The 56,301-nt window shown below is 67.6% G+C and carries 51 protein-coding genes (1 of these 51 cut by a window edge); 23 read left to right on the forward strand and 28 right to left on the reverse strand.

What is annotated here, in order from left to right:
• The first annotated feature begins 19 nt into the window (after positions 1-19).
• The 6 genes from btsR (at position 20) to VD964_RS00400 (ending at position 9,016) form a co-directional block, all read left to right on the forward strand.
• A complete protein-coding gene (btsR, locus tag VD964_RS00375) occupies positions 20-739 on the forward strand; it encodes a two-component system response regulator BtsR (RefSeq protein WP_324864382.1) in 720 nt (239 codons plus the stop codon).
• Between the two features lie 272 nt (positions 740-1,011).
• The gene (locus VD964_RS00380) at positions 1,012-1,746 is read left to right on the forward strand and encodes a helix-turn-helix domain-containing protein (protein WP_324864384.1); all 735 of its coding nucleotides are present in this window, start codon (positions 1,012-1,014) and stop codon (positions 1,744-1,746) included.
• 6 nt (positions 1,747-1,752) lie between these two features.
• Positions 1,753-2,994, forward strand: a complete 1,242-nt coding sequence (locus tag VD964_RS00385; protein ID WP_324864386.1) for an efflux RND transporter periplasmic adaptor subunit — start codon at positions 1,753-1,755, stop codon at positions 2,992-2,994.
• 10 nt (positions 2,995-3,004) lie between these two features.
• Complete coding sequence (locus tag VD964_RS00390; RefSeq protein WP_324864388.1) at positions 3,005-6,082, forward strand: multidrug efflux RND transporter permease subunit; 3,078 nt, start codon at positions 3,005-3,007, stop codon at positions 6,080-6,082.
• 346 nt (positions 6,083-6,428) lie between these two features.
• Complete coding sequence (locus tag VD964_RS00395; RefSeq protein ID WP_324864390.1) at positions 6,429-8,321, forward strand: right-handed parallel beta-helix repeat-containing protein; 1,893 nt, start codon at positions 6,429-6,431, stop codon at positions 8,319-8,321.
• Between the two features lie 476 nt (positions 8,322-8,797).
• Positions 8,798-9,016, forward strand: a complete 219-nt coding sequence (locus tag VD964_RS00400; protein WP_324864392.1) for a hypothetical protein — start codon at positions 8,798-8,800, stop codon at positions 9,014-9,016.
• A gap of 316 nt (positions 9,017-9,332) precedes the next feature.
• Here the strand turns inward: VD964_RS00400 and VD964_RS00405 are convergent, their stop codons facing one another.
• The 3 genes from VD964_RS00405 to VD964_RS00415 form a co-directional block, all read right to left on the reverse strand.
• Positions 9,333-10,301 (reverse strand): aldo/keto reductase, encoded by a 969-nt coding sequence (locus VD964_RS00405; RefSeq protein ID WP_324864394.1) that lies wholly within the window; start codon positions 10,299-10,301, stop codon positions 9,333-9,335.
• Positions 10,302-10,325: 24 nt separating this feature from the next.
• Positions 10,326-11,537, reverse strand: coding sequence for an MFS transporter (locus VD964_RS00410; RefSeq protein WP_324864396.1), 1,212 nt, complete (start codon positions 11,535-11,537; stop codon positions 10,326-10,328).
• A gap of 128 nt (positions 11,538-11,665) precedes the next feature.
• Positions 11,666-12,553, reverse strand: a complete 888-nt coding sequence (locus VD964_RS00415) for a LysR substrate-binding domain-containing protein (RefSeq protein ID WP_324864398.1) — start codon at positions 12,551-12,553, stop codon at positions 11,666-11,668.
• A gap of 118 nt (positions 12,554-12,671) precedes the next feature.
• Between VD964_RS00415 and VD964_RS00420 the strand changes: the two genes are divergently transcribed.
• A complete protein-coding gene (locus tag VD964_RS00420; RefSeq protein WP_324864401.1) occupies positions 12,672-13,424 on the forward strand; it encodes a sulfite exporter TauE/SafE family protein in 753 nt (250 codons plus the stop codon).
• A 710-nt stretch (positions 13,425-14,134) separates the two neighbouring features.
• Entirely contained in the window at positions 14,135-15,523 is a 1,389-nt protein-coding gene (locus VD964_RS00425) for a replication initiation protein (protein WP_324864403.1), read from the forward strand.
• Between the two features lie 31 nt (positions 15,524-15,554).
• On the opposite strand, the gene VD964_RS00430 is transcribed toward VD964_RS00425, so the two are convergent.
• The 6 genes from VD964_RS00430 to VD964_RS00455 all read right to left on the reverse strand — a co-directional run bounded on the left by VD964_RS00430 (position 15,555) and on the right by VD964_RS00455 (position 20,421).
• Positions 15,555-15,980 (reverse strand): type II toxin-antitoxin system death-on-curing family toxin, encoded by a 426-nt coding sequence (locus VD964_RS00430; protein WP_324864405.1) that lies wholly within the window; start codon positions 15,978-15,980, stop codon positions 15,555-15,557.
• A gap of 6 nt (positions 15,981-15,986) precedes the next feature.
• Entirely contained in the window at positions 15,987-16,211 is a 225-nt protein-coding gene (locus VD964_RS00435; protein ID WP_324864407.1) for an AbrB/MazE/SpoVT family DNA-binding domain-containing protein, read from the reverse strand.
• A gap of 118 nt (positions 16,212-16,329) precedes the next feature.
• Entirely contained in the window at positions 16,330-17,100 is a 771-nt protein-coding gene (locus tag VD964_RS00440) for a hypothetical protein (RefSeq protein ID WP_324864409.1), read from the reverse strand.
• A 121-nt stretch (positions 17,101-17,221) separates the two neighbouring features.
• Positions 17,222-17,647, reverse strand: coding sequence for a DUF350 domain-containing protein (locus VD964_RS00445; protein WP_324864411.1), 426 nt, complete (start codon positions 17,645-17,647; stop codon positions 17,222-17,224).
• A gap of 25 nt (positions 17,648-17,672) precedes the next feature.
• The gene (locus VD964_RS00450; protein ID WP_324864413.1) at positions 17,673-19,550 is read right to left on the reverse strand and encodes a DUF2491 family protein; all 1,878 of its coding nucleotides are present in this window, start codon (positions 19,548-19,550) and stop codon (positions 17,673-17,675) included.
• A 145-nt stretch (positions 19,551-19,695) separates the two neighbouring features.
• Positions 19,696-20,421 (reverse strand): lysophospholipid acyltransferase family protein, encoded by a 726-nt coding sequence (locus tag VD964_RS00455; protein WP_324864415.1) that lies wholly within the window; start codon positions 20,419-20,421, stop codon positions 19,696-19,698.
• Between the two features lie 204 nt (positions 20,422-20,625).
• Between VD964_RS00455 and ftsE the strand changes: the two genes are divergently transcribed.
• The 4 genes from ftsE (at position 20,626) to hemP (ending at position 23,226) form a co-directional block, all read left to right on the forward strand.
• Complete coding sequence (gene ftsE / locus VD964_RS00460; RefSeq protein ID WP_324864417.1) at positions 20,626-21,366, forward strand: cell division ATP-binding protein FtsE; 741 nt, start codon at positions 20,626-20,628, stop codon at positions 21,364-21,366.
• Positions 21,367-21,370: 4 nt separating this feature from the next.
• Positions 21,371-22,264, forward strand: a complete 894-nt coding sequence (locus tag VD964_RS00465) for a hypothetical protein (protein ID WP_324864419.1) — start codon at positions 21,371-21,373, stop codon at positions 22,262-22,264.
• 13 nt (positions 22,265-22,277) lie between these two features.
• Positions 22,278-22,916, forward strand: a complete 639-nt coding sequence (locus VD964_RS00470) for a YdcF family protein (RefSeq protein WP_324864421.1) — start codon at positions 22,278-22,280, stop codon at positions 22,914-22,916.
• A gap of 142 nt (positions 22,917-23,058) precedes the next feature.
• Positions 23,059-23,226 (forward strand): hemin uptake protein HemP, encoded by a 168-nt coding sequence (gene hemP / locus VD964_RS00475; protein WP_085091948.1) that lies wholly within the window; start codon positions 23,059-23,061, stop codon positions 23,224-23,226.
• Positions 23,227-23,314: 88 nt separating this feature from the next.
• Here hemP and VD964_RS00480 read toward each other — a convergent pair whose 3' ends face one another.
• Positions 23,315-23,515 (reverse strand): heavy-metal-associated domain-containing protein, encoded by a 201-nt coding sequence (locus VD964_RS00480; protein ID WP_324864425.1) that lies wholly within the window; start codon positions 23,513-23,515, stop codon positions 23,315-23,317.
• A 356-nt stretch (positions 23,516-23,871) separates the two neighbouring features.
• Here VD964_RS00480 and VD964_RS00485 point away from each other — a divergent pair, with 356 nt between their 5' ends.
• The 5 genes from VD964_RS00485 (at position 23,872) to VD964_RS00505 (ending at position 27,889) form a co-directional block, all read left to right on the forward strand.
• Positions 23,872-24,306 carry an SRPBCC family protein gene (locus VD964_RS00485; protein WP_324864427.1) on the forward strand — a complete coding sequence of 145 codons (435 nt, stop codon included), beginning with the start codon at positions 23,872-23,874 and terminating at the stop codon, positions 24,304-24,306.
• Positions 24,307-24,369: 63 nt separating this feature from the next.
• Positions 24,370-25,761, forward strand: coding sequence for a GntP family permease (locus VD964_RS00490; protein ID WP_324864428.1), 1,392 nt, complete (start codon positions 24,370-24,372; stop codon positions 25,759-25,761).
• A 2-nt stretch (positions 25,762-25,763) separates the two neighbouring features.
• Positions 25,764-26,423, forward strand: coding sequence for a 3-oxoacid CoA-transferase subunit A (locus VD964_RS00495; RefSeq protein WP_324864430.1), 660 nt, complete (start codon positions 25,764-25,766; stop codon positions 26,421-26,423).
• A 17-nt stretch (positions 26,424-26,440) separates the two neighbouring features.
• Positions 26,441-27,088 (forward strand): 3-oxoacid CoA-transferase subunit B, encoded by a 648-nt coding sequence (locus tag VD964_RS00500; RefSeq protein WP_324864432.1) that lies wholly within the window; start codon positions 26,441-26,443, stop codon positions 27,086-27,088.
• 12 nt (positions 27,089-27,100) lie between these two features.
• Entirely contained in the window at positions 27,101-27,889 is a 789-nt protein-coding gene (locus tag VD964_RS00505; RefSeq protein WP_324864435.1) for a 3-hydroxybutyrate dehydrogenase, read from the forward strand.
• A 69-nt stretch (positions 27,890-27,958) separates the two neighbouring features.
• On the opposite strand, the gene VD964_RS00510 is transcribed toward VD964_RS00505, so the two are convergent.
• The 5 genes from VD964_RS00510 to VD964_RS00530 all read right to left on the reverse strand — a co-directional run bounded on the left by VD964_RS00510 (position 27,959) and on the right by VD964_RS00530 (position 31,574).
• Entirely contained in the window at positions 27,959-28,339 is a 381-nt protein-coding gene (locus VD964_RS00510; RefSeq protein WP_324864437.1) for a ribbon-helix-helix domain-containing protein, read from the reverse strand.
• Between the two features lie 107 nt (positions 28,340-28,446).
• Positions 28,447-29,157 (reverse strand): Crp/Fnr family transcriptional regulator, encoded by a 711-nt coding sequence (locus VD964_RS00515; RefSeq protein ID WP_324864439.1) that lies wholly within the window; start codon positions 29,155-29,157, stop codon positions 28,447-28,449.
• A 77-nt stretch (positions 29,158-29,234) separates the two neighbouring features.
• Positions 29,235-29,987, reverse strand: coding sequence for a TfuA-like protein (locus VD964_RS00520; RefSeq protein WP_324864441.1), 753 nt, complete (start codon positions 29,985-29,987; stop codon positions 29,235-29,237).
• Positions 29,984-31,255 carry a YcaO-like family protein gene (locus tag VD964_RS00525; RefSeq protein ID WP_324864443.1) on the reverse strand — a complete coding sequence of 424 codons (1,272 nt, stop codon included), beginning with the start codon at positions 31,253-31,255 and terminating at the stop codon, positions 29,984-29,986. The genes VD964_RS00520 and VD964_RS00525 overlap by 4 nt, the downstream gene beginning before the upstream one ends.
• Positions 31,256-31,376: 121 nt before the next feature.
• The gene (locus tag VD964_RS00530) at positions 31,377-31,574 is read right to left on the reverse strand and encodes a hypothetical protein (RefSeq protein WP_324864445.1); all 198 of its coding nucleotides are present in this window, start codon (positions 31,572-31,574) and stop codon (positions 31,377-31,379) included.
• Between the two features lie 168 nt (positions 31,575-31,742).
• Between VD964_RS00530 and VD964_RS00535 the strand changes: the two genes are divergently transcribed.
• Complete coding sequence (locus VD964_RS00535) at positions 31,743-32,033, forward strand: ribbon-helix-helix domain-containing protein (RefSeq protein WP_324864447.1); 291 nt, start codon at positions 31,743-31,745, stop codon at positions 32,031-32,033.
• Between the two features lie 7 nt (positions 32,034-32,040).
• Here VD964_RS00535 and VD964_RS00540 read toward each other — a convergent pair whose 3' ends face one another.
• From VD964_RS00540 to VD964_RS00555, 4 genes are all read right to left on the reverse strand, one after another.
• Positions 32,041-35,214: an ATP-binding protein gene (locus tag VD964_RS00540; protein WP_324864449.1), complete on the reverse strand. Its 3,174-nt coding sequence runs from the start codon at positions 35,212-35,214 to the stop codon at positions 32,041-32,043.
• A gap of 244 nt (positions 35,215-35,458) precedes the next feature.
• Entirely contained in the window at positions 35,459-37,324 is a 1,866-nt protein-coding gene (ilvD, locus tag VD964_RS00545) for a dihydroxy-acid dehydratase (protein WP_324864451.1), read from the reverse strand.
• 224 nt (positions 37,325-37,548) lie between these two features.
• A complete protein-coding gene (locus VD964_RS00550) occupies positions 37,549-37,893 on the reverse strand; it encodes a four-helix bundle copper-binding protein (RefSeq protein ID WP_324864452.1) in 345 nt (114 codons plus the stop codon).
• Positions 37,894-37,978: 85 nt separating this feature from the next.
• Complete coding sequence (locus tag VD964_RS00555; protein WP_324864454.1) at positions 37,979-38,458, reverse strand: DUF2934 domain-containing protein; 480 nt, start codon at positions 38,456-38,458, stop codon at positions 37,979-37,981.
• Between the two features lie 244 nt (positions 38,459-38,702).
• Between VD964_RS00555 and VD964_RS00560 the strand changes: the two genes are divergently transcribed.
• Positions 38,703-40,328 carry a hypothetical protein gene (locus tag VD964_RS00560; RefSeq protein WP_324864456.1) on the forward strand — a complete coding sequence of 542 codons (1,626 nt, stop codon included), beginning with the start codon at positions 38,703-38,705 and terminating at the stop codon, positions 40,326-40,328.
• Here the strand turns inward: VD964_RS00560 and VD964_RS00565 are convergent.
• Both VD964_RS00565 and VD964_RS00570 read right to left on the reverse strand, forming a co-directional pair.
• Positions 40,325-41,263 (reverse strand): glycosyltransferase family 9 protein, encoded by a 939-nt coding sequence (locus tag VD964_RS00565; RefSeq protein WP_324864458.1) that lies wholly within the window; start codon positions 41,261-41,263, stop codon positions 40,325-40,327. The genes VD964_RS00560 and VD964_RS00565 overlap by 4 nt on opposite strands.
• A complete protein-coding gene (locus VD964_RS00570; RefSeq protein WP_324864460.1) occupies positions 41,260-42,525 on the reverse strand; it encodes an O-antigen ligase family protein in 1,266 nt (421 codons plus the stop codon). The genes VD964_RS00565 and VD964_RS00570 overlap by 4 nt, the downstream gene beginning before the upstream one ends.
• Positions 42,526-43,053: 528 nt before the next feature.
• Here VD964_RS00570 and VD964_RS00575 point away from each other — a divergent pair.
• Positions 43,054-43,920 (forward strand): GNAT family N-acetyltransferase, encoded by an 867-nt coding sequence (locus tag VD964_RS00575; RefSeq protein ID WP_324864462.1) that lies wholly within the window; start codon positions 43,054-43,056, stop codon positions 43,918-43,920.
• A 123-nt stretch (positions 43,921-44,043) separates the two neighbouring features.
• Here the strand turns inward: VD964_RS00575 and VD964_RS00580 are convergent, their stop codons facing one another.
• The 5 genes from VD964_RS00580 to VD964_RS00600 form a co-directional block, all read right to left on the reverse strand.
• Positions 44,044-45,771, reverse strand: a complete 1,728-nt coding sequence (locus tag VD964_RS00580) for a methyl-accepting chemotaxis protein (protein WP_324864464.1) — start codon at positions 45,769-45,771, stop codon at positions 44,044-44,046.
• A 320-nt stretch (positions 45,772-46,091) separates the two neighbouring features.
• A complete protein-coding gene (locus VD964_RS00585; RefSeq protein WP_324864466.1) occupies positions 46,092-46,985 on the reverse strand; it encodes a LysR substrate-binding domain-containing protein in 894 nt (297 codons plus the stop codon).
• 23 nt (positions 46,986-47,008) lie between these two features.
• A complete protein-coding gene (locus VD964_RS00590) occupies positions 47,009-48,046 on the reverse strand; it encodes a sodium-dependent bicarbonate transport family permease (protein WP_324864468.1) in 1,038 nt (345 codons plus the stop codon).
• Positions 48,047-48,192: 146 nt separating this feature from the next.
• On the reverse strand, positions 48,193-48,465 hold the full coding sequence (locus tag VD964_RS00595; RefSeq protein ID WP_324864470.1) for a GNAT family N-acetyltransferase: 273 nt from the start codon (positions 48,463-48,465) through the stop codon (positions 48,193-48,195).
• Between the two features lie 93 nt (positions 48,466-48,558).
• Positions 48,559-49,266 (reverse strand): RNA pseudouridine synthase, encoded by a 708-nt coding sequence (locus tag VD964_RS00600; protein ID WP_324864472.1) that lies wholly within the window; start codon positions 49,264-49,266, stop codon positions 48,559-48,561.
• A 414-nt stretch (positions 49,267-49,680) separates the two neighbouring features.
• Between VD964_RS00600 and galU the strand changes: the two genes are divergently transcribed.
• The 3 genes from galU (at position 49,681) to pgmG (ending at position 53,509) form a co-directional block, all read left to right on the forward strand.
• Positions 49,681-50,550 (forward strand): UTP--glucose-1-phosphate uridylyltransferase GalU, encoded by an 870-nt coding sequence (galU, locus tag VD964_RS00605; RefSeq protein ID WP_324864474.1) that lies wholly within the window; start codon positions 49,681-49,683, stop codon positions 50,548-50,550.
• Positions 50,551-50,737: 187 nt separating this feature from the next.
• On the forward strand, positions 50,738-52,069 hold the full coding sequence (locus tag VD964_RS00610; protein ID WP_324864476.1) for a UDP-glucose/GDP-mannose dehydrogenase family protein: 1,332 nt from the start codon (positions 50,738-50,740) through the stop codon (positions 52,067-52,069).
• Positions 52,070-52,108: 39 nt separating this feature from the next.
• Positions 52,109-53,509, forward strand: coding sequence for a phosphoglucomutase/phosphomannomutase PgmG (pgmG, locus tag VD964_RS00615; RefSeq protein WP_324864478.1), 1,401 nt, complete (start codon positions 52,109-52,111; stop codon positions 53,507-53,509).
• 178 nt (positions 53,510-53,687) lie between these two features.
• On the opposite strand, the gene VD964_RS00620 is transcribed toward pgmG, so the two are convergent.
• Both VD964_RS00620 and rbbA read right to left on the reverse strand, forming a co-directional pair.
• Entirely contained in the window at positions 53,688-54,815 is a 1,128-nt protein-coding gene (locus VD964_RS00620) for an ABC transporter permease (RefSeq protein ID WP_324864480.1), read from the reverse strand.
• Between the two features lie 3 nt (positions 54,816-54,818).
• Positions 54,819-56,301, reverse strand: the 3' portion of a protein-coding gene (gene rbbA / locus VD964_RS00625; RefSeq protein ID WP_324864482.1) for a ribosome-associated ATPase/putative transporter RbbA. 1,301 nt of this gene lie beyond the right edge of the window; 1,483 of the gene's 2,784 nt are visible here — the last part of the coding sequence; its start codon lies beyond the right edge, outside the window; the stop codon is at positions 54,819-54,821.

Genomic DNA, 56,301 nt, shown 5'->3' on the forward strand with positions numbered 1-56,301 from the left:
TCTCCTTGATGGTCTGCCCATGATGAACATCCTGATCGTCGACGACGAACCGTTGGCGCGGGAGGAACTGCGCCGGATGCTGGAGGAGGCCGCCGACATCCGCGTCGTCGGCGAATGCGCCAACGCCATCGAGGCGATCGGCGCCATCAACCGGCAGGCCCCGGACGTGGTGTTCCTCGACATCCAGATGCCGCGGGTCAGCGGGCTGGAGATGTTGAGCATGCTCGACCCCGACCGCATGCCGCGGATCGTTTTCCTGACCGCCCATGACGAGTATGCCGTCAAGGCCTTCGAGGAGCATGCCTTCGACTACCTGCTGAAGCCGGCCGACCCGGCGCGGCTGGCGAAGACCCTGCAGCGCCTGCGCCGGCAGCATGCCCCGCAGGAGGTCGGCGTGCTGCCGGGGGCGGCCGAGTTGCGCCACATCCCCTGCACCGGGGTCAACCGCATCACCCTGATGAAGCTGGCGGACGTCGAGTATGTCGTCTCCCGCCCGGCCGGCGTCTATGTAGTGGGAGAGGACGGGCAGGAGCGCTTCACCGAACTGACGCTCCACACCATCCAGGAAAAGAGCCAGCTGTTCCGCTGCCACCGCCAGTTCCTGGTCAACCCGGAACGCATTCGCGAAATCCATTTCGTCGATGGCGGCTTGGCGGAGATCCTGACCACCGGCGGCCACACCGTGCCGGTCAGCCGCCGCTTCCTGGGGCCGCTGAAGGAACGGCTGGGGATGGGGTGAGGCCGGACGCTTACGGACAACGTCTCTCGGCCGTCATCCCCGCGAAGGCGGGGATCCAGACTTTCCAGTGCAGGGCTTGCGAAGCTTGGATTTCCGCCTTCGCGGGAATGACGGCTGACAGGCGTTCACGCCACGATCCGATGTGACGGACAGGGAAAGCGGACAACGCGCACCCGATGGACAAGCGCATCGGGCCGGTGTACAAACCGCCCGACTGAGGTGAGTGTGCGCTCACTTCCCTAATATATCCAGTTTTTGAAAGACCGCAGCCCATGGCTCCACGCCTGGACAGCCGCGCCCGGCGGCGGGCCATCGTCGATGCCGCCTTGCCGCTTTTCGCGCGCAAGGGCTTCGCCGCGACCACCACGAAGGAGATCGCGCAGGCCGCCGGTGTGTCCGAAGGCCTGATCTTCAAGCATTTCCCGTCCAAGGCCTCGCTCTACGAGGCGATCTTCCTCAGCTGCGTCGACGGCGACCCGGAATATGAGCGGCTGATCGCCCTGCCGCCGGGCACCGCGACGCTGGTGCAGATGATCCAGGGGCTGGTCGGCTATTTCGTGATGGAGGTCCCGGCCAACGCCAACGAACGGGCCCGCCAGCGCCTTTCGATCATCAGCCTGCTGGAAGACGGCGAGTTCATGCGGCAGGTCTATGAGGGAATCCGCAGCCGGTTCCTGCCCTGCTTCACCGCCTCCATCGAGGCCGCCATCGCCGACGGCGATCTGGTGCCCGGCCCGATCGATGCGGAGAGCGGGCTCTGGCTTGCCGAACATCTCTGCGAGATGATGGCGACCGTCTGCCTGTCCGGCGGCACGGTGGTTCCCTACAGCTGCGGCCGTCCAGAGCTTGCACGGCGGACCGCATGGTTCATCCTGCGTGGACTAGGCTTGCGCGACGAGGCCATTGCCGAGCAGGAGCGCTGCGGACATCTGGTCTTCGTGCCTCCCCCACCGCCGCCGGAAGGCGGACCAAGAAATGACGAATCCACACCCGAGAGAGCGGAGTAGCCGATCGTGACCCTGGATCATTCGCCAAAGACCGAGACGTCGTTCGGGCATCCGGCGTCGGAGCCGGGCCACGGCACGCCGCCGTCCCCGCCGCGCCCCCCGCGCAAGCCCGTCACCCGCGGGCGGCTGACCGTGCGCATCATCATCATGCTGGTGGTGCTGGGGCTGCTGGGGGCGGCGCTGTACGGCTTCAACACCTTCCGCGCCAAGGCCATCGCCGACTTCTTCGCCAACAACAAGCCGCCGCCCACCCCGGTGGCGCTGGCGGAGGCGACGGTGCAGACGGTGCCGAAATACATGTCCGCCATCGGCACGCTGCAGGCGGCGCGTCAGGTGACGGTGGCGCCCGAGGTCGCGGGCCGTGTGGACCGCATCCCCTTCGAATCGGGTGCCCGCGTCAAGGCTGGAGATCCGCTGGTGCAGCTGAACGACGCCACGGAGCAGGCCGACCTGCTGGCCCAGCGCGCCCAGGCGCGGCTGGCGGAGCTGAACCTGGAACGCTACCGCGACCTGCGCCGCAGCCAGGCCACGCCCCAGAGCAACGTCGACCAGTATCAGGCGCAGCTCGACGAGATCAACGCCAACATGAAGCGCACGAGCGCCCTGATCGGCCAGAAGCTGATCAAGGCGCCGTTCGACGGCGATCTGGGCATCCGGCAGGTGAATGTCGGCGATTACGTCAATCCCGGCGCCACCATCGTCACGCTGACCGACCTGTCGCAGCTCTACATCAACTTCACCCTGCCGGAGCAGGCCTTCCCCAAGCTGTCGGTCGGCCAGGACGTGCTGATCAACGTCGATGCCCTGCCGGGCCGCGATTTCGGGGCGAAGATCACCACCATCGAGCCGCAGGTCAGCGCCGACACCCGCGCGGTCAAGGTGCAGGCGACCATGGACAACCGCGAGCGCCTGCTGCGGCCCGGCATGTTCGCCAATGTCCGCGTCGTCCTGCCGCCGCAGCCCAACACCCTGACCGTTCCGGAAACCGCGGTGGACTACACCGTCTACGGCGATTCCGTGTTCGTGGCGTCGTCGCAGAAGACCCCGGACGGCAAGGAGCAGCTGGTGGTGGAGCGCAAGGCGGTGAAGACCGGCGACCGTCTGGCCAACCGGGTGGAGATCCGCAGCGGCATCAACCCCGGCGACCGCGTCGTGGTGTCGGGCCAGCTGAAGCTCGCCAACGGCGCCGCCGTCGTCCCGGCCGAAAACAACCCGCTGACCCCGCCGCAGTCCCTGCCGCAGAACTGAGGCCGACGCCATGGGCAATTTCACCGACATCTTCATCCGCCGGCCCATCCTGTCCGTCGTGGTCAGCCTGCTGATCCTGCTGGTCGGGGCCCGCGCGATGCTGGAGCTGCCGATCCGGCAGTATCCGCAGTTGCAGAACACGGTCATCACCGTCACCACCAGCTATCCCGGCGCCTCGCCCGAACTGATGCAGGGCTTCATCGCCACGCCGATCGAACAGGCGGTGTCCTCGGCCGAGGGGCTGGACTACCTGACCTCCTCCTCCACCCAGGGGCAGAGCGTCGTCACCGCCTATGTCCGGCTGAACTTCGATCCCAACGTCGCGATGACCGACGTGATGGCGAAGGTCAACCAGGTCAAGTACCAGCTCCCGCGCGAGGCCAACGACCCGGTCATCCTGAAATCGACCGGCGAGACGACCTCGATCCTCTATATGGGCTTCTCCAGCCCCGACCTGTCGGGGGCGGCGATCTCCGACTATCTGACCCGCGTGGTGCAGCCGGTGCTGTCCACGGTGGACGGCGTGGCGCGCGCCCAGATCCTGGGCGGGCAGACCTTCGCCATGCGCCTGTGGCTGGACCCGGTCAAGATGGCGGCGCGCGGCATCTCGCCCGCCGACGTGTCGGCCGCAGTCACCGCCAACAACTACCAGTCGGCGCCCGGCCAGACCAAGGGCGTCTTCGTCATCTCCAACGTCACCGCCAACACCGGCCTGACCGACGTCGAGCAGTTCCGCGACATGGTGGTGAAGGCCAAGGACGGGGCGCTGGTGCGCATGCGCGACATCGCCACGGTCGAGCTCAGTTCCCGCAGCTTCGACGCCAGCGTGGCAATGAACGGGCAGCAGGCGATCTTCATCGGCGTCGACGCCACCCCCACCGGCAACCCGCTGAACATCGTCGCCGACATCCGCAAGATGGAGCCGGACCTGCGGCGCAACCTGCCGCCGGACATGAAGATGGAGATCGTCTATGACAGCACGCGCTTCATCCAGGCCTCCATCGACGAGGTGGTGAAGACGCTGCTCGAGGCGGTCGCCATCGTCATCGTCGTCATCTTCCTGTTCCTGGGGTCCTTCCGGTCGGTGCTGATCCCGATCGTCACCATCCCGCTGTCCATCATCGGCGCCGCCAGCTTCATGCTGGCGATGGGATTCTCGCTGAACCTGCTGACGCTGCTGGCGATGGTGCTCGCCATCGGCCTCGTGGTGGACGACGCCATCGTGGTGGTGGAGAACATCCACCGGCATATCGAGCACGGAAAATCGGCGGTCGCCGCATCGCTGATCGGTGCGCGGGAGATCGTCGGGCCGGTCGTCTCCATGACCATCACCCTGGCGGCGGTCTATGCGCCCATCGGCCTGCTGGGCGGCCTGACCGGCGCGCTGTTCCGCGAGTTCGCCTTCACGCTCGCCGCGTCGGTGATCGTGTCGGGCATCGTGGCACTGACGCTGTCGCCGATGATGTGCTCCGTCATCCTCAAGGAGGGTGGGTCCCAGGGCCGTTTCGCCGCCTTCCTCGACCGCCAGTTCGAGAAGCTGGCGGACTGGTACGAGCGGCGGCTGCACGGCACGCTGGATTATAGGGCGGCCACGCTGCTGTTCGCGGTCGGCATCCTGGCCAGCGTCGGCTACCTGTTCGCCAACACCATGTCGGAACTGGCGCCGGAAGAGGACCAGGGCATCCTGTTCGGCATCTCCAAGGCGCCGCAATACGCCAACCTCGACTATATCGACAGCTTCGGGAAGCAGATCGACGAGACCTTCGCCAGCTTCCCCGAAACCGACACCCGCTTCGTCCTGACCGGCATGCCCACCCTGAACCAGGGCTTCGCCGGCATGATCCTGAAGCCGTGGGACGAGCGCGAGCGGTCGGCCAAGGAGTTGCAGCCGCTGGCCCAGGCGGAGCTGAGCAAGGTGACGGGCATCAACGTGTTCCTGGTCTCGCCCCCTGCCCTGCCCGGTTCCACCGGCGGCCTCCCGGTGCAGATGGTGATCTCCAGCCCCGGCGATTACCGGACGATCTACGACGCCATCGAGCGGATCAAGGACGCCGCCACCAAGAGCGGCATGTTCATCATCACCGACAGCGACCTGCAATATGACAGCCCGGTCGTCCGGCTGAAGATCGACCGCGCCAAGGCGGCCGACCTCGGCCTGACCATGCAGTCGGTGTCGAGCACGCTGTCGGTGCTGGTCGGCGGCAACTACGTCAACCGCTTCAACCTGAACGGCCGCTCCTACGAGGTCATTCCGCAGGTGCCGCGGGCCGACCGCCTGACGCCGGAATCGCTGACCGGCTATTACGTCACCTCAGGTTCCGGCGCCCAGATCCCGCTGTCCACCGTGGTGTCGGTGGAAACGGCGGTGGAGCCTAACGCGCTGAACAAGTACAACCAGCTGCCGTCGGCCACCTTCTCCGCCGTGCCGATGCCGGGCGTCTCCATGGGCCAGGTCGTCGACTTCCTGGAGGAGCAGGCGCGCATCAACCTGCCGGCCGGCTTCAACCACGCCTATTTGTCGGAATCGCGGCAGTTCGTGACCGAGGGCAGCCAGCTGATGGTCACCTTCGCCTTTGCGCTGGTCGTCATCTATCTGGTGCTGGCGGCGCAGTTCGAATCGCTGCGCGACCCGCTGGTGATCCTGGTGTCGGTGCCGATGTCGATCTGCGGCGCGCTGCTGCCGCTGTTCTTCGGCCTCGCCACCATGAACATCTACACCCAGGTGGGTTTGGTGACGCTGATCGGCCTGATCTCCAAGCACGGCATCCTGCTGGTGGAATTCGCCCGCGAGATGCAGCTGAACGAAGGCGTGGACCGCCGCACCGCGATCGAGCACGCGGCCCGCGTCCGCCTGCGCCCGATCCTGATGACCACCGCGGCGATGGTGGTCGGCCTGCTTCCGCTGCTGACCGCGGCGGGTGCCGGTGCCGCCAGCCGCTTCTCCATCGGCCTCGTCATCGTGGCCGGCATGCTGATCGGCACGCTGTTCACGCTGTTCGTCCTGCCGGCGGTCTACACCCTGCTGGCCAAGGACCACTATGCCGCCTCGCGCTCCACCCGTTCGGAGGAGCTGCGCAGCATGACCTGACGCGCCGTCGGTCCGCTGTGCTGCAGACAGAAAAGGCCCCTCCCCGACCGGGAGGGGCCTTTTTTCTGTTTGCTGCCCTATTGATCCGGAGCGCGAAAACAGCCTGCTGGAAGCTATGTAGAAGATCATCGGCGAATATCTGCAAGCATCGTAAGGGGTAAATCTAAGACTGTTGCGAAAACGACTGTCTATTCTGTTTAATAAACTTTCGTATGTATTTGCCATTGATCTCAGGAATGTAACAGAATTTACCACCTATTCGATGATTCCAGGAAAAATGCCTCACCAATGCCCCAGCCGTCCGACCATCGTGGCGCCGCATCGCAACCGCTAAGGATACGGATCAATGGCCACGACCTCCGGGAACTCGACCATCATCGTGACCGCCGAAGGCACCGCCAACGCGCACTTCACCCTGCTGGTCGACGGCAAGAAGATCGGTGATGGCACCACGGGTGCCACGGCCAAGGACTTCGTCTTCAAGACGGATCTCGCAGAGGACCAAGCCCACAAGGTGCAGGTCCAGTACGACAACGACGGATATGTGAACGGCACGGACCGCAACCTGATCGTCAACGAGATCACGATCAACGGCAAATCGGTCCTGCCGACCGACGACATCGTCACCTACGACAAGGGGGCGCTGGACGGCCGCGACGTGGTCGACGGACAGGACGGCCTGTGGTGGAACGGCGCGCTGGTCGTGAATGCCGGCAAGAGCTATTTCGCCGGGGACGAGGTGGCCGCGCCCGCCGAACCCACGCCGGTGGAGCCGGCGCCCGTTCAGCCCGCGCCCGCCCAGCCTGCGCCGAATGAGCCCACGCCGACCGAGCCCACCCCCAGCGTGCCGAAGCCGAGCGGCCCCGGCTTCTACGTCGCCAAGAACGGCAACGACAGCTGGTCGGGCAAGCTGGCGGCTCCCAATGCCGACGGCACCGACGGTCCCTTCGCCTCGCTGCAGAAGGCACAGTCGGCCATGCGGTCGAGCGATATCGACACGACCTATGTGCGCGGCGGCGACTATCACCCGAACAACCCGATCTGGCTGGACGGCCAGGATTCGGGAGTCACCTTCACCGGCTACGGCAACGAGAAGGCGGTGATCCACGGCAGCGCGCAGGCGTCCGTGTCGTTCGGCATCGGCGGCGCCAAGGACGTGACCATCGAAGGCCTGACCTTCACCGGCGGCGTCGCGAACGGCCACTATGTCTTCGCCGACAATGCGGCCGGCCTGACCTTCGCCAACAATGTCGTGTCGGGCGGCGGCTATGGCATCACGGTGCAGAACAGCGCCAACAGCCAGGTCGTCGGCAACCAGTTCGAACGCACCGGCGCCGAGGCCATCTTCGTCAAGGCCGGTTCCGACGCCACGGTGGTGTCCGACAACCTGATCAAGCATCCGAACGCCGCCGACCGCGGCGACGCCGGGATCTGGGTCAACGGCAGCTCCGACGTCAAGATCACCCACAACCAGATCGAAGACTCGCCGGAGAAGGCCATCGCCGTCGGCTCGGTCCAGACGGACGGCAGCGATGCGACCTACCGCGCGACCATCGCCTTCAACAAGGTGATCGACGCCAACCTGGAATCGAACGACGGCGGCGGCATCTACCTGATCAACCGCCAGCAGGACCTGACCGGTCACACCATCGTCAACAACGACGTGTCCGGCACCACCGCGACCAACCCGTCGGGCGACGTGGCGAGCTGGGGCATCTATCTCGACGACTGGACCAGCGGCGCCACGGTGAAGGGCAACGTCGTCCACGACAACATCGGCGGCGTGTTCCTGCATGGCGGCTGGAACAACACGGTCACCGAGAATGTCATCGCCGGCAACAGCGGCGCCCAGATCGGCCTGCAGCAGGACGTCGCCTGGGGCGGCTGGAAGGGCAAGGTGATGAGCGGGAACGACATCTCCGGCAACGTCATCGACGTGCGCGAGGGCACCGCCGTCCACATCTACGGCCCGGCCGGCGTCGGCAACCTCCACAACAACTTCTACAGCAGCCTGAACACTGCCGAGAAGGAGTTCGACGCCTGGCCGCAGGTGATGTCGAGCGGCGCCTGGGGCACCCTGTCGAACTGGCAGGCTGCCGGCTACGACAAGGGCTCGGTGACGCTGAATCCGGGCTTCGTCAATCCGGGTGCGGACGACTTCAGCCTGTCGGCGACCTCGCCGGTCTACGGGCTGGGCTTCGACCACATCGCCTACGGCGACATCGGACTGCTGGGCTGATCCTCTCCTTTTCTCTTGGTCGAAAATCCCCTCTCCCCCCCGGGGAGAGGGTTAGGGTGAGGGGGGCGCGCAGCGAGGATCTTCAAGCATCGCGCAGTCCCCATTCTCCACCAAATCCACGTTGTGCATCCCCCTCACCCCGACCCTCTCCCCAGGGGGGGAGAGGGGGATCTCGGACCCCGGCCCGCGGGTACTAGAACCCGCGGCCGGGAAAGGGTTCGGCTGGAACCTTGGGGTAGGCAGGACGTTAAGGCTTTCGAAAAGTCACCCGGCCTGACGCCGGAGGGATCTTGAAGTCAAGACTCACCACCCCAACCTGTCACTTCGTCATGCCGCCCCCGCCTTGAAATAAGGACGCCGGGAGTCATCCTGTGAAACACATCGGATGTCTCGTCACCGAACCGTCTTCGACACGGGCGGCATGCCGCGGGCTTGGTCGGCGTTCCGCCGAGGACCAGCCAATTCAAGAGGAAACCATGGAACGACGTGAATTCTGGATGCAGGACCCGGATCTGAAGGCCGCCTACGAGGCGCTCGGCCCGAATTTCCGCCGCGAGGTGGAACTGGCGCAGCAGCGCCGCGGGCAGCGCAACCTGCAGGGCGCCACCATCGCCGCCCGCACCGGCCGCTCCGCCTCCCAAGTTACTCCCAAGGCCGCTCCCAAGACCCATTCGGTCAGCGTCGTCCGCCGCTGACGGTCTCCCCGCACGGGATTTTTCGCTCCACGCTTAGCCTCGCCCTGCCGCCATGGTATGACGGAACCGTCCGTTCCCGACCGTGGAGGCGTGCCGATGGTCAGCCACTGCATCCCGCCGCGCCGATGCCCCCACACCACTGCGACACCACGCCTCCGGCCTGCCGGACGCCTGCGCCTGCGCGCGTGTCGAGCGGCGCGTGTTGAACAATGGAACATCGCCGGAAAACCGTTTCACACTGTTCCATTCGTTCCACTCCAATTGGGGACGGAGCGCGGCGCGGTGATGGATCCGCCGCCGCGTCGGCTGGTCCGTCCTACCAGGCGCTTGCGCGGTCCAGCTGTCCGATGTCCTCGGCATCCAGGCGCAGCTTGGCCGCGGCGATCAGGTCGCCCATCTGTTCGGGCTTCGATGCGCTCACGATGGGCGCCGTCAGGCCGGGACGGGCGATCAGCCAGGCGAGCGCCACCTGTGCCGGGGTCGCCCCATGCCGGCCGGCGACCTCGTCCAGCGCCGCCAGGATCGCCCGGCCGCGGTCGTTCAGGTACTTCGACACCGCACCATTGCCGCGCGCGCTCTTGCCGGCATCTTCGGTGGAGCGGTACTTGCCGGTCAGGAAGCCGGCGGCCAGCGAATAGTAGTTGATGACGCCCAGCCCGTTCTCCCGGCAAATCCCCTCCAGCTCCGCCTCGTAGCCCTCGCGGCTGTAGAGGTTGTATTCCGGCTGCAGGGTCTCATAGCGGGGCAGGCCGGTGCGGGCGCTGACCTCCAGCGCCTCGCGCAGGCGGGATGCCGTCAGGTTGGAGGCGCCGATCGCGCGGACCTTCCCCTGGTCGATCAGTTCCTTGTAGGCGCCCAGCATGTCCTCGAACGGCGTCGACGGGTCGTCCCAGTGGGACTGGTAGAGATCGATGCGGTCGGTCTGGAGACGGCGCAGCGAATCCTCCACCGCGGTGCGGATCCAGGCAGGCGACAGCCCCTTCTTCCCCGGCCCCATCTCCGATCCGACCTTGGTCGCCACGACGATGCGGTCGCGGTTGCCGCGGCTCTTCATCCAGTTGCCGATGATGGTCTCGGACTCGCCGCCCGTGTTCCCGGGCGCCCAGGCCGAATAGACGTCGGCGGTGTCCACGAAGTTGAAGCCGGCATCGACGAAGGCGTCGAGCAGCCGGAAGGAGGTCGCCTCGTCGGCGGTCCAGCCGAACACGTTGCCGCCGAAGCAGAGCGGGGACACCGTCAGGCCGCTATGGCCAAGCGGGCGTTGATCGGGCGGACGTTGATCCATTGCATCGTCTCCTTGGATATCGGGTCAGGCGGCAGGCCGCCCACGGAATTCGGTCAGGTAGAACAGCAGGCCCAATGCGGGAAAGGCGAAGCCGATCCAGGTCACCGGCTCCCATCCGCCGACGGCGAAGGCATAGCCGGCCAGCGCCGAGCCGGCCGCTCCGCCCAGGAAGAAGATCGCCATATAGATGGCGTTCATCCGGCTGCGAGTCTCCGCCCCCAGCGAATAGATCGCGCGCTGCCCCAGCACCATGTTCATCTGCACGCCCATGTCCAGCAGCAGCCCAGCCAGCACCAGCAGCGCGATGGAGCCCTCTCCCGCTCTTGCGACGAAGAAGGACAGCGCCGCCATCGCCAGTGCGAAACCGGTAGCCGGCCGGGTCCAGCCGCGGTCGGCAATCCGCCCGGCGATGGGCGCCACCAGGGCGCCCGCCGCTCCCGACAGCGCGAACAGCGCGATCCCCCGCTGGCTGAGATGGAAGGGCGCCCCCGCCAGCAGAAGCGGCACGGAGGTCCAGTAGAGGCTGAAGGCGGCGAACATCATGGTCTGGTAGACGGTCCGGCGCTGCAGCACCGGCGTGCGCACCAGCAGCCGCCCGAGCGAGCCGATCAGCGCGCCGTAGCTGGATTGGCTCTGCGGCCGCCGTTGCGGCAGCACCCGCCACAGCAGGATGGCGAACCCCACCATTACCACCGCCGACAGGCCGAACACGGCACGCCAGCCCAGGCTGTCGGCGATCAGGCTCGACACCGGGCGGGCCAGCAGGATGCCCAGCAGCAGGCCGCTCATCACATTGCCCACCACCTGCCCGCGCGAGGCCTCCGGCGCCATATGGGCGGCGAGCGGCACCAGCATCTGCACGGCGACGGAGGTGACGCCGATCAGGAAGGCCGCCGCCAGGAACAGCGAGGCGGTGGGGGCGACGGCCGCCACCAGCAGCGCCGCCACCGTGCTGCACAGCGTCGCGACCACCAGCCGGCGGTTCTCCAGCAGATCGCCCAGCGGGACCAGCAGCACCAGCCCGGCGCCATAGCCGACCTGGGTCAGGGTGACGACGAGGCTCGCGGTCTCCGGCGACAGCCCGACCGCCGGGCCGATCAGTCCGACCAGCGGCTGGGCATAGTAGATGTTCGCGACCACCACCCCGCAGGCCAGCGCCATCAGCATGACGAGCGACCGCGACAGGGCCGGATGGGCGGCGTCTTCAGCCGGATGGGGAACAGCGGTGGGCGGCATCGCGCGGTCCTGTAGGGTCATGACTGCTGGGAAGCGAAACGGAAACAGCGGCCACCCTATGTCGGCACCCGCAGGCAACGCATCGGCGAATTGTGCCGCCCGGCCATGCGCCAAAAAGACAAAGGGGCCTACTCCACCTCGCCACACAGCGCATAGAGCCAGTCGCGGAAGGGCGCCAGCCCGGCATCCTCGCGCCGGGATGCGCGATAGACCAGATACCAGGAATGGACCATCGGCACCGCCAGTCCGAAGGGAGTGGCAAGGCGCCCGGCGGCGATGTCGTCCAGGATGTAGAGCCGCGGCGCCAGCGCCACCCCGACGCCGTCGATGGCCGCCTGCAGCGTCATGGCATAGCTGCCGAAGGACAGCCCCCTTGTTCCGGAAGCCGCCCCCGGATCCGCCACCCCGGCGGCGGCGAGCCAGCGCGGCCAGTCCTCCGCCCAATGGGAGACGTGCAGCAGGGTGGCGGCAGCCAGATCCGCCGGCCTGCGCAGTCCCGCCGCCAACCGCGGCGCGCAGACCGGCTGCAGGCTGGAGGAGAACAGCCGCTCCGTCTCGTAGCCCGGCCATTGGCCGTCACCCAACAGGACGGCGCAGGTCCAGTCGTCGTTCATCGGCGCGCCGGCCCCGCCGGTGGCGATCCGCACCTCGATCTCCGGGTGGTCGATGTGGAAGCTGGACAGGCGCGGGATCAGCCAGCGCACCGCCACCGTCGCCCCCATGCCCACCGTCAGCACCGGCCCGGCCCGCATCGAAGACACCTGCTCCACCCGCTGGGCGATGCCGTCGAACGCCTCGGTCAGCGTCGGCTGAAGCGCCCGGCCCCGTTCGGTCAGCACCAGCGTGTTCGCCCTTCGGTCGAACAGGGGAAAACCCAACCGTTCCTCCAGCAGCTTGACCATCCGGCTGACGGCGGCCTGGGAGACGTGCAGTTCCGCCGCGGCGGCGGTGAAGCTGCCATGGCGGGCCGCCGCCTCGAACGCGCGCAGGCCGTTCAGCGAAGGGAGGCGGCGCATCGGTCCATCCTTACTTGACCCCAATTTTTCCTGAGGCTGAGCATCGAACAATGCCGTTTGCGGCGCAACCGCGCGCATGTGAGATTTTCAGCCTGATCTCCGACATTTGGACCGATTCATGCTGACGCTTCCGCTGATGGTGGGGCTTGGCCTTACCGTTCTCGTGACCTCGTTTCTGTCGGGCCTGTTCGGCATGGCCGGTGGCATGGTGCTGATGGGCCTGCTGCTGATCCTGCTGCCGGTGCCGTCGGCGATGCTTCTGCATGGCGTGACCCAGTTCGCCTCCAACGGCTGGCGGGCATGGCTGTGGCGGCGCCATGTGGTCTGGCCGATCATCCTGCGATTCGCGCTGGGCGGATCCGGGGCCGGGTTGCTGTTCGCCCTGGTCGGCGCCATTCCGGACCGGGCGGTGTCGCTGCTGATTCTGGGGCTGACCCCCTTCCTTGCACTGGCGGTGCCCGCACGCTGGGCCCTGGACGCCCAGAAGCCGCTGCATGGCCTCGTGGGCGGCTTCCTGTGCATGGGGGTGCAGCTGGTCGCCGGCATCTCCGGCCCGCTGCTGGACGTGTTCTTCGTCCGCAGCGCCATGACCCGCCAGAGCGTGGTCGCCACCAAGGCCGCGATCCAGTCGGTCGGCCATCTGGTGAAGATCGCTTACTTCGCTTCGTTGGTCGCCGGTGGTGTGGATGGAACGGTGGAATCGACGGTGATCCTGGTGTCGGTCGCCATGGCGCTGCTGGGCACGAATCTCTCCCGCCGCGTGCTGGACCGCATGAGCGACGCGCAGTTCCGCCTGTGGAGCCGCTATCTGGTGATGGGCACCGCCAGCTTCTATCTGGGGCAGGGGCTGTTCCTGCTGGCTGCCCACTGAAAAACCATTTCATATCAGCTGTTTAGCTTAAATTCCGTTCGCTATCCTTACTGCTTGGGGGCTGGATCCCGGCCTCCTGCGACCGACCGGCCCGCCTCCCGATCCTTACGGCTTGGGGGCGGGCTTCCTTACATCCTGGGGGCACTTAAGCCCTTGAGAGTCCTTACATGGCTCTGAAGAAGACCCTGCAGATCTCCAGAATCCGCCGATCCTTACCTCTTGGGGGCCCGGATCAGGCCGTGAGTGCCCCCAAGCCGTAAGGATGGCGCTTGTTCGTGGACCCCCGGACAGCAAAAATGGCCGAACGCCCCCAGGGAGTAAGGATAGAGCACGCTCCATGGGGAGGCTTCCCAGACTCGAGTCGGACCGATTCGGATCGTGTAAGGATGCCGGAGGGGGACTTCGGGTGAGATTCGCACTTGGGAAGCGTTGGCAGATCCGACACTTAGCAGGCGCTTGGCTCTCCCTTTCCCTTTTAAGAGGATTCGTCGGCGCGAAAAGCCAGAGGAGTCCGCGAGTCGCATCGAATCTTCCTTACAGGGTGGGGGAAACAGCCTTACCGGGTGGGGGCGAGTCGCACACCCCCCGGGGCGTAAGGGTTCCGCCCCCAGGATGTAAGGATGAACAGGATTCTATGGCGCGACCCTTTCCTTACTTGTTTTTGGGGTAAGGATTGATTTAGCCTCGCGCGATTCTGGCGGAGGGTTGCGATGGCGGGGACGGGGCGCAGGAAGGCGCGCGGTGCGGTGGCGGAGGAGTCCGTCCCGTCGGACGCGGCTGCGCCCGTCACGGCCGGTTCGGCAAAGGCCGCTCCCGGCCTTGTCGTGCTGGGGCCGGAGGATCTGGCGGGCGGCGCGGTGATCGACGGTGACGGTGCCGCGGCCGCCCTGCCGGCGGTCGGCACCGAATCCGCGGCTCCGGTCGCCGGCCTCACCGCCCGCGTCGCCAGCGCCACCTTCGAGCGCGACGGCTACAAGCATCTGATCAAGGCGGCGGAGGCGGTCTACAGCTATCCGGCCAACGGCACGCGCCTGTCGCTGCCGGCGCAGAAGATGCTGAACTTCATGATCCATCTGGCCGGCAGCCAGAATTTCGCCAACAAGCTCTACCGTATGCCCAAGCGGGTGGTGCGCGGCAATCACAAGGGCAACGAGCGGATCTTCGACGCGCTGAAGGAAATCTTCGATTCCAGCCTGGTGGTCATCGGCCCCTTCCGCGGCCGCCGGTCGCGCGCCGAGCTGCGCATCCTCTCCAGCTATGTCCGGCCGGAGGAGGAGGAGGACAGCGACGCCGCCGACATCCATTTCCAGTTCACCGACGCCTTCTTGGAAATCCAGCGTTCGTCCCAGCTGTGGGCCAAGCTGTCCGGGCCGGCGATGGTCAAGGTCACCAGCACCTATGCGCTGAAGCTCTATGAGATCGGCATGCAGCGCTACCAGATGGATTATCCGTCGCTGGAACTGGACATCGACACGCTGCGCAAGCTGATGAACGTGCCGGAGGGCGCCTACAAGGATTTCGGCATCCTGCGCACCCGCACCATCGACCGCGCCATCTCCGAGGTGAACCAGCTCGCCCCCTTCCGGGTCAGCATGCCGGAAGACAAGATGAAGCGGAAAGGCCGCAAGATCGAGGCCGTGACCCTCGATTTCCACGCCAAGGACGAGGAAGAGGCGGCCGAGACCTATCTGGAGCGCGAACGCCACAGCGCCGGCCGCCGCGCCCGGCGCATCGGCAAGGTCGACACCGTCGCCCCCGCCGACCCGGTGGAAGCCGGCCTCGCCGATCTCGGCCCGCTGCCCGACGCCGATGACGTGACGGCGCTGTGGGCTGCCGTCCTGCACGCCCTGAAGGGCAAGGTCCCCGCCCCGCTGCTGGCCGAACTGGAGCCGGAACGGGTGGAGGAAGCCCCCCAGGGCGGCCGCCGCCTCGTCCTGAAGGCTAGGAACGCCGCCGTCGCCGACACCGCCCGCATGAACCACTGGCCGAGCCTGAAGTCCGCCCTGTCCTCGCTCACCGCCGGGATGATCGAGGACGTGGCGTTCGAGGTGGCGGCTCGCAAGGCGAAGGCGGCGAAGGTAGCTTCCCCCGAGACGTAAGGGTTTGGGTCAACCGGATTTGGAAATCACCTTATTCCAAGTCACTGATGTCATAGGAGTGATCGGCAACCCAGTTTCGAAAGGCTGCTTCTTCCATTTGGCCGGCAGCAAGCGCCAGGATGACGTCCGCGGCTTCACGTTCCGATGCATCAAGCTCAAAACCGTTGAGCCCCAGGATGAGGCCGAGCGTGACGAAAGCGGCTCGTTTGTTGCCATCTACGAAAGGATGGTTGCGGCAAACGCTGGCGCAGGCGGCCGCAGCCAAATCAAAGATGGTCAGCAGTTCATCGCCGTAAGCGATCAGCTGATAGGGGCGTGCCAGCGAGGCCTCAAGTGCTCCCAGGTCACGAATGCCGGGAGCTCCGCCATGTTCGGCAAGCAATTCACCATGCAGGTCGAGTACAGCCTGCAAGGGAAGATTTACATAGGGGCGCCCACGGACGGTCGGTTGGTCCACGTCCGCCTACTTTGAAAGAATTTCCATTGTACGGCGGTACCGTGCGGAAAATCTCCGGCCGATATTCAGTGCGCGATTATAGGTATCATCGGCCTTGGATATCTCGATATGGCCGTCCTTGACCTCGACCGCCACCTCGTCGCCACGTTCCAGATTGGCAGCTGCCAGAACATCGCGCGGCAGAGTCAATCCAGTGGAGTTTCCAATTTTCGTCAGCTTGGCAGTGTGCATGGCGACCTCAGCCCAGGAACACCGGACAATGTAATAACTTGCGTTATTACGTCAAGCCTCCGGACTCCCCCAGGAGGTAAGGATCGGCGGAGTCTCCCCCACCGATCCCCTCCAACCCTCAGCCCTGCTTGGCCTTCAGCGCCGCCAGACGGTCGGACAGGCTGGTTGCGGTGGCCTTGCCCGACGCGGCAGCCAGGGCGGCGGCGATGTTGGGGTCTTCCTTTTCCGGGGCAGAGGGGCGCAGCAGCTTGGCCTTGGCGTTCGCGGCTTCGGCGGCGGCCAAATCCTTGGCTGCCGTGTCCTGCATCGCCTTCAGCGCGACCGAGAGGCCGCTGGTGGCGCCGGCGAGGCCGGCGGCCTGACGGGCGGCTTCGGCCTGACGCTCGGCCATGGCGCGCTGCTGGTCGGCGCGGCCCATGTCGCGCTGGGCGCGGGTCAGCTCGGCGCGGGCGGCCTTCAGCTTGGCGCCGGCCTCGGCATAGTTCTTTTCCAGCATCTCCAGGAACTCGCGGGCATCCACCGCGTCGCGGGCCTCGCGCTCGATCTCCGGGGCCATCTCCTCCAGCATGGCGACGATGGTCTCCAGGCTCTTTTCCAGGCCGGCCTTGCGGGCGGGATCGGTCTGGGCGTCGATCTGGCGCTGCAGATGCTCGGCCGCCGCCATGCGCTGGGTCGACAGGGCCTTGATCTCGTCGGCTTCGCGCTGCTCGCGGTCGTAGATGGCGCGGGCTTCCGCCACCTGCCGACCCAGACCGTCCAGATGCTGCTCCATGGTCCGCAGTTCCGCCTCGGTCGCGGATTTGGGATCCCAGCGCACCAGCGCCTCCATGGCGCCCTGGACGGCTTGGTCGGTCTTGACACCCATAAGGTTGCGGATGAAGGCAAGCATGGCTTGAATCCTGTCGATGAGGGTTGTTGGAAGCGCCCCGGAAGGCGCCTCGCCTGCACAGATGGGGAGGGGATGATCCGGCGACCAGACCCCCTATCCTTACCTCTCGGGGGGGGCTGGCTTAACCGGCCATGGCCGCCGCGTTGATCAACGCCACCCCCAGCTGGACCCCGACCAGCGTCGCCGCCGACGCGACGTTGCCGGATTCGATCTGGCCGCGCAGGTCGCGGATCAGCAGGGTCGCGACCGCGAAGGCGACCAGCTGCAGGATCACCGCCACCACGCCCCAGAGCAGGATGTCCAGCAGGAAGGCGCTGGTCGCCAGCGTCGCCGCCAGCGGGATGGCGAGCGCCACGATGGAGCCGGCCAGCGTCAGCCCGCCGGCGGTGTTCCCTTCCGACACCAGCCGGCGTTCGTTGAAGGGGGTGATGCGGGTGTAGACGGCAACGCCGACTGCCAGCAGCGCCAGCGTGACGGCGAGCTGGACCAGCAGCACCGGAAGCCCGGTGCCGAGCGCGGTCAGGATGGAACCGAAGGTGCTTTCCATGGGGCCGGCACTCTTGTCGTGTGGGTTAGGACAGGGAGAGGGAGGCGGGATTCACGTCGATGCCGGCGGCGATCTCGACCGAGGCGCGGCCGGAGCGCTCCACCGCTTCCACCAGGATGTATTCCGTGGTGGGGGCGGGAGCCGCGGCACCGGTGGGCGCGCCGTACAGCATGGCCTGGCTGACCACCGTCTCGGTCCCGCGCACGGTCTGGCGCGCCTCGCTGAGGGTGAAGGGCTGGATGCGGCCGGCGCCCGGCTGCCAGACGCGGGGATAGAGCTTGCCGTCCTTGGTCTGGAACTCCGGCCAGCCGATCATCCCCTCGGCATCGTCCAGCCAGAAGCCCCATTCGCCCTCGTCGGACGGCGTCACGCTGTCGATGGGGGTGAAGTAGCGGCATTCGTCGGGCTGCCCGTCGGGGCCGAGATGGATCTGGAAGAACCCCCCGGTCTTTCCGGGGCCGCCCGGCAGATGCAGCCGATAGACGGTGGCCGGGCCGGAGGTGACGGTGCCGACCGCCTCGATCGACACCAGCCGGTCGCTGCCGGTGTCCGGCGCCTTCACCTTGGTGGCGCTCTCCGCCAGCAGGAAGGGGGTGGGGTCGATGGTGACCGCCATGCCCAGCCGGAACAGCGACGGGCTGTAGGCCTTGCCGCCGAGCTTCTGGTTCACGTAGTTGCCGAGCGTTCCGAACAGGGGCACGTCCGATCCTCCCTTGGAGACTGGGCCATTGGAGACTGGGCTTGGTTTCGCTGCCGGGGCATCCATCCGCCGCCGTGCCCGCCACAGCAGGAACAGCACCGCCACGCCGAGCAGCAGGATGCCCCACCACCAGAAACCGCGGCCGGAGCCCTGGGAAGGTTGGGACGCCTGCGCGGCGCTGGCGCTGTCCACCGAACTGGAGGAGTCGGCGCGGGCAAGCTCCGGCGGCACGTCGGGCGGCAGTTGTCCCGCCTCGCGCGGGGTGCCGGCCTGGGCGGACACCGACTGGTCGAGCTGGTCCAGCTTGCCGCGCAGTTCCGCATTGTCGCGGGCCAGCCGGTCGGCCTCCTGCCGCCATTCGCGATAGCCGGGGTCGTCGGCGTTGTTGTGGAAGAAGGCGGCGTGGCCCGGCCGGGTCAGCGTGTCGAGCATGAACCACAGGAACAGCCCGTCCCAGATGCCGAAGCGGCGCGGCGCGCTGTAGGCGTAGGGCGGCGGGTTCCAGCCGTAACGGCCATAGGGATTGACGGGCGCCGGACGGGTGGATGGGGTGCGGTAGGACGATCCGCCCGATCCCCAGCCCCAACCCCAGCCCGATCCACTGGAACTGCTGGAACTGCCGGTGCGGCCCTGGGTGGAGGCGGCGGGCGGCGGCGCGCTGGGCTGGGCCGGCGGCGTGCGGTCGGCTTCCTGGCGGGTGCGGTAGCGGTTCAGCGCGTCGGCCGAGCCCTGCTGGCTGAAGGTCCGGTCACCTGCCGACGTGGGCGGGGCGGCGACCGATGGGGCGCTGTTGCCCGGCCGGGCATAGCCGCCGCTGGAACTGGAGGAACCGCCGGAGAACCATCCGCCGCCGCTGCTTCCGGTCGAGGGCGTGCGCGGGGCGGACGGGCGGGCATAGCCGCCGCTGCTGCCGCTGCCGACGGACGGGGTGCGCGAAGGCCGGGAATACCCGCCCGAGGACGAGGACCGGCTGCTGCGGGAACCGGCGCGGGCCTGCGCCTCGTCCGGTGCGAGTGCCACGGAGACCGCCGCGGTGGCGGCGATGGCGAGCGGAGCGGGTGCCGCCGGCACGGTCAGGATGGCGCCGACGGGGACCGCCAGCGGCTGCGCCGTCATCAGAAGGGCGACGGCGGCGGCACGCCATCGATCTTTCCAGCGCTCTCGATGCCGGGTGGGACACCGGGGCTTCGCGGTCTGCGTCATCCGTCCTCTCGCGCGTCATCGGGAGCCGGTTCAACCGGCCCTCCCGGCGATTCGTTGCGCGAGCGTAGGCAGATACGCGACGGTGCTCAAGGATTTATCAGTCGCAGTCAAGCAGTTGTGAGCTGGCCGGTGGCCGGACGAAGCGTCACGACACTGCGGTCGCCGTCTGCTTGCTCTGCTCCGGCTCGGCCAGCGGCGGGCGGATGGTGGGCGGGCCGCCGGCTGCGGTGACGAGGCGGTCGCTGGCGGCCTCCAGCTCCTCCTCCAACTCGCGCATCGCTTCGGCGCGCGGGCGTCCGGGCATGATCGGCGGCAGGAACTCCACCACCACGGTGCCGGGGCGCTTCAGGAAGCTGTGGCGCGGCCAATAGAGGCCGGCGTTCAGCGCCATGGGCACGATGGGGATCTTCAGGCTTTCATAGAGCACGCCCACGCCGATCCGGTAGGGACGGTATGTGCCGGGGGCGACACGGGTGCCCTGCGGGAAGATCACGATGGGACGGCCTTCGTCGCGCACCGGTCGGGAATTGCGGATCAGGGACTTGATCGCCGCTCCGCCGGCGCCGCGGTCGACCGGGATCATCTTCGCCTTGGCGGCGTACCAGCCCCAGATCGGGATCCACATCAGCTCGCGCTTCAGGATGATCGCCGGGTCCTTCACCAGCAGGTGGAGCTTCATCGTCTCCCAGGCCGACTGGTGCTTGGCCGCCAGCAGGAAGGGGCCGTCGGGCAGGTTCTCGCGCCCGCGCACCTCGTAGCGGATGCCGACGAGCGTGCGCTCCAGCCAGCCAACGGTGCTCAGATACCATTTCACGACCGCGACCATCTGCGGACGCGGCAGCAGCAGCATCCACAGCAGGGCGAAACACATCAGCGCGGTCCAGAGGTGGAACGCGATGTTGAATGCAAGGGACCGGATCCAGATCATGGCCGGCAACTTGTCAGGTCTTCACCGACTTCTCAAGTATTCCGCGCTGTTGCGGAGATGGTTCCGCAGCGCGGGGCGGGGTGGACTCCGTCCCGCGCCGGGTGCATTGTCCCCGGCGTGGAGGGGTGTCGTGGCTGTGGTGGGACCGTGATTCGTTTCGAAAATGTCGGCTTGCGGTACGGCACGGAGGCGGAGGTGCTGCGCGACATCAGCTTCACCCTGCTGCCGGGGTCCTTCCATTTCCTGACCGGTGCCAGCGGGGCGGGCAAATCGTCGCTGCTGAAGCTGATGTATCTGGCCCACCGGCCGTCGCGCGGGCTGGTCACCCTGTTCGGCCGCGACATGGCGATGGTGACCCGCCGCGAACTGCCGGAGCTGCGCCGCCAGATCGGCGTCGTGTTCCAGGACTTCGCGCTGCTCGACCATCTGTCGGCGCTGGACAATGTGGCGCTGCCGCTGCGCATGGCCGGCACGCCGGAGGTCGACGTGGTCGCCCACTGCACCGAAATCCTGCGCTGGGTGGGGCTGGGCAACCACCTGCACGCCAAACCGTCCACCCTGTCGGGCGGGCAAAAGCAGCGGGTGGCCATCGCGCGCTCCGTCATCAACCGGCCGCGGCTTCTGCTGGCGGACGAGCCGACCGGCAACGTCGACGACGGCATAGGCATGCGCCTGCTCTATCTGTTCGAGGAACTGTACAAGCTGGGAACCACCGTGGTGATCGCCACCCACAACGAGGCGCTGATCCGCCGTTTCGACCACCCGCGACTGCATCTCGACAATGGCCGGTTGATGGTGCTGCCCGCGCGCGGAAGCCGGGTTCATGATGGCCGTGCGTCCGACGGCCGTGCCGGCGACACGCGCCCGCAAGAGTCGCGGTGGGAGTAGCGGCATGGCGCTTCGTCCGGTCCGTCCCCGCTCCGACCTGCCGCTGGCGGTCGATCCCTCCTCGCGCTTCCTTGGCTGGATCACCGCGCTGATGGCTTTCCTGGCGGCGCTGGCGCTGGCCGGCGCCATGCTGGTGTCGGACATGGCGCAACGCTGGGACAGCGGCCTTGCCGGCGGGCTGACCGTCCAGGTGGCGCCGATGCCGGGCGCTCCGGTCGCGCCGCTGGACGAGCGGGTGGAGGCGGCGGTGACCGTCCTGCGCGCCTTCCCCGGGATCCGCTCGGCCACCGTGCTGGGCGGGGGCGAGATCGCCCGGCTGCTGGAACCCTGGCTGGGGTCGGGGGCGTCGGACCCGCTGCTGCCGATGCCGCGGCTGATCGACGTCGCCGCCGACGGGCCGGTCGACGTCGCGGCCTTGCGGCTTCGCCTGACGTCGGCGGCGCCGGGGGCGACGCTGGACGATCATGCGGTGTGGCTGGCCGACCTGCGCTCCTTCGCCGGGGCGGTGCGGCTGGCGGCGCTGGGCGTGGTGCTGCTGATCGGGGCGGCGGCGGTGATGACGGTGGTTTTCGCCGTGCGCACCGGCTTGGCCATCCACCGTCCGGTGGTGGAGCTGCTGCACCTGATGGGTGCGACCGACCGCTATGTGTCCCGCCAGTTCGAACGGCATGTGGTGTCCTTGAGCCTGCGCGGCGGCGCCATCGGCCTGCTGCTGGCCGGCGGCACCCTGTATGGGCTGTACCGGGCGTCCCAGGGGCTGCGGGCCAGCCTGCTTGCCGACCTGTCGCTGCAGCCCTGGCAGTGGGTGGTGCTGCTTCTGGTGCCGGGGATGCTGGCCCTTCTGGCGTTGGCGACCGCACGCTGGACCGTGCTGCGCACGCTGGAGTCCATGCCGTGAGCCGGGGGGCGCGATGAGAACCGCGCACCGGCGGCACGGCGGCGCGGTGGCGCGGGCGGTGGCGCATCTGCTGGCCGGCTTGCTGGTGGCGGCCGTCCTCTGGCTTGGCGGTCTGGTCTGGTACGCCGCAGACGTGCCGCGTGCATCCCCCGTCGGCGCCGATGCCGAACGGCCGACCGATGCCATCGTCGTGCTGACCGGCGGCAGCAACCGGCTGGGCACCGGGCTGGAGCTGCTGGCCGCCGGACGGGCGAAGAAACTGTTCGTCTCCGGCGTCTATGACGGGGTGGAAGTGCAGGAACTGCTGAAGCTGTCCCGCCGTTCCCCGACCGAGATGGAATGCTGCATCACGCTGGGCTATTCGGCGGACAGCACCATCGGCAACGCCTATGAGACGGCGGACTGGATGCGCGACCAGGGGTTCCGGTCGCTGCGGCTGGTGACCGCCAACTATCACATGCGCCGCAGCCTGCTGGAACTGTCGATGGCGATGCCCGACGTGGATCTGGTGCCCCATCCCGTCGTCGCCCCCACCGTCCATCTGGACGAATGGTGGGTGTGGCCCGGCACCGCGAACCTGCTGATCAACGAGTACAACAAGCTGCTGGTGGTCGGCCTGCGCTGGATGGTGCACCGGACGGTCAAGGGCTGACCACCGGAACCATGGTTGGGGTCGGGCTATAATAGCGAATGAGAATGACTTGCAATTGGATTTGGACGGGCGTAGTGTCCGGTTCAGGGTTCACGCCCGGACATCGCCGACCGCAACGTCCGTCCAGCAAGAAAGACACGCCATGCACGACAGCGCCGTCTCCGCTCCCGCCTCCTTCATCGCCGCGTCCCTGCCGGTGGTCGAATCCGCCCGTTTGATGTCGGGCAGCCGCGAGATCGTGATCCAGCACGCCGGGCAGAGCTATCGCCTGCGCGTGACCCGCGCCAACAAGCTGATCCTCACCAAGTAAACACCGTCAAAAGAACCTTCCGGGAAAATGCCATCGGGAATGGGCGCCGGCCATATGGCCGGCGCCCATTCTTTTTGTGGATGGTGCCTCAGGCCCGGCCCTGCACCTCGTACCCGGCGTCCTCGATGGCTTGGCGGATGGTCGCTTCTTCGGCGTTGCCCTCGACGGTCACCTGGCCTTCCTTCAGGTCGACAAGAGCCCGCTCGACCGACGGAAGCGCTTCCACCGCCTTGGTCACCGTCTGGGCGCAGTGGCCGCAGGACATTCCGGATACCTTCAATGTCAGCATGGGGGTTCTCCCTTGGCGGTGCGACGGCGCACCCGATTTCCACAGGCTGAGCCTTCCAGCGGCTGGAAGGTCAAGCGGCTTTTCAGAAGTCGGCTCAACCGCCTTCCGAGACGATCGTTTCGCTCGTTGCATCTGTCTATAATTAGAGACGTCGTCTCTCAAAATAGACGATTTTCCCCCGCACAATCTCGATTATGAGACAGGTGGTCGGTCGGTAAGTTTTGTGTGCAATGCACAAAATCAGCCTTATCAAAGGTTTCGGCTGTCACTATCGGTCCATGGAATTCTGGCATGACCCTTGCTGTCATGGTTTCACCCCGCCCTCAGGGGACTGCCGCCATGAGAAAGCGCCCCCGATGCCGCTGGTCACCGCAACCTCTCATCTGCCCGTTCCGGCACGCCGCGTGTGGCCGCTGGTTCGGTGGAACGGGGCGTTGGGCGACTGGTATCCCGGTGCGGTCTCCATGGTCGTGGAGGGGGTGGGGAAGGGCGCTCTTCGGCGTCTGCGGCTTTATGACGGGGCACCGGTCGTCCACCGGCTGGAGCATGTCAGCCGCATCGACGATGCCTACACCTATGCGGTGGTCGAAGGGCCGTACCCGGTCGCCGACCTTCTGGCGCAGATCCGTCTGCGCGCCGATGGGGAACGGCAGGCCGCCCTGGATTGGACCGCCACCTTCCGTCCGATTACCTCCCACCCGAACCAGGGCGCGGAGGCGGAAGCGGAGCGTTTCGTCCGCGACCTCTACGACGCCGGCATGGCCCGGCTCCGCAGTCTGCTTCAGCCGTAAATCCCGAAAACACACCCGTGACGGTCACCGTCCGAAAAGAATAACCGAGGGAGCATCGTCCAAATGAGTTTCCTGATCTGCGTGGGAGCGCTCGCGTTCCTGATGCTGGTCGCCTATCGGGGCTTCAGCGTCATCCTCTTCGCGCCCATCGCGGCGATGGGGGCCGTGCTGCTGACCGACCCGTCCGCCGTGCCGCCGATCTTCACCGGCCTGTTCATGGACAAGATGGTCGGCTTCGTGAAGCTGTACTTTCCGGTCTTCCTGCTGGGCGCGGTGTTCGGCAAGGTGATCGAGCTGTCCGGCTTCTCCAAGTCGATCGTCTCGGCCGTCATCAAGCTGGTCGGGCGCGAGCGTGCGGTGACCTCCATCGTGCTGGTCTGCCTGCTGCTGACCTATGGCGGCGTGTCGCTGTTCGTCGTGGTCTTCGCCGTCTATCCCTTCGCGGCGGAGATGTTCCGGCAGAGCGACATCCCCAAGCGCCTGATCCCCGGCGTGATCGCGCTCGGCGCCTTCACCGTCACCATGGACGCGCTGCCGGGCACGCCGCAAATCCAGAACATCATCCCCACCACTTTCTTCAAGACCGATGCCTATGCCGCCCCCTGGCTGGGCGTGATCGGCTCGATCTTCATCCTGGCGCTGGGGCTGCTCTATCTGGAATGGCGGGTGCGCTCGGCCATCGCGCGGGGCGAGGGCTATGGCAGCGGCCACAGCAACGAACCGGAGCCGGTCGCCTCGGAAGCGCTGCCGAACCCGATCCTGGCCCTGTCGCCGCTGGTCGCCGTCGGCGTGCTGAACAAGCTATTCACCATGGCGATCCCCGGCATCTACGGCACCACCAGCGAAGTGGCGCTGACCCCGGGCGCCAAGCCGCTGGTGACGCAGGTCTCCTCCGTCGCCGGCATCTGGGCGGTGGAAGGGGCTCTGCTCTGCGGCATCCTGATGGTGCTGGCCTTCGCCTGGAAGCCGGTGTCCCAGCGCTTCGCCGACGGAACCAAGGCCGCCATCGGCGGGTCGCTGCTGGCCGCCATGAACACGGCCTCGGAATACGGCTTCGGCGCGGTCATCGCGGCGCTGCCGGGCTTCCTGATCATCCGCGACGCGCTGGCCGCCATCCCCAACCCGCTGGTGAACGAGGCGGTGACCGTCACGGCGCTGGCCGGCATCACCGGTTCCGCGTCGGGCGGCATGAGCATCGCGCTGGCGGCCATGGCCGACCAGTTCATCGCCGCCGCCAACGCCGCCGGCATCCCGATGGAGGTGCTGCACCGCGTCGCCTCGATGGCCAGCGGCGGCATGGACACCTTGCCGCACAACGGCGCCGTCATCACCTTGCTGGGCGTCACCGGGCTGACGCACCGGCAGTCCTACGGCGACATCTTCGCCGTCACCTGCATCAAGACGCTGGCGGTCTTCTTCGTGATCGCCGTCTATTACCTGACCGGGATCGTCTGATCATGAAGAACAAACTCGTTTCCCTGGAAGAGGCCGTTGCGCGCATTCCCGACGGCGCCTCCCTGCTGATCGGCGGCTTCATGGCCGTCGGCGGCCCCAACCGGCTGGTGGACGAACTGATCCGCCAGGGCAAGCGCGACCTGACCATCATCGCCAACGACACCGCCCGGCCCAACAACGGCCTGGGCAAGCTGGTGGTGGAGAAGCTGGTGCGCCGCGTCGTCACCAGCCACATCGGCCTGAACCCCGAGACGCAGAAGCAGATGATCGCCGGCGACATCGAGGTGGAACTGGTGCCGCAGGGCACGCTGGCCGAGCGCATCCGCGCCGGCGGCGTCGGGCTGGGCGGCGTCCTGACCCCCACCGGCGTCGGCACCACGGTGGAGGAGGGCAAGCGCACGGTCGAGATCGACGGCGTCACCTATCTGCTGGAAATGCCGATCAAGGCCGACTTCGCTCTGGTCGCCGCCAAGCAGGCCGACCTGTACGGCAACCTGACCTACGCGCTGACCGCGCGCAACTTCAACCCGCTGATGGCGATGGCCGGCGCCACCGTGATCGCCGAGGCCGAGGACATCCTGCCGGTCGGCTGCATCCCGCCCGACGCCGTGATGACGCCGTCGGTTCTGGTCGACCACATCGTCACCGCCACGCCGCGCTGATCGGGGAGTATTGAGCCATGGATGAAAAGACCCTGATCGCCAAGCGCGTCGCGCTGGAGCTGATGGACGGCGACCTCGTCAACCTGGGCATCGGCCTGCCGACCCTGGTCGCCCGCTACGTCCCCGCCGGACGGCACGTGTTCTTCCAGTCGGAGAACGGTATCCTCGGCATGTCCGGCCCGATCACCGGGGCGGAGAACCACGACCTGACCGATGCCGGCGGCTCGCCCATCTCGGCCCTGCCGGGGGCGGCGTCCTTCGACAGCGCCTTCTCCTTCGGTCTGATCCGCGGCGGCCATCTGGACGTCACCGTGCTGGGCGGCCTGCAGGTGGATCGCGAAGGGCGGCTCGCCAACTGGATGGTGCCGGGCAAGATGGTGCCGGGCATGGGCGGGGCGATGGATCTCGTCACCGGCGCCCGCCGGGTGATCGTCGCCATGCAGCACAGCGCCAAGGGCGAACCGAAGATCGTCGAGCGTTGCGCCCTGCCGCTGACCTCGGTCCGCCGGGTCGACCTGGTGGTGACCGACCTCGCCGTCATCGAGCCGACCGACGCCGGCCTCGTCTTGAAGGAAACCGCCCCCGGTGTCACGGTGGAGCAGGTGATCGCCAACACCGGGTGCGAACTGATCGTCGCCCCGGATCTCCGTCCCATGCCGCTCTAAGGGTAAAGAACAATGACCAATCTGAAGGGGAAGGCCGCGCTCGTCACTGGGTCCACCAGCGGGATCGGCCTTGGAATCGCACGGCAGCTTGCAGGCCAGGGCGCCGACCTGATGCTGAACGGCTTCGGCGACGCCGCCTACATCGCCGAGCTGTGCCAGTCGCTGTCGGCGGAGTTCGGCGTGCGCGTCGCCCACAACGGCGCCGACATGTCGAAGCCCGAGGAGATCGAGGCGATGGTCGCCGCCACCGAGGCGGCCTATGGCCGGCTGGACGTGCTGGTCAACAATGCCGGCATCCAGCATGTGGCGCCGGTCGACGCCTTCCCGGTGGAGCGTTGGGACGCGGTGATCGCCATCAACCTGTCGGCCGTCTTCCACGGCACCCGCGCGGCATTGCCGGGCATGAAGGCGCGCGGCTGGGGCCGGGTCATCAACATCGCGTCGGTGCATGGCCTGGTGGCATCGGTCAACAAGTCGGCCTATGTCGCCGCCAAGCACGGCGTGATCGGCCTGACCAAGGTGACGGCACTGGAACTGGCGGAGTCCGACATCACCTGCAACGCCATCTGCCCGGGCTGGGTGCTGACGCCGCTGGTGCAGAAGCAGATCGACGCGCTGGCCGCCTCGCGCAGCCTATCGGTGGAGGAGGCCGGGCGCGAGTTGCTGAGCGAGAAGCAGCCGTCGAAATCCTTCGTCACCCCGGAACAGCTGGGCGAACTGGCGGTGTTCCTGTGCTCGGAAGCGGCCGGCAACATGCGGGGAGCCGCGCTGACCATGGATGGCGGCTGGACCGCCCAGTAAGGCGGCCCTTCCAATGCCGTAAGGGGGGTGGGCCGAAGTGCCCGCCCCTTCCCGGAATCCCGGCCCTTCTCAGCTTTCGCTGGTGGCGGGAACCGTATCGAAGGGGGTGGCGATGAACGGACGGCCCTGGCCGTGGCCGGCGCGGGCATGGCCGCGTTCGGTCGCGGCCTGCCGGAAATAGCCGACCACGAACACGCGCAGTGCGTTCGCGAGCGATACGCCGGCCTGGGAGGAGCGGCGGCCCTGCTGTTCCATGCGGTCGCGGACATCCCCGCACAGCTCTTCCACCGTCAGGTCTTCCCGCTGGGAGATCTCCTCGAGCCCTTCCCAGTAGGACGGCTCCAACCGGATGGAGACATCGCGCCCGGACAATTTCAGCGTGCGGGGGACCAGGGAGGCGACACCCGCAAATTGACCAGTGCGAGACCTATTGTTCCCATCGCTCGACATGCTCTTAATTCCTCGTCCTGCCCGTGCGATTGCCCCCAACGCGCGCTCACTATAACGCGACTACAACCGGCTTTGGGAACAAAACTTTCGGCAGGTAAGGATTCTCCCTAGGGAGCCCGTTCGGGATCCCCGGCCATGTCCTTGAGCAAGGCCAGATCGTTGATGACGATAAAACCTTTGGCATATGTCACTGCGCCGGTTTTGCGCAGGGCGCCCAGACACTTGTTCACCATTTCGCGGGTGACGCCCAGCATGTTGGCGAGTGCTTCCTGCGACAGCGGCAAGGTCAGGCGCAAGCCGGCCGGGGTCGGCTGTCCGTAGCTGTCCGACAGCAGCAGCAACCTGCGGGCGAGCCGGCGCGGGACGTCGTGGAACACGGCATCCTCGATGTTCTCCGACACCCAGCGCAGCCGGTCGCACAGGACCACCATCATGCTGGTGCACAGGCGCGGATGGCGTTCCAGGAAGGGAATGAAATCGGCGCGGTCGATACGGTAAAGCTCGACCGGGCGCAGGGCGACGGCGGCGGCCGTGCGTTCCCGGCCGTCGATCAGGCCGATCTCTCCCAGGACATCGCCGGCCTCCAGGATGTTCAGCAGCATGGTCTTGCCATCCGCCGAGGAGGTACGGATGGCGATCTGGCCCTTCAGCACGGCGAACAGGCTGTCGCCGGGATCGCCCTTGTCGAAGATGATCCGGTCGGCATCGAAGCGGACGATACGGCCCAGCCCCAGCATTTCCGCCATTTGCCCGGGGTCGAGTTCTCCGAGCAAGCGGTTGCGCCTCAGCACCGCCGCCACATCCATGGGCGCGTTCATCCATCCGTCCCGGCACCGTTTCACACCGCGGCGGCGACAATCGCCACCCCGGCGCGATCAGTCTACCGAAAACGCACCTACATCGCGAGGGGGGCGGCGTCGCGCAGGGCACGTTCCCACAGGACGGTTCGTTCGAAATGGAAACGGGCTTCCGGCACCGCATCGTTGCCGGCGGGACGACCGAGGCGCCGTGCCATGCTGCGCAGCATCGCCTTGGCATCGTCGCGCTTCTGGTCGAAGCGGCCTTGCGGCAGCCAGCCGCGGAACGCCGCCAGTTCGTCCGCCGGCAGGCCGATGTCGCCACCCAGCCGCAGCATCCGGCCATAGCCGCGCTCGCGGTAAGGCAGCTCCTTGGCGATGGACTCCAGGCGCAGGGAGGTTCCGGCGGTCAGCACCCGGTCGGCCACCGCGTCGGACAGGGTGCGGCGGATGTTGACCATCGCCTCCGACAGTGCGGTGTAGCCGAGTTCGGCCGGGCCGTGGATCACCGCGACCTCGTCGTCGTCCTCCAACCGGCCGTCGCGGAACGCCTCGAAGATGGCGCCGACGCCGACCATGCCGAAGGGATACAGCTCCGCCGCGCGCAGCGCCCCCATGCTGGAGGCGCCGAACACCGGGATCCCGGCATGGATGGCGTAGAGGATTTCCTTATGCCAGACCGACGGCACGCTTTCGAAGAAGCCGTCGATGATGCCGATCGCCGCCGGCTTCTCCGCGCACAGGCGCAGCACGTCGCCCTGGGCGACCGGAGGCAGGTAGGTGGCGTCCAGCTCCCGCGCCGCATCCTCGCGCGGCAGGGTGGGGCCAAGGAAGACATAGACGCCGCTCATGCCGCCTTCTCCATGGCTTGGGTGCCGAGCACGCGCAGGCCGCGTTCGCCCAGCAGGTAATCGGGGGATTCGTCGGCACCCTCCAGCCCCGGCACGACGACGCGCACGACGGGGATGCCGAATTCGGGCTTGGTCAGGTCGACCGCCACCGCCTCTTCGATGCCGACGGCGCGCAGCCGGTCGAGCTGGTGGGCGAGGTCGGCCTCGATGGTGGGGGCAGTGCTGGTCGGGCAGTGATGGAAGGAGCGCCGGCCGGTGCCATCGACGATCATTGCCTTCCAGCGGGCATGGTGGGCGGGGTCGAGGTGGCGCTCGTATTCGGCGCGGGGCATGTCGTCGCGGGCGCCGGCTATGAAGGTCAGGCGGCTCTGCGCCGCCTCGGTCAGGGCGCGGGACAGGGCGATCTCGCGCGCCACATGGCAGCCCATGCCGGTGGCCGGGCGGATGGAGTGCTGGGGCAGTTCCTCGCGTTCGACGATGCGGCAGAGGAAGGCGGGGAGGCCGACGTCGCTGGTGGTCTCCCACACGCCGACGGCGACGCCCGCCGCCTCGAACCGGTCGATCAGCGAGCGGCAGACCGGATCGTCGATGCTGTCCAGGTCGATGCGGGTCGTCGCCTGGGCGACCGGGTCCTGCAGGCGCCACAGGGTGGTCGCGTCGCGCTCCACCAGTTCGGTGACGGCGTGGCTGATCGCCTCCACCTTGTGGTTGCCCGACGCCAGCCCGTTTGAGCCGGCCAGGAAGGCGCCGTGGCCGGGGGCCATCGGCACGGTGAAATTCAGGTGGACCATCTCGAACGGAACCCATTTCGGGCCGCCGTTCAGCAGATCCTGCCCCTCGATCCACAGGATGGGGCTGTTGGGGTTGAAGCTGCCGGTCGACAGCCGGGGCAGGCGGTCGACGTCCACCACCGGGTGGGTCCAGCGCAGCTCCTCGAAGCTGGCGAACTTCAGCGGCAGGGTGATGCGTTCGGCGTGATAGCTCTCGATCGATTCCATGACCCCCGACGCCTTCGCGGCGGCGAGCGTCACTCCCTTGCCCTGCGACACCGAGATGGAGCGCGAGTTCGGCCGCGTCACCATCACCACCGGAATGCCGACGGCATCCAGCCCGGTGACGTTGGCGACCCGGGTGATCCCCATGATCGGCAGGAACGGGGCGACCCGAGCCAGGGTCTGTTCGGGCGCCATGACCCGGTGGGTGCCGACCGTGTGGGCCTTCACCGCATCCGAAACGGAGGCTTTGACATCGAGCAGATCGAAGGGCATCGCGGCTTGTCCGGGGCGGAGGAAAATCGAGAGAGCGCGTCCCGTTCCCGGGTCCGTGGCCGGTCAGCACCTGAAGCGGTGCTGGAGGCCACGGTCCGAAGAACCGGAACCGGGAACCCGATCAGGCGCCCGGGGTGATCATGATGCGGGCGGCTTCATGGTCGGCGGACTGGAAGCCGGCGCGGTCGCCCGAACGGACATGGGTGCGGGCGGTGGCGATGGCGCTGTCGGCGACCTCGGACACGCCATTGGCAGTCACGGCATACAGACGGCCATCGGCGCCACGGATCATCGAAGCCTGGGAGATCGAAACGTTCATCAAGCCATTCCTTCAAGTGTGTGATGACGCTGAACTCTTCACATTCGAAGGGATGTTTCGCTGTGAAGAATTTCACAGTGCTGATTTTGCGTCGGCGGGTAGACAGATGTGCAGGCAGCGTCGTGTCTGCGCGGGTTGCCGCCGTACAGGGCATAGGGGAGCGGTGTGATGTTCATTCAGAAGAAGGCGACTGGTCGCATGCCCGGCATCATTGATCTCGATGCCCTGATGACTTGGCCGACGGTGACTTCGCGCACTATCCCGCTGCCTGGGCGGAGTGCCCGCGTTCGGTTGGAGACAGCAGTCTGGCACGGGCTGGACGACATCGCGCGCAAGGAACGTCGGCCGCTTCAAGAATTGTGCCGGGACGTGGACGCATCGCGACCGTCAAATACGCCACTGACCAGCGCAATTCGCAACTACGTTCTCGACTATTATCGGCAAGCTGAGGCGCGCTAGTCTTGCGCTATGCGGTCGATCTCGTGTCGATCATGCCGGAATGGTGAGCCATTGCGGTACCATTGCGTAAAGTGGCACAACGATCGGCCGTCCGGAAAAGCGAAAGTTGCTTCGCTTTTTCTTCAGCATTCAGAAGCGCTTTTATCGAATTCTCGCTGCCATTATTTAAAATAAATGCTGCTTCAGCATCGAGCGCCTCTGCTTTGGCAAAGTATCCAATCCTACCGGTATCTTTTGCCAACAACAAAACCATTCTTGCCTGTTTCCTCGCCTCTTGCGGTCTGCCAGCAATCAGAAAGGTCTCCCCAAGCCAGAGATGAACTTGGTGGATATAAGCATTTGCGCTTTCTCCGCGAGAAACTGCGAGTGAATTTTCGAATAGATCAAGCCCCTTCTCAACGCTTCCGCGCAGCACATGTGAGTAAGCAGTTGCGCCGATCAGGAAAGCGCGATGAAGGCGTGAGTTTACCGCTTCACAGAGATCTAAAGCTAATTCAAGGTACTTGAGAGCAATATCTGTTTTCCCCAGTAATAGATTTGCTAGGCTGATGTGCTCATAGGCAAACAGGCGGGAGAAATTATGCGCACTTGCTTCCGCCGCATCTACTGCAGTTTTAGCTGCAGCAATTGCTTCAGCATCATGACCGATTTCCGCATAGCTGCGAGCCAAATTCGAGCATATGCCGACTTCACCGACCACAGCTAAGCCAAAGCGCTCGTATGAACGGCGAGCAGACACAAGGTTATATGCGCTCGAAAGTACTTCGCATCCTTGAGCGTATAGTCCTTTTTCGGCAAGTATACCGCCAAGACGGCCGAGAAGCTGTACACGGGTATTCAGGTCGAATTTTCCATCATCAGCTTCTAAGCCTTGCTCACTATAATGAATAGCTTTGTCGATGTTCCCGTGTGCCCATTCTATTGCGGCCAGCATTGACGACGTGCGTGCATAACGACGTGGATCCGGTATGGACAATGAGAGTTGCCTTGCCTGTTCCAGTGGATGACCGGTATCGGTGAGGCCGCGCGGAAGATTGGCGCGTGCCAGGGCGATGGAGCCGTCGATCCGCCGCAGGCGGTTGCGTGGCGTGTTCGGGCAACGATTCAGTGCATCCAGCGCGTTCCGGTAATGTCGGCTCGCATCCTCCAGCCGGGAGCGCAGCTCCGCCCGCACGCCGGCGCGGCGGCCGAACAGGTGGGCGACCGGCCAGTTCTCCGCCATGAAGGCGTGGTGGGCCAGCAGGTCCAGGCGATTCGGCAGGTCGTGGTCGCGGCGGTGGCGCAACGCCTCCAGAACGCGGGCATGCAGCGCCCGGCGGTCGGACTTGGTCAGGGTGGCGTAGGCGACCTCCTGGATCAGCGCGTGCTTGAAGGAATATTCCAGGTTGGGCAGCAGGCGGGTGCGCAGCACGAAGCCGGCGCGCTCCAGATAAGCCAGACAGTCCGACAGCTTCGTCATCGGCATGCCGGTCAGGGCCTGGAGCAGTCCGACGTCGAAGGTCGTGCCGATCACCGCAGCGTTCATCAGCAGCCGGCGCCGTTCCAGCGTCATCAGATCCATGCGCTCGGCCAGCAGGGCGTGCAGCGTGCGCGGCAGCTTGTGGACCACCAGCGGATCGATCAGCCGGTAGGCGCCCGGCGTGCCTTCGATGGCGTTGGTTGCCTCCAGCGTGCGCAGGACCTCCTCCAGATAGAGCGGAACGCCCTGGCAGCGGGCGGCGACCTGGGCCTTCAGCTCCACCAGCGACCAGTCCGGCCCCAGCCAATGGGCCAGGAAACTCTGCACCTGTTCCGCCGACAGCATGCCCAGTTCCATGCGCCGGCCACCCGGGCGGCCGTTCCAACCCTGCTCCTGCGACTCCGGCCCCAGCGGCGGCGGCCGCCGGGTGGCGAGCAGCAGAAGGCGGGAGCCGGAGCCCGGCAGGGCCTCGGCCAGCCGTTCGAGCAGCCGCACCATCACCGGCCTCGCCCAGTGCGCATCCTCGACAAGAACCAGCAGCGGCCGGCCCACGACGCCGTCCATCGCCTCGCCGGCGGGCTCGGCGCCGTCGGGGCGCCGGAACGGAGCCGCCAATTCCAGCGTCGCGCCCACCAGCCCCTCGATCCCGAGCGACAGATGCTGTGCGGCGTCCAGACCGGTCCACAGCGGATCCAGGCTCGGCCGGCCGAACAGCGTGCGCACCGCGTCGCCGGCCAGCGAACCGGAACGGCGCCCGGCCGCTTCGCAGACCCAGTCGATTCCCTGCTCACTGGCGCAGCCGGCCACCTGCTCCGCCAGGCTCAGCGCCACCGCCTCCAGATCGTCCGGATCGGCCAGCCGCCGGATCGGCATCTGCGGCCATTGCAGCAGGGTCCAGCGCCGGCTGCGCGGGTCCCGCAGGAATTCGCCGACAAGGCGCGACTTGCCGATCCCGGCCTCTCCCTGCAGCAGGAGCTGGACCGGCGTCCCGCCCTCCACCGCATCGGCCATGGCGAACAGGGCCGCCACCTCCTGCTCCCGGCCGACACAGGGGGCATTGGTGGCGGACAGCAGGTCGGTGGCGGTGCGGCGCACGGCGCGGGCCCCGTCGAGCAGGAAGGCCGGCATCGGCTCAACCTCCTCCGACAAACGGAGGCTCCCCATCGGGCGCACCGCGACACCGACCGGGATCAGGTCCAGCGTGTCGCGGGTGAGTTGGGCGGTGTCGGAGGCGGCGCGCTGCTGCAGCTTGGCCGCCATATGCACGCATTCGCCGACCGCCCGGTAATCCGTCCACAGGCCGTTGGTCACCACATGGGCGACCGCATCGCCGGAGCTGATGCCGATGCGGATGTGGAAGATCGGGCGGCCCTGTTCGTCGCGGGTGGCGCTGAGGATGTCCTGGGCGGCCAGACAGGCGCGCAGGGCGTGGTCCTCCTTGGCGCCGGGAGCGCCGAAGGTCGCCAGAAAGCCGTCGCCCAGCATCTGGGTCACCGTGCCCTCGAAACGCGGCACCGCTTCCGTCACGCGGTTCAGGATGGACAGGAGCAGATCGTCGGCGTCTTCGGGATCGCGGCCGGCAACCATGGCGGAGGAGCGGACGATGTCGACGAACATCGCCGTCACCACCTTGCGTTCGCGCGGCTTATCGGCGGACAGGCGCGATGCATCCTGTCCGGGACCGCCGTCGTCGGTCGCTGTGCCCCACATGGCGTCCGCCATGCCCGCCCCCCTCGCGAAAATCGCGTCGGCATATTAGAGCATGCATTTCGAATTTTGCGAACATCCGAGCGATGCATCGCTCCAAGAAATTCGCGCAGGCGGAAGCTAGCATATCCTTGTATGTAATTCTGCTCAAAAAGAAAGCGCCGCGACTTGCGCGGCGCCTTGATTGTTACTTGTGATGAATGTTTGCCGTGCCTGACTCGGAGAAATATGACACGAGCGCAGGCGAAGGGTCCCCCGCTCAGCGGCGGACGGCGATGTTCTCCACCTGGGTCACGTCGCGCACGGCGCCGCGGTCGGCGCTGGTGGTCAGGGCGGCATAGGCGCGGAGCGCCGGGGAGACCACGCGCTCGCGGCTGGCCGGCTTCCAGGCATCGACGCCCTTGGCGTTCATCGCGTCGCGGCGGCGCTGCATCTCCTCATCGCCGACGGCCAGGCGGATGATGCGGTTGGGGATGTCGATCTCGATGCGGTCGCCGTCCTGCACCAGACCGATGGCGCCGCCCTGCGCCGCTTCCGGCGAGACGTGGCCGATCGACAGGCCCGAGGTGCCGCCGGAGAAACGGCCGTCGGTGACCAAAGCGCAGGCCTTGCCCAGCCCCTTCGACTTCAGGTAGCTGGTCGGGTACAGCATTTCCTGCATGCCGGGGCCGCCGCGCGGACCCTCGTAGCGGATGACCACGACCTCGCCCGCCTTGACCACGTCGCCCAGGATGCCGGCGACGGCGTCGTCCTGGCTTTCGAAGACGCGGGCCGGTCCGGCGAAGACGAGGTTGGAGGCGTCGACGCCCGCCGTCTTCACGATGCAGCCGTTCTCCGCGATGTTGCCGTACAGCACGGCCAGTCCGCCGTCCTGGCTGAAGGCGTTCTCGGCCTTGCGGATCACGCCCTTCTCGCGATCGAGGTCCAGTTCCGGCCAGCGGCGCTCCTGGCTGAAGGGCACCACGGTCGGAATGCCGCCGGGGGCGGCGCGGTACAGGGTGTGGACGGCGGAATCCTGGGTGCACATGACGTCCCAGCGGTCCAGCGCCTCGCCCAGCGTCGGGGCATGGACGGTCGGAGTATCGCGGTTCAACAGGCCGGCGCGGTCCAGTTCGCCCAGGATGCCGAAGATGCCGCCGGCGCGGTGCACGTCCTCGATGTGGACGTCGGCCACTGCCGGGGCAACCTTGCAGACGTTGGGAACGTGGCGCGACAGCCGGTCGATGTCCGCCATGGTGAAGTCGATGCCGCCCTCCTGCGCCGCGGCCAGGATGTGCAGCACGGTGTTGGTCGAGCCGCCCATGGCGATGTCCAGCGTCATCGCGTTCTCGAACGCCGCCTTGCTGGCGATGCCGCGCGGCAGGGCGGTGGCGTCCTCCTCCTGATACCAGCGGCGGCAGAGGTCGACGGCGAGGCGGCCGGCGGCGAGGAACAGCTCCTTGCGGTCGGCGTGGGTGGCCAGGATGGTGCCGTTGCCGGGCAGCGACAGGCCCAGCGCCTCGGTCAGGCAGTTCATCGAGTTGGCGGTGAACATGCCGGAGCAGGACCCGCAGGTCGGGCAGGACCCGCGCTCCATCTCCGCCGCCTCCTCGTCGGAGACGGTCGGGTCGGCGGCGGCGACCATGGCGTCGATCAGGTCGACCGACTTGACCTTGCCGCGCCACTTGACCTTGCCGGCTTCCATCGGGCCGCCGGAGACGAAGACCGCCGGGATGTTCAGCCGCATCGCGGCCATCAGCATGCCGGGGGTGATCTTGTCGCAGTTGGAGATGCAGACCAGCGCGTCGGCGCAATGGGCGTTCGCCATGTATTCGACCGCGTCGGCGATCAGCTCGCGCGAGGGCAGGCTGTACAGCATGCCGCCATGGCCCATGGCGATGCCGTCGTCCACCGCGATGGTGTTGAACTCCTTCGCCACGCCGCCGGCCTTCTCGATCTCGCGCGCCACCAGCTGCCCCAGATCCTTCAGGTGAACGTGGCCGGGGACGAACTGGGTGAAGGAATTGGCGATGGCGATGATCGGCTTGCCGAAATCGCCGTCCTTCATGCCGGTCGCCCGCCACAGGCCGCGCGCGCCCGCCATGTTGCGGCCGTGGGTGGAGGTGCGGGAACGGTAGTGCGGCATGGATCGGTCCTCAGCTGGTCGATTTCGGCGAGTTGGCGAAAGGAATGGAACGAAACGGGTGGGCACCTTAGCAATCTCCTGTCGCCTGCGCCAGAGGCGCGATCCTGTCGCGGACGCCAGAGGCGCGACGGCGGCGTTGCCCTGCCATGCACGCCGTGAGGTCTGCGGCGACGGAGGGCGTGGAGGAGTGCTTGTGCCGGGGCGCCCGAACCGGCTGGCGTCCGTTACGCCGCCATGTGCGACATGGCCCGGCAGCTTTCGGCGCAGCGGCGGCACATGTCGGCGCAGCGCTTCATCATCGGGTTGTCGGCCATGCGGTCGCAGTCGTCGGCGCAGGCCGCGCAGATCTCGGCGCAGGCGCCGCAGGTGAGATGATGGAAGCGGGAGCCGCGGATCATGAAATCGGCGCTGGTGCGGCAGATGTCGACGCAGTCCAGCATCAGGCGGATATGCCCGGCCTCCGCATGCGCCCCGCCCTTGTTCAGGCAATGCGCGACGGTTTCCAGGCAGATCGTGTGGCAGTCGGTGCAGTTGCGGATGCAGTCGTCCATCGACGGCAGGACGGACATGGCTGGTCCTCCGGGGAAGGTTGCAGGATAAACCTGACAACCGGCCCCGGCGCCGCAGGGTTCCCTGATGGATGGGGGGCTGGGCTCAGCCGGCCGAAGCGGTCTTGCCGTTGTCCTTCTTTGTGGCACGCGGCGGCTTGGCGGAAGGAGCCTTGGCGGCCGAAGCCTTGGCGGCGGATTTTGGCGGCGCTTTCGCCTCGGGAGCTTTAGCGGGAGCGGCCTCTTCCGGCGGGCTTGCGGCGGCCTTCGACTTCGCAGGCTGCTTGGCGGATGCTTTCGCCTTTGGTTGTGCGGCAGGAGCGGGCTGGGCTTCCGCCGAGGCCTTCGCGACCTCCGACAGGGATTCGGCGGCGGCCCGGGTGCTCTTGCCTGCGTTCTTGGAGGTGCCGGTCCTCTTGCGCGACCCGGCGACCTTCTCGGTCGGCTCCAGCGCGCTGGCGCCACGGATTTCCGCTTCCGCCTGGGCCCAATGGTCGGCATCCCGGCCTTGCGGGTGGCCTTCGCTTTCCCACAACTCATGGGCGCGGCGTCGGATACGCTCCTGGATGTCGTCGGTATCGGCCATCGAGTCCCCCATTTGTCTGCCCGGCGGGTCTGCCATACCGTATTTTGTGGCAGCGACCCGCCAACGTTGCAAAGCCACTCGTGCGAGGCACCACGAAAGAGGCGGAGACTCCCGACTCCGCCGTTCCATGAGGGCAACACCGTGGAATCGGAGTGGTTCCCGAAGGGAACGGGAGACAGTTCCCAACCGGCGCATTCCATGCCACAAGGCGCCCGCCGACCTGAACCGTGAGCGCAGGAAGCCGATGACGCCCGTTCCCTCCACCGCCCGTCCGTCCCTTCTCGACCGCGTCGCGGCGGCGCCCTGGTGGCTGCTGTGCGCCGGGCTCGCCGCGGCGATGGCGCTGTCGATCCTGCTGGTGGGGTTCCGGCTGCCTTACTGGGTACATTCGGACCAGGATCTGGTGCTGGCCTATCATGGGCTTCTGTTCGGCGACGGGCTGCCGCAGGAGTATTTCGACCATCCCGGCTACGGCTATTTCCTGGTGATCGACGTCTGGTACCGTCTGCTGCATGCGGTTGGGCTGCTGCCGGTCGCCACCCTGTCGGCCCTGCCGCCGGGCAGCGACGTCGCGGCGACGCAAGCCGTGTGGCAGTCGCTGGTCCAGGCTGGGCGGGCGCTGTCGATCCTGCTGACCGCCGCCTTCGCCGTCAGCTACACCACCCTGCTGCGCGGGCTGGTGGGCGACAGGCGGGTGGCGCTGCTGGCCGGCATCCTGCTGGCCTTCGGCGTCGGGCTGACGGCGCAGGGGCGGCAGATGCGCACCGACCTGCTGTCGGCCGGCTTCGTCGTGCTGGGGCTTCTGCTGGTCCTGCGGGCGGTGCGGCCGGCCGATGGCCGTCAATGTGGCGGCGCGTCGCTCATCCAGCTGGCGTTGGGCGGACTGCTGGTCGGGCTGGCGATGGTGACCAAGGTGCAGGCGGTGTTCCTGGCAATGGGGCTGCCGGTTGCGGCGATCCTGTTCGGGCAGCGAGCGGAGCCGGACGTCGCGCCGGGCAAGGGCTGGGGCGTGGCGGCACTGGTCGGGCTGCTGGCGGCCGCAGCGGCGGTGCCGGCCTTCGGGCTGATCCAGGCGGGGCTGGCCGGCTGGGGGCGGGCGGTCTACCCCTACACCCCCGTCGGCGGCGGGCTGTCGGGCGGCGGCTATCAGAGCATCGTCGCCGGCTGGGTGCTGGGCGGCATCCTGGTCCATGCGGTGGTCCATCGGGTGCCGGCGAGCCGCGCGGTGGCCGGGGCCGCGGCGGTGCTGCTGGGGCTGGCGGTCGGGCTGCTGGCGCTCGACATCCGCTGGAACGAGCAGAACGCCATCGCCGTGGCGAACTTCGTCGAGCACATGTTCGTCTTCTCCTCCTGGCGGCATGGCGCGGCGCTGCAGGGCCAGGGGAACGTGGTGGGGCAGGGGACGCTGGCGCTTCTGCTGGCGGGCATCGGCCGTACGCTGGCGATCCGCACCATCGTCCTGCACCCCGACAACATCCCGCAAACCATCATCGTGGAGTGGTTCGCCATCGCCGGGGCGGTGGTGCTCTGGCGGCGCGGGCAGAGGCTGGCCGCCGTGCAGGCGCTGTTCCTGCTGCTGGTGGCCTGGGGGCTGGAGGCTCTGTTCTCGCTGCGCGGCTTCCAGCGCGCCTATGCCGCCTACACCGACCCGCTGGCAATCCTGTCGGCCGCCTGGGTGCTGGCGCGGATGCCGGGATTGCTGGAGCGGACCAGGCCGCGGCGCTGGCTCCTGGGGGGCGTGGCGCTGGTGGTGGTGGCCGCCCATGCCTGGCCGATCATCGAGACCCGCCGCCTGCCCAACCCGGTGACCCATTGCGAGTGGATCCCGATCTACATGCCCAAGGTTGCGCCGTTCCCCTTCTGCCGTTAGGCGCCGTCCCCGCCGCCGGCACGGTCCAGCGCTTCGACCACGCCGGCGCTGTCGATGTCGGCGAAGTCGGGGCGGTGGTGGATCAGCACGCGCGGGCCGGTGCTGTGGATCGGGTTGGACGCGTCGGAGAAGACGACCACGGTGGGACAGCCGACCGCGGCGATCAGGTGGGTCGGGCCGGTGTCGTTGCCGACCGCCCCCCAGGCCCGGCGCGCCAGCCCGCCCAGTTCCGGCACGCTGGTGCGGTCGGTCAGGTCGACGGCCTGCGGGCAGTAATCCGCGATGGAACGGGCGAGGTCGCGCTCGATCCCGGTGCCGATCACCGCCGGCACGATGCCGCGCTCCGCCAGCGCCGCCGCCACCTCGGCATAGCGGCGGACCGGCCAGCGCTTGTCCGGTCGTCCGGGGGAGGAGCCGGGGACCAGCAGGGCGAAGCGCTCCGGCAGCCCGAATCGGGAGATGTCGGCGTCGAGCCAGGACAGGTCCGGCGTCTCGTCCGGCACGATGCCGAAGGGGGCGAGCTGGCGGACATAGCGCTCGCGCACCGGCACCTTGCGCCGCCCCTCGTAACGGTCGGGATGGGAGGCGCCATGGGCGGTCCCCGACCATTCCGGCCAGGGGCCGGGGAACAGCAGGCGGTGGTACAGGTCGGTGCGCGTCTGCGCCTGGAGGTCGTAGACCCGGTCGAAGCGATGGGCGCGCAGAACCTTGCGGATCGCCAGATAGGCCGACAGCGAGCGGTCGCGCGGATCCTCCAGCACCTCGTCGAACAGGCCGCTCATGCGGGCGAGCGGTGCCAGCGAGGGCAGGGTCAGCAGCGTCACCCGGTCGCCCGCATGGTGGCGGCGGATGGCGGCGAAGGCGGTCTGGGCCAGGAAGAAGTCGCCGAAGGCGCCCAGCTTGATGACCAGGATGCGGAGCGGGCGCTTGCTCATCGTGTCTGTTCCCCGATACGGGCGGCCAGCCGCAGCATCAGCGCGGCGGCCAGGAAGCCTGACATCCACCAGGGCTGCCAGATGCCGTAGGCGGTGCTGCCCATCGCCAGCGCCGCGGCGAACAGCGCCAATGCGAAGGGCTGGTTACGGCGGTCGAGCCGGGCGGTGGCGGCCAGAAGCATCAGCAGCACGGCCAGCGCCAGCGCCGCGCCGACCGCCCCGGTCTCCAGCCAGACCTGAAGGAAGGCGTTGTGGGGGTGCAGCGGCAGCAGGCTGTCGCCGATCGGCGAGAACTCCGACACCGCCCCTTCCGGCGGCAGCGAGCGCGAGGCGTCGATGCCCTGGCCGAAGACCGGCGTACGCAACGCGCGCTCCGCCGCATGGCCCCAGATCTCCACCCGGTGCTGGGCGGAGCGGAACAGCAGGCCGGAATGGTCGAGGTCGAGCGGGCCGGAGAACAGCAGGGCGGCGGGCAGCACCAGCAGGAAGGCGGCGCTGACCGCGGCGGCGAACAGCCGGCGGGTCCAACGGGCGGACGCCTGGGCGGCGGCCAGCGTGACCAGCCCGGCGGCGATGCCGAGCATGGCCGACCGGCTGGTCAGCGGCAGGCAGGCCAGCGCATAGCCCACCGGCATCAGCAGCGCCGGCGCCCGGCGTCCGAAGCGGTCCATCGCCAGGGCGGCCGGCCACACCAGCAGGCAGAGCAGCGCCGCCGTCCGCTTCGGCACATTGCCGTTCAGCAGGTTGGGCAGCTGGTCGTCGGGGACGCCGTTCCACCAGCGGTTCAGCGGGAAATCCAGCGCTGCCTCGACTGCGAACAGCAGCCCGCCGGCCAGCCCGCCGGCCAGGAACAGCCCGGCCAGCCGCCGCACCTCCGCCGCCGGCAGCCCGGCGATCCAGGCGCCGCCGGCCAGCGCGCCGAGCGCGATGTAGCCGATCTCCCCCACCGTCGCCGCCGCGCGGTCGGACGGGCTCCACAACGAGGTGGCCAACGCCAGCGCCAGGAAGGCGGTGACCGCCGCGACCGCAGGCGTCAGCCGCAGGATGCGCCCGAACGCGCCCTGCCGCGCCAGCCCGGCCAGCGACAGCAGAAGCACGAGGATCGCCCACACCGGCAGCCCGCGCGGCGCGACCGCGGCCAGCGGCCCCAACAGCAGGGCCGCTGCGCCGGCCAGCACCCGCAACATGGCGTCGATCCCGGCGGCGGGCGCCGAGGTCGGGGCGGAACGGGACGTGGCGAGGTCCGGGGTGTTGGCGGGCATGGACTCGGAGGGGATCAGCGGAAACCGGCGGGGACTTAACCGCACTCCCGCCGCGAAAGCAACGGCGCGCGGTCCGCGCCCGTGGGGCACCGGGTGGGACGTTTGAAACAGCATGAAACAGGGTTGCGGGTGGCGTTCCACTGTTTCATCCGACGGCGGAGGGGCGCGCAGGCGGTGCGGGACTGAACATTTGAAACGCCGTGAAACAGGAATCCGGGCGTTGTTCCATCGTTTCATCGGGTGGCGGAGCGGCGTGAGGATGGTGCATGGCGGTCCCTTCCCAACGGCCGGCAGGATGATGTTCCTATCATGGATGTCGGCCGCTGGGAAAAGGGTAGGTGAAAATTCGCGTGCCTCTCTTTCCCCAGGGGGCGGGGTGAGTGGGAAGCGCGGCGGGCTCTTTGCGAAAACTCTGCGGCGCATCCCCCTCACCCTAACCCTCTCCCCGGGGGGGAGAGGGGATCCTTTCCGTGCGGCGTGTTGATGGTTACGCTGTGTCCTGTGGGGACGCGTTCGAAGAGGGCCGAGATGCTGGGAACCGAAGAGCAGGAGACCGACGGCTACCGCGTCCGTGTGATGAGCCGGGCCGAACTCGATCTGGCCGTCGATTGGGCGCGGGCGGAGGGCTGGAACCCCGGCCTGAATGATGCCGGCGCCTTCCATGCCGTCGATCCGGCGGGTTTCCTGGTCGGGCTGCTCGACGGCCGGCCGGTGGCCTCGCTGTCGGTCGTGCGGTATCCCGGCAGCTTCGGCTTCCTCGGTTTCTACATCGTGCGGCCGGAGGCGCGCGGGCGGGGCTATGGCTGGCGGCTGTGGCAGGAGGGGCTTCGCCATCTGGAGGGCTGTACCGTCGGCCTGGACGGCGTGGTCGCCCAGCAGGAGAATTACCGGAAATCCGGCTTCGCCCTGTCCCACCGCAACATCCGCTTCGGCGGCACGGTGCCGGATGGCGCGGAAGGGCGGACGACGCTGGTGGACGCCCGGACGGTGCCCTTCGACCGGCTGGCGGCGCTGGATGCGGACCTGTTCCCGGCGCCGCGCCCCGGTTTTCTCGCCAACTGGATCGCCCTTCCCGGCGCCACGGCGCTGGCGGCGGTGAGCGGTGGCGACCTGACCGGCTTTGGGGTGATCCGCCCCTGCCACAGCGGTTTCAAGATCGGCCCGCTCTATGCCGCCGACGCCGGGGTGGCGCGGGATCTGGTGCTGGCGCTGGGCCGGGCGGCCGGCGCGGGGCCGGTGTTCCTCGACGTGCCGGAGCCGCACGGAGCGGGCTTGCGGATGGCGGAGGAGTTGGGGCTGTCGCCGCAGTTCGAGACGGCGCGGATGTATCTGGGCCCGGCACCGGCGACCGATCTGGCGCGGGTGTTCGGGATCACGAGCTTCGAGCTGGGGTGAGAGCCTGTGAGTTTTCAGGCGCTTCTCTCGGCCCTTATCCCCGCCTTTGCGGGAATGAGGGCCGAGAGAAGCTCGTGACGAGATCCGATGCGAAGCGGCTCAAGCGAGCGGTGCTTCTCCGCGTCAGGCGGAGCGCACTTGCTGGATGAAACGGTCCACCTCCGAAGACAGCTTCTCGGAGTCACGGAAGAGTTCGCGAGCCGCTTCCAGGACCTCCGAAGCGGCCTTCCCAGTGCCTTCAGCCGCGTGCTGCACGCCCACGATGTTGGTCGAAATCTCCTGGGTACCCTGCGCCGCCTGCTGGACGTTGCGCGCGATCTCCCGCGTCGCCGCATCCTGTTCCTCGATGGCTGCGGCGATGGTTGTAGCGATCTCGTTGATTTCGCCGATGGTGTGGGTGATCTCGGTGATCGCGGTCACCGCGCCGCCGGTTGCCTGCTGCATGGCGTTGATCTGCGCCGAGATCTCCTCGGTGGCCTTGGCGGTCTGATTGGCGAGGTTCTTCACCTCCGAGGCGACCACGGCGAACCCCTTGCCCGCTTCCCCCGCCCGCGCCGCCTCGATGGTGGCGTTCAGCGCCAGCAGGTTGGTCTGCGAGGCGATGGAATTGATGAGTTGCACCACGTCACCGATCCCCTTTGCCTGCTCCGCCAGGGTCTGGATGGTGGTGTTGGTGGTCTGCGCATGATCGGCGGCGCGTCGCGCGATGTCCGCCGATTGGCCGACCTGCCGGGTAATCTCGCCAATGGAACTGGCCATCTCCTCGGAGGACGCCGCCACGGTCTGCACGTTGGCCGAGGTCTGCTCGGTGGAGGCTGCCACCGAGGTGGCCTGCGCCCGGCTCTCCTCGGCCATCGCCGAGAGTGCCTGCGAACTGCCCTGCATCTGCGTCGCTGCCGACGACACCTGAGACACGACGGTCTTCACGGTGGCTTCGAACCGGTTGGCCAGGTCGTGCATGGCGCGCTTGCGCTCGGCCTCGGCCCGGGCCTTCAGCCCCTCCTGCTCGGCGCGCAGGCGGTCGCTCTCGATCAGGTTCTCCTTGAAGACCTCCAGCGCCTTGGCCATGGAGCCGACTTCGTCGCCACGCTCCAGGGCCGGGACTTTGATCGTCTTGTCCCCGCTTGCGAGTTTCCGCATGGCATCGGTCATGTCACGGATCGGGGTCGAGACGCCGGCGATGATCATCCAGCAGGCCCCTACCGAGAAGAGACCGCCGCCGATTATCATGCTGATCAGCATCAGACGCACGTTGCCGTACAGTTCGTCGCCCTTCTTGCTCGCCGCAACGCCGCCGTCGACGTTGATCTGGATGAGGCGGTCGAGCGTTTCGCCCATCTTGTTGTACGCCACGCGCGACTTGCCCTTGAAGGTCGCCGTCGCCTCGGCGTTCCGCATCGCGCGCGACAGCTTCAGGATTTCCTTGTTGCTCGCCAGATAGTCGGCCCAGGCTTGCTTGTACTCCTGATAGACGACGCGCTCTTGCGGGGAGGAGATCAGCCGCTCGTACTTGGCCTCCAGAGCCTGGATCGCCGCGGCCAGCCGGTCCATCTCGCGTTCCGCCTCAGCCATCTCCTCATTGCTGGACGACAGGATGTGAATGCCCTCCGAGATGCGGAAATCGCCGGTGGCCGTATTGAGGGCGCCGCTCCACTGCGTGCTCGGCAGCCAGTTGTCCTCCATTTCGGTGCTGAGGTCGTTGACCCTGCCGACGCGGTCGATCGAGAACAAGCCCTCACCGACGATGAGCAGCGTCAGGCAGGCAAAGGCGATCAGCAGCTTGGATCGGATGGTGACTTTGTTCATGGTGCTTTCCTGGGATGACCGAGGCGTGGCGGCGAAGGCGCGCACACAACCAAGAGCATATAACTTATGGCCTAAATGTAATGGGCGTTAATACTCCGAAACAATATGTGGCAGATCGCCGCGATCAGCCGCGATCAGCCGCGATCAGACGCGTGTGGCCTTCTTGCCGGCCCCTCTCGCGTGTAGAAGTCGGATAGAATCGTCAGTTGTCGATGCAAAGTAGAAGTGTCGGTGGAACAGGCATCGGCTGGGCGGTTCCGGCAACGTTCGAAGCTGTGGAATGAGCGCCGCGATAGCGATCGTGGCGGGATGGTTGGCGGAACGCTTCTCGTTTGGAGCGGCGGTTCGGCGGAACTGCTTATGCCTCACCCCGCCGCCGTCTTCTCCAGCGAGCGGATGATGTGTTCCGCCAGCAGGTCCACCGCCTTGGGCAGGGGGCCGGGCTGGCGGTAGAGGGCGGTTTCGATGTCGGGCAGGTCGGGCAGGTCGTGTTCGGCGTTCACGATGTGGAAGCCGGGGGCCAGCATGTCCTTCGGCAGGATGGTGACGCCAAGCCCAGCCGTCACCGCGGCCTTGATGCCGGCGAGGCTGGGGCTGGTGTAGGCCATGCGCCAGGGGCGGCCGCGGGCGTCGAGCGCATCGATGGCGCGCTTGCGGTGGATGTCCGGCGGCGGGGCGAGGACCAGCGGGACCGGGGCGCGCGCATCGAGGATCAGGCGGTCGGACGCCACCCAGAACAGCGGCTCGCGCCACACCTTCACGCCGCCGGCCGGACCCTGCGGCTCCCGCTTGCACAGCACGAGGTCGTATTCGCCGCGGGAAAAGCGGTCGAGCAGGTTGACGGTGAAGTCGCACTGCACCTCCAGCGCCACCTGGGGATGGGCGCGGGAGAAGCGCCACAGCACGTCGGGCAGATGGGCGGTGGCGAAATCCTCCGGCGTGCCGAGGCGCACCACGCCGCCCACCTCCGGCTCCATCAGCAGGGCGCAGGCTTCGCCCGCCATGTCCAGCAGGCGGCGGGCGTAGGTCAGCAGCACCTCTCCATCGGGGGTCAGGTCCAGGCCGCGGCCCTCGCGCAGGAACAGCCGCTTGCCCAGCCCGTCCTCCAGCCGCTTGATCTGCAGGCTGATGGTGGACTGGGTGCGGCCCAGCCGCTCCGACGCCCGGGTGAAGCCGCCGCTGTCCACGATGGTCACGAAGGTGCGCAACAGGTCGAGGTCGAAGGGCGGCAGGGGAGCGGGCATGGCGGGCGGCTGCATGGTCGTGGTTCCGGCTCGGCCGGTCAGCTCAGCACCGCCCGGCTCACTGCGAGGTAGAGTGGAATACCGACGAGGATGTTGAAAGGAAATGTGATGCCCAGAGACAGCGGAAGCGACAGGCCCGGCTCCGCCATCGGCAGGGCGTGGCGCAGCGCGGCCGGCACCGCGATGTAGGACGCGCTGGCGCACAGCGTCACCAGCAGGGCGGCGTCGCCGAGGCCGAGCCCCAGGGCGGCGGCGGCGGCAAGCCCGATGACCGCGCCGATCAGCGGCATGACGATGCCGAAGGCGATCAGCCGCGGGCTGAGCGACGCCGCTTCCCGCAGTCGGGAGGTGGCGAGATAGCCCATCTCCAGCAGGAACAGGCACAGCACGCCGTCCCAGGGGGCGATGAACAGGCCGTGCAGGCTCTGCAGGCCTGGCTTGCCGATGACGAGGCCGACCAGCAGCGATCCGGCCAGCAGCAGGACGGAGCCGTTGAAGGCGGCCTCGCGGATCGCGTCCTTGATCGAGCCGCCCTGGGCCGGTTCACCGCTGCCGGTCCCGCCCAGCGGAACCGACCCAAGTGGAACCGATAGGGTGGCGCCATTGCCGCCCGCCGCGACGCCGGACACCATGCCGGTGGCGCCCGCCAGCAGCAGGCCGCTGACGATCGCCGGGGCTTCCATGATCGCCAGCGCCGCGACCATGTGGCCGCCGAAGGTGACGCCCTGGCTTTCCAGCAGCTTGGTGGCCGTGACGAAGGTGACGAGGCTGACCGATCCGTAATGGGCGGCGATGGCGGCGGAGTTGACCTGATCCAGCCCGACCACCGAGCGCAGCAGGCCGAAGCCCAGGATCGGCATCAACAGGCTGAGCAGCGCGGCCGTCAGCAGCAGCGGCATCACGGCGCCCGCATCGGCGCCGGCCAGGGCGACGCCGCCCTTCAGGCCGATGGCGACCAGCAGATAGGCGGCAAGCGCCTTGCCGAACCCTTCCGGGAATGGAATGCGCGCCCCGGTCAGCGCGATTGCGGCGCCAAGGCCGAAGAACAGAATCGGTGCGGACAGCAGCGCGTCCATAATGGATCATCCCTCGTCATAATCGTCAGCGCGGGCCTTGCCGCACTGCGGTAGCCCTTGGCCGGACGCTAACGAGGGATAGGGCTAATGGGAAATTGATAGTTTTCGGCGCTTCCATTGATTTTCTCAATGGGTGGCGGAGAGCCTCACGCCAGAAGGTCGTCCTGCCGGTTGCGGCGCATCCACATGGCGGCGTAGCTGCACAGGGGCACGATCTTCAGCCCCTCGGCACGGGCGGCCTCCATCACGCCTTCCATCAGGCGGCCGGCGGCGCCGGTGCCGCGCAGCGAGGGCGGGGCCTCCACATAGGAAATCACCAGGGTCCGGCCGTTGCGGCGGTAGTCGGCGTAGACCGTCTGGTTGCCGACCGCCAGTTCGAACCGGTTCATGGCGTGGTTGTCGGTGACCGCCTGTCCCATCCTGATCGCTCCGTCGGTTGCGGGGGGCCTTGTCCTTGTAACAGCGGGATGCGGCGGATAAGGCGGCAGTCCCCCTTTTGCGCGGGAGTGCCCTTACTCTCCCTGCCAGCCGCAGGCGGACAGCGCGACCTGCATATGCAGCGGTGCCGGGGCGACGGCATCGACCGCCGCATATTCGAAGGCCATGCGGAAGGCGACGGAGCGGGCCAGCAGGTGCAGGTTGCCGGGGGGCAGGCGTTCGGGGCCGTAGAAGGGCTCCCCCACCAGCGGGCAGCCGATGGCGGCGCAATGGACGCGGATCTGGTGGGTGCGGCCGGTGCGCGGGCGAAGCTCCAGCCAGGAGCGGCCATCGGCGCTGGTGCCCAGGACGCGGTAGTCGGTGACCGCCGGCTGGCCGGCCGGATCGGGCAGGATGGTCCAGGGCGAGCGGCCGGCTCCCGAGGCGGATTTGGGCTCGATCCGCTTCAGCAGCGGCAGGTCGATCACGCCGGATTCGGCCGCCGGAATGCCGTCGGCGACCGCCCAATAGGTCTTCTCCACATGGCCGGCGGCGAACATCTGGCCGAGCCGCTTCAGCGCCCAGGGGGTGCGGCCCAGGATCAGGCAGCCGGCGGTGTCGCGGTCCAGCCGGTGGGCGAGCTTCGGCGGCTCCCCGTCGGATTCGCCGAGGAATGGCAGGTAAAGCTCCAGATGGTCGGTGATCCGTCCGGCCTTGTGGACGGCCAGACCGGCCGGTTTGTCGATGACGAAGCAAAGCTCGTCCTGATGGAGCACGCGGGCGCGCAGCGAGTCGGGGGTCATGGGCCGCAACATGGCCGCCGCCATACCCTTCGCGCAAGGGCCGCGAACCGCATGTCATACGGAAAGCGGGCTGGTACAGCGATGGCGGGACCACGGTCCGAAGCCGGCAGCGGCACGGTGTCGCGCCTTTGATTTTCCGTCCTTTTACAAGCGTTACTGCCTATGAGAAAGGTCCGGGGCGGCGTCGGACCTTGCGGATAAAGATCGGCCTGAATGAGGACATTCGGCCGGTTTTCATTTGATTTCGGCCGCCCGGACTAGCCTTTTGCCCGGTCTCGGAAGGTTTGTTGCGCAGTCGCGGAAGGCGTGGCAGAAAGCCCGGGAACACGGTCGTGCTTCCGCCGGCTCCGCTTGCGGTCGGGCAATGCCGTGGGACCATGGATTTGACTTCGCCTCAACCACAAGAGACGTCCAATGCGGAAACCCGTGCGCAAGGTGGTGTTCCCGGTCGCCGGTCTCGGCACGCGCTTCCTGCCGGCCACCAAGGCCATCCCGAAAGAGATGCTGCCCCTGGTCGACCGCCCCCTGCTGCAGCACGCCGTCGAAGAGGCGCGCGCCGCCGGCATCGAGGATTTCGTTTTCGTCACCGGCCGTTCCAAGCGCGCCATCGAAGACCATTTCGACGCCGACACCGAACTGAACCGCACCCTTGAAGAGCGCGGCAAGATGGATGCGCTGGAGGAGGTCCGCCACAGCGAGATCGCTCCCGGCCGCTGCTTCTACACCCGCCAGCAGGTTCCGCTGGGCCTCGGCCACGCCGTGTGGTGCGCCCGCGCCCTGATCGGCAACGACCCGTTCGCCATCGTGCTGCCCGACGACTTCGTCCAGGGCAAGACCCCCTGCCTGAAGCAGATGGTCGAGGCGTACGAGGAGGTCGGCGGCAACATCGTCGCCGTCGTCGACGTGCCGCGCGAGCGCACCAGCAGCTACGGCATCCTGGACGTCGAGAAGGACGACGGCCGTCTGGCCACCGTCCGCGGCCTGGTCGAGAAGCCGAAGCCGGCCGAGGCGCCGTCGACCCTGTCGATCATCGGCCGCTACATCCTGCAGCCGGAAATCTTCGACCATCTGGAAAAGCAGCAGCGCGGCGCCGGCAACGAAATCCAGCTGACCGACGCCATGGCCAACCTGATCGGCAACCAGCCGTTCCATGGCCTGCGCTTCGAAGGCACCCGCTACGACTGCGGCGACAAGGTCGGCTTCATCGAGGCCACGGTCGCCCACGCGCTGAACCGGCCGGACATGGCCGACAAGGTGCGCGAGATGCTGCGTAAATATTGCTGACCGACGGGCAGCATGCATGATGCCGCGCCCGCCCCGTCCCCTGATCCGGACGGCGGCGGGCACGTGCGTTTGCGCTGCCTGACGATAAGAGCCGGCCGCGTCGAACGGCCTGCCACGAGGAACGCCCGGCAAGGGCATCCCAGAGACATACAGGTTTCCTGACTTTCAAGGACTTGAGGGGGACGCGATGCGCATAGCGATGATCGGCACGGGCTATGTCGGCCTGGTCTCCGGCGCCTGCTTTTCCGAGTTCGGCGTGCACGTCTGCTGCGTCGACAAGGACGCCGGCAAGATCAAGCGGCTGAAGCGCGGCGAGATTCCGATCTACGAGCCCGGCCTGGACGACCTCGTCGCCCGCAACGTCGCCGCCGGCCGCCTGTCCTTCACCATGGATTTGAAGGAGGCGATGCAGGGCGTCGACGCCGTGTTCATCGCGGTGGGCACCCCGTCGCGCCGCGGCGACGGCCACGCCGACCTGTCCTACGTCTACGGCGCCGCCGAGGAGATCGCCCAGCATCTCGACCACTACACGGTGGTGGTGACCAAGTCGACCGTCCCGGTCGGCACCGGCCGCGAGGTGGAGGCGATCATCCGCCGCGTGCGCCCCGACGCCGAGTTCGACATCGCCTCCAACCCGGAATTCCTGCGCGAAGGCTCCGCCATCGGCGACTTCATGCGGCCGGACCGCGTCGTCATCGGCGCCACGTCGGACCGCGCGGGCGACGTGATGCGCCGGCTCTACCGGCCGCTCTACCTGATCGAGACGCCGATCGTGGTGACCTCGCTGGAGACGGCGGAGCTGACCAAATACGCCGCCAACACCTTCCTGGCCGCCAAGATCACCTTCATCAACGAGATCGCCGATCTCTGCGAGAAGGTCGGCGCCAACGTCCATGACGTCGCCCGCGGCATCGGGCTGGACGGCCGCATCGGCAAGAAGTTCCTGCACCCCGGTCCGGGCTATGGCGGGTCCTGCTTCCCGAAGGACACGCTGGCGCTGGTCCGCACCGCCCAGCAGGTGGGCAGCCCGCTGCGCATCATCGAGACGGTGGTGGACATCAACGACAAGCGCAAGAAGCAGATGGCCGAGCGCATCATCGCCGCCTGCGGCGGGTCGGTGGACGGCAAGACCGTCGCGGTGCTGGGCGTCGCCTTCAAGCCGAACACCGACGACATGCGCGACAGCCCGTCGCTGGACATCGTCCCGGCGCTTCAGGCGGCGGGTGCCCATGTCCGCGCCTTCGACCCGGCGGCGATGCACGAGGCCGAGAAGCTGCTGCCCGGCGTGGAATGGGCGAAGGACGCCTACGGCACCTTGGAAGGCGCCGATTGCGTCGCTATTCTCACGGAGTGGAACGAATTCCGCGCGCTCGACCTGCGTCGGGTGAAGTCGATGCTGAAGCGGCCGGTGATGATCGACCTGCGCAACATCTACAACCCCGAGGACATGGCGAAGGCCGGCTTCACCTATACCTCCATCGGCCGGCCGTCGCCGGCGGGTGGGATGGACCGCGGCTGACGGTCCAAAGACGGCGTCCAACAGAGGACTAACGAGACGATGAGCGAAGCCCATACCTTCCACCCCACGGTGCTGCGCGAGTACGACATCCGCGGCATCGTCGGCAAGACGCTGACCCCGGCAGACGCCCGCGCGGTCGGCCGCTCCTTCGGCACCGTGGTGGTGCGCAAGGGCGGCAAGACGGTCTGCGTCGGCTATGACGGCCGTCTGTCCTCGCCGGAACTGGAGGAAGCGCTGGTCGAGGGGCTGGTTTCGACCGGCCTGCACGTCCTGCGCATCGGGCTCGGCCCCACGCCGATGCTGTATTTCGCCACCCGCGACCGCGAGGCGGCGGCCGGCATCATGATCACCGGCTCGCACAACCCGCCGGACTACAACGGCATCAAGATGATGCTGGGCAAGGGCCCGGTCTATGGCCAGCAGATCCTGGAACTCGGCACCATGGCGGCCAAGGCCGACTGGGAGCAGGGCCAGGGCTCGTCGGAGAAGATCGACGTCCAGGACGAGTATGTCGCCCGCCTGCTGAAGGATTATGACGGCACCCGCGACCTGAAGATCGCCTGGGACGCCGGCAACGGCGCGTCGGGCGAGATCCTGCGCCGCCTGACCGCCAAGCTGCCGGGCAAGCATGTCCTGCTGTTCGATGACATCGACGGCAACTTCCCCAACCACCATCCGGACCCGACGGTCGAGGCCAATCTGGTCGACCTGAAGAAGGCGGTGGCGGAGCATGGCTGCGACATCGGCATCGGCTTCGACGGCGACGGCGACCGCATCGGCGCCATCGACCACAAGGGCCGCGTGGTGTGGGGCGACCAGTTGGTCGCGCTCTATGCCGCCGACGTGCTGAAGAGCCATCCGGGCGCCACCATCATCGCCGACGTGAAGGCCAGTCAGGCCCTGTTCGACGAGATCGCCAAGCATGGCGGCAACCCGCTGATGTGGAAGACCGGCCACTCGCTGCTGAAGGCCAAGATGGCGGAGACCGGGTCGCCGCTGGCCGGCGAGATGTCGGGCCACATCTTCTTCGCCGACAAGTGGTACGGCTTCGACGACGCGCTGTATTGCGGCGTCCGTCTGGTCGGGCTGGTCAGCAAGCTGAACACCACGCTGGCGGACCTGCGCGACGGCCTGCCGGACATGGTCAACACGCCGGAGACCCGCTTCCAGATCGACGAGGAACGCAAGTTCGCTGTGGTCGAGGAGGTCAAGGGCCGCGTCAAGGCGTCGGGCGCCAAGGTCAACGACATCGACGGCGTCCGCGTGACGACCGACGATGGCTGGTGGCTGCTGCGCGCGTCCAACACCCAGGACGTGCTGGTGGCCCGCGCCGAGTCCTACAGCCAGGAAGGGCTGGAGCGGCTGAAGGGCGCGCTGATCGAGCAGCTGGTGGCCTCCGGGCTGTCGGCGCCGTCCTTCGAGGGCGGCGGGTCGCACTGAGGTTTGTTATGGGGGTGTTCAGGCTTCGGCTGACGAATGCCCCCTCCCCAACCCTCCCCCGCCCTCGGCCGGCCGAAGGCCGGTCCGATCGCGGGAGAGGGAGTTAAGCGCCAGAGCGGCGGAGTTCCCTCTCCCACCGAAGGTGGGGGAGGGTTTAGGGAGGGGGCAACACGCCCCCTCACCTGAAACTCGCCAAATGCCTCCTGAACCGCGCCAGACTCCAGGCGAAGAACAGCGCCCCAATTCCGGCAGTCGCCGCGAACCTGGGCCACACCACGTCGAAGCCGGCGCCGCGGAACAGGATGGCCTGGGCGAAGGCGACGAAATGGGTGGACGGTGACAGCTGCATCGCCATCTGCAGCCATTCCGGCTCGCTTTCCAGCGGGGTGAAGCCGCCGGACAGCATGTTCATCGGCAGCACGATCAGGATGAACAGCAAGCCCAGCTGCGGCATCGACCGCGCCACGGTGCCGAGGAAGATGCCGAGCGCCGTCGCGAAGAACAGGTAGAGCGCCGTCCCGGCCAGGAACAGCGGGACCGAGCCGGCCAGCGGCACCGACAGCAGGCCGCGCAGCACGACATAGAGCGCCACCAGCGTCAGCACCAGGATCACCGCGCCGTTGGCCAGCACCTTGGCGGCCATGATCTCGGCCGGGCGGACCGGCATCACCAGCAGATGTTCCAGCGTGCCGTGTTCGCGCTCGCGGATCAGGGCGGCGCCGGCCAGCAGGACCGCCAGCATGGTGACGTTGCTGACCACCGACATGGTGCCGGTGAACCATTTGGTGTCGAGCGCCTCGTTGTAGGCGACGCGGACCTGCAGGCTGACCGGGGCGGCGCTGCCGTCGGCCTCGCGGCGGACGAAGCGGCCGACCTCGTCCTCGACGATGCCCTGGATGGTGCCGGCGCCGATGCCGGCCTGCATCATCGCGGTGGCGTCGATCAGCAGTTGGATCGCCGGGTTGCGGCCGGCCAGCACGTCGGCCTGGAAATCGGGCGGGATGTCGAGGACGAAGGTGTAGCGGGCGGAATCCATCGCCGGATCGACCTCGGCATGGCCGATCATGGCGGGCGTCTGGAACTCGGGGCCATGGAAGCTGGAGGCCAGCCGCTGCGACAGGGTCGAACGGTCCTCGTCGACGATGGCGATGGCGGCGTTGTGCAGCTCGTGCGAGATGCCGGTCGCCTGGGAGTAGACGGAAAAGGTGAAGGAATAGACGACGAAGCCCAGCATGAAGACGTCGCGCAGCAGGCTGATCCACTCCTTGCGCGCCAATGTCAGGCTGTTGCGGAGGAAGCGCGTCATGGCTCAGCGCTCCTGTTTCGGCAGGAAGGCGACGCCCAGCGCCAGGAACACCGGCACGAAGGCGGCGGTCGCCAGAATGAAGGGCAGAAGTTCGGGCAGGGCGAGGCCCTTGGTGAAGGCGCCGACGGAGATTTTCAGGAAATGGGTGGTCGGGAACAGCGTGCCGAACAGCCACGCCCCGCCCTCCAGGGTGGAGACCGGCTGCAGCATGCCGGAGAATTGGGTTGCCGGCAGCATGGTGACGATGGCGGTGCCGAACACCGCCGCCGTCTGGGTCGCGGTGAAGACGGAGATCAGCAGCCCCAGCGCCGTGGTCGCCACCACATAGACCAGCCCGCCGAGCAGAAGCCCGAACAGGCTGCCCTTCACCGGCACGCCGAACAGGATGACCGCCATCGCCACCATCAGCAGCAGGTTGAAGGCGGCGAGCCCGATATAGGGCAACTGCTTGCCCAGCAGGAATTCCAGCCGCGTCACCGGGGTGACGTAGAGGTTGGTGATGGATCCCAGTTCCTTTTCGCGCACCACGCCGAGGGCGGCGAGGATGGCGGGGATGAAGACCAGCAGCAGGCCGATGGTGCTGGGCACCATGGCGTCGAGGCTGCGGAAGGCCTGATTGTACCGATACCGCATCTCCAGCGTCGCCGGTGAAGCGGGCAGGGTGGCCCCGGCGGCGATGGCCGCATCCTGGATGAAGCGCTGGTGCAGGCCGGCGACGTAGCCCTGGATGGTCTCCGCCCGGAAGGGCATGGCGCCGTCGATGCGCACCGCCACCTCCGGGACGCGGCCACGGCGCAGATCGCGGCCGAAGCCTTCGGGGATCTCGATGGTCAGCGACGCTTCGCCCCTTTGCAGGCGGAGCGCCAGATCGCGGGCGTCGATGGCCGGCGGGGTGGCGCGGAAACTGCGCGAGCCGTCGAACTGCTCGATATAGGCGCGGCTTTCCGGCGAGCGGTCGTGGTCGAGGACGGCGAAGGTCAGGTTCTCCACATCCATGGTGATGCCGAAGCCGAAGACCAGCATGAGGAGGACGGTGCCGAGCAGGGCGACGGTCAGGCGGACGGGGTCGCGGCGGAGTTCGAGGGTTTCGCGCCATGCATAGGCCAGCAGGCGGCGGCGGGAATGTCCCCTCTCCCCCCCGGGGAGAGGGTTAGGGTGAGGGGGTAGCGCGGCGGGACTTTTCTGAGAATCCTCGCTGTGCGTCCCCCTCACCCCGACCCTCTCCCCGGGGGGGAGAGGGGGAGTGGGGCGGTCGAGAGGGAGATTTTCCGCCTGCTCCATGTACCCAATAAATGCGTCGTCCAGGCTGTCGGCCTGCTGCTGGCGGCGCAGTTCGTCGGGGGGGCCGGCGGCGATGACGCGGCCGGCGTTCATGAAGGCAACGCGGTCGCAGCGTGCCGCCTCGTTCATGAAATGGGTGGAGACGAAGATCGTCACCCCCTGGTCGCGCGACAGGGCGATCAGGTCGCGCCAGAACTGGTCGCGC

The sequence above is a fragment of the Azospirillum sp. genome, assembly GCF_035628975.1.
Taxonomy (GTDB): Bacteria; Pseudomonadota; Alphaproteobacteria; order Azospirillales; family Azospirillaceae; genus Azospirillum.

What these genes read in the sequence shown, in the direction of transcription:
- btsR (WP_324864382.1), top strand. Translation starts at nt 20, where the DNA reads ATGATGAACATCCTGATCGTCGACGACGAACCGTTGGCGCGGGAGGAA.
- VD964_RS00465 (WP_324864419.1), top strand. Translation starts at nt 21,371, where the DNA reads ATGGCGCTTCGTCCGGTCCGTCCCCGCTCCGACCTGCCGCTGGCGGTC.
- VD964_RS00435 (WP_324864407.1), bottom strand. Translation starts at nt 16,211, where the DNA reads ATGCACACTGCCAAGCTGACGAAAATTGGAAACTCCACTGGATTGACT.
- VD964_RS00495 (WP_324864430.1), top strand. Translation starts at nt 25,764, where the DNA reads ATGAAGAACAAACTCGTTTCCCTGGAAGAGGCCGTTGCGCGCATTCCC.
- VD964_RS00560 (WP_324864456.1), top strand. Translation starts at nt 38,703, where the DNA reads ATGACGCCCGTTCCCTCCACCGCCCGTCCGTCCCTTCTCGACCGCGTC.
- VD964_RS00470 (WP_324864421.1), top strand. Translation starts at nt 22,278, where the DNA reads ATGAGAACCGCGCACCGGCGGCACGGCGGCGCGGTGGCGCGGGCGGTG.
- VD964_RS00570 (WP_324864460.1), bottom strand. Translation starts at nt 42,525, where the DNA reads ATGCCCGCCAACACCCCGGACCTCGCCACGTCCCGTTCCGCCCCGACC.
- VD964_RS00480 (WP_324864425.1), bottom strand. Translation starts at nt 23,515, where the DNA reads ATGCTGACATTGAAGGTATCCGGAATGTCCTGCGGCCACTGCGCCCAG.
- VD964_RS00415 (WP_324864398.1), bottom strand. Translation starts at nt 12,553, where the DNA reads ATGCGCCGCCTCCCTTCGCTGAACGGCCTGCGCGCGTTCGAGGCGGCG.
- VD964_RS00600 (WP_324864472.1), bottom strand. Translation starts at nt 49,266, where the DNA reads ATGACCCCCGACTCGCTGCGCGCCCGCGTGCTCCATCAGGACGAGCTT.
- VD964_RS00420 (WP_324864401.1), top strand. Translation starts at nt 12,672, where the DNA reads ATGCTGACGCTTCCGCTGATGGTGGGGCTTGGCCTTACCGTTCTCGTG.
- VD964_RS00390 (WP_324864388.1), top strand. Translation starts at nt 3,005, where the DNA reads ATGGGCAATTTCACCGACATCTTCATCCGCCGGCCCATCCTGTCCGTC.
- VD964_RS00520 (WP_324864441.1), bottom strand. Translation starts at nt 29,987, where the DNA reads ATGAGCGGCGTCTATGTCTTCCTTGGCCCCACCCTGCCGCGCGAGGAT.
- pgmG (WP_324864478.1), top strand. Translation starts at nt 52,109, where the DNA reads ATGAGCGAAGCCCATACCTTCCACCCCACGGTGCTGCGCGAGTACGAC.
- VD964_RS00610 (WP_324864476.1), top strand. Translation starts at nt 50,738, where the DNA reads ATGCGCATAGCGATGATCGGCACGGGCTATGTCGGCCTGGTCTCCGGC.
- VD964_RS00530 (WP_324864445.1), bottom strand. Translation starts at nt 31,574, where the DNA reads ATGAACGTTTCGATCTCCCAGGCTTCGATGATCCGTGGCGCCGATGGC.
- VD964_RS00565 (WP_324864458.1), bottom strand. Translation starts at nt 41,263, where the DNA reads ATGAGCAAGCGCCCGCTCCGCATCCTGGTCATCAAGCTGGGCGCCTTC.
- VD964_RS00380 (WP_324864384.1), top strand. Translation starts at nt 1,012, where the DNA reads ATGGCTCCACGCCTGGACAGCCGCGCCCGGCGGCGGGCCATCGTCGAT.
- VD964_RS00395 (WP_324864390.1), top strand. Translation starts at nt 6,429, where the DNA reads ATGGCCACGACCTCCGGGAACTCGACCATCATCGTGACCGCCGAAGGC.
- VD964_RS00575 (WP_324864462.1), top strand. Translation starts at nt 43,054, where the DNA reads ATGCTGGGAACCGAAGAGCAGGAGACCGACGGCTACCGCGTCCGTGTG.
- VD964_RS00445 (WP_324864411.1), bottom strand. Translation starts at nt 17,647, where the DNA reads ATGGAAAGCACCTTCGGTTCCATCCTGACCGCGCTCGGCACCGGGCTT.
- VD964_RS00585 (WP_324864466.1), bottom strand. Translation starts at nt 46,985, where the DNA reads ATGCAGCCGCCCGCCATGCCCGCTCCCCTGCCGCCCTTCGACCTCGAC.
- VD964_RS00505 (WP_324864435.1), top strand. Translation starts at nt 27,101, where the DNA reads ATGACCAATCTGAAGGGGAAGGCCGCGCTCGTCACTGGGTCCACCAGC.
- VD964_RS00555 (WP_324864454.1), bottom strand. Translation starts at nt 38,458, where the DNA reads ATGGCCGATACCGACGACATCCAGGAGCGTATCCGACGCCGCGCCCAT.
- VD964_RS00515 (WP_324864439.1), bottom strand. Translation starts at nt 29,157, where the DNA reads ATGAACGCGCCCATGGATGTGGCGGCGGTGCTGAGGCGCAACCGCTTG.
- ilvD (WP_324864451.1), bottom strand. Translation starts at nt 37,324, where the DNA reads ATGCCGCACTACCGTTCCCGCACCTCCACCCACGGCCGCAACATGGCG.
- VD964_RS00510 (WP_324864437.1), bottom strand. Translation starts at nt 28,339, where the DNA reads ATGTCGAGCGATGGGAACAATAGGTCTCGCACTGGTCAATTTGCGGGT.
- VD964_RS00405 (WP_324864394.1), bottom strand. Translation starts at nt 10,301, where the DNA reads ATGGATCAACGTCCGCCCGATCAACGCCCGCTTGGCCATAGCGGCCTG.
- VD964_RS00590 (WP_324864468.1), bottom strand. Translation starts at nt 48,046, where the DNA reads ATGGACGCGCTGCTGTCCGCACCGATTCTGTTCTTCGGCCTTGGCGCC.
- VD964_RS00595 (WP_324864470.1), bottom strand. Translation starts at nt 48,465, where the DNA reads ATGGGACAGGCGGTCACCGACAACCACGCCATGAACCGGTTCGAACTG.
- VD964_RS00455 (WP_324864415.1), bottom strand. Translation starts at nt 20,421, where the DNA reads ATGTGTTTCGCCCTGCTGTGGATGCTGCTGCTGCCGCGTCCGCAGATG.
- VD964_RS00400 (WP_324864392.1), top strand. Translation starts at nt 8,798, where the DNA reads ATGGAACGACGTGAATTCTGGATGCAGGACCCGGATCTGAAGGCCGCC.
- VD964_RS00540 (WP_324864449.1), bottom strand. Translation starts at nt 35,214, where the DNA reads ATGGCGGACGCCATGTGGGGCACAGCGACCGACGACGGCGGTCCCGGA.
- VD964_RS00490 (WP_324864428.1), top strand. Translation starts at nt 24,370, where the DNA reads ATGAGTTTCCTGATCTGCGTGGGAGCGCTCGCGTTCCTGATGCTGGTC.
- VD964_RS00485 (WP_324864427.1), top strand. Translation starts at nt 23,872, where the DNA reads ATGCCGCTGGTCACCGCAACCTCTCATCTGCCCGTTCCGGCACGCCGC.
- galU (WP_324864474.1), top strand. Translation starts at nt 49,681, where the DNA reads ATGCGGAAACCCGTGCGCAAGGTGGTGTTCCCGGTCGCCGGTCTCGGC.
- VD964_RS00550 (WP_324864452.1), bottom strand. Translation starts at nt 37,893, where the DNA reads ATGTCCGTCCTGCCGTCGATGGACGACTGCATCCGCAACTGCACCGAC.
- VD964_RS00410 (WP_324864396.1), bottom strand. Translation starts at nt 11,537, where the DNA reads ATGCCGCCCACCGCTGTTCCCCATCCGGCTGAAGACGCCGCCCATCCG.
- VD964_RS00620 (WP_324864480.1), bottom strand. Translation starts at nt 54,815, where the DNA reads ATGACGCGCTTCCTCCGCAACAGCCTGACATTGGCGCGCAAGGAGTGG.
- hemP (WP_085091948.1), top strand. Translation starts at nt 23,059, where the DNA reads ATGCACGACAGCGCCGTCTCCGCTCCCGCCTCCTTCATCGCCGCGTCC.
- VD964_RS00525 (WP_324864443.1), bottom strand. Translation starts at nt 31,255, where the DNA reads ATGCCCTTCGATCTGCTCGATGTCAAAGCCTCCGTTTCGGATGCGGTG.
- VD964_RS00450 (WP_324864413.1), bottom strand. Translation starts at nt 19,550, where the DNA reads ATGACGCAGACCGCGAAGCCCCGGTGTCCCACCCGGCATCGAGAGCGC.
- VD964_RS00440 (WP_324864409.1), bottom strand. Translation starts at nt 17,100, where the DNA reads ATGCTTGCCTTCATCCGCAACCTTATGGGTGTCAAGACCGACCAAGCC.
- VD964_RS00425 (WP_324864403.1), top strand. Translation starts at nt 14,135, where the DNA reads ATGGCGGGGACGGGGCGCAGGAAGGCGCGCGGTGCGGTGGCGGAGGAG.
- VD964_RS00535 (WP_324864447.1), top strand. Translation starts at nt 31,743, where the DNA reads ATGTTCATTCAGAAGAAGGCGACTGGTCGCATGCCCGGCATCATTGAT.
- VD964_RS00500 (WP_324864432.1), top strand. Translation starts at nt 26,441, where the DNA reads ATGGATGAAAAGACCCTGATCGCCAAGCGCGTCGCGCTGGAGCTGATG.